General features: G+C 70.8%; 60 protein-coding genes and 2 pseudogenes (1 of these 62 cut by a window edge). 37 read left to right on the top strand and 25 right to left on the bottom strand.

Translation table 11 applies throughout. The annotated features are described in order from the left end of the window. Positions 1–615, bottom strand: partial view of a pectinesterase family protein gene (locus ABZ078_RS27200; RefSeq protein WP_356579359.1) — the 5' end (the start) only. It extends 1,470 nt beyond the left edge of the window; 615 of the gene's 2,085 nt are visible here — the first part of the coding sequence; it begins with the start codon at positions 613–615; its stop codon lies off the left edge, out of view. 268 nt (positions 616–883) lie between these two features. Between ABZ078_RS27200 and ABZ078_RS27195 the strand changes: the two genes are divergently transcribed. After that, positions 884–1,498, top strand: a complete 615-nt coding sequence (locus ABZ078_RS27195; RefSeq protein ID WP_356579357.1) for a Uma2 family endonuclease — start codon at positions 884–886, stop codon at positions 1,496–1,498. Positions 1,499–1,554: 56 nt separating this feature from the next. Here ABZ078_RS27195 and ABZ078_RS27190 read toward each other — a convergent pair whose 3' ends face one another. The 6 genes from ABZ078_RS27190 to ABZ078_RS27165 form a co-directional block, all read right to left on the bottom strand. After that, positions 1,555–2,988: a HAMP domain-containing sensor histidine kinase gene (locus ABZ078_RS27190; protein ID WP_356579355.1), complete on the bottom strand. Its 1,434-nt coding sequence runs from the start codon at positions 2,986–2,988 to the stop codon at positions 1,555–1,557. Next, complete coding sequence (locus ABZ078_RS27185; RefSeq protein ID WP_356579353.1) at positions 2,985–3,722, bottom strand: response regulator transcription factor; 738 nt, start codon at positions 3,720–3,722, stop codon at positions 2,985–2,987. Before ABZ078_RS27185 ends, ABZ078_RS27190 begins: the two co-directional genes overlap by 4 nt. 88 nt (positions 3,723–3,810) lie before the next feature. Then, positions 3,811–3,999: a hypothetical protein gene (locus tag ABZ078_RS27180; RefSeq protein ID WP_356579351.1), complete on the bottom strand. Its 189-nt coding sequence runs from the start codon at positions 3,997–3,999 to the stop codon at positions 3,811–3,813. 32 nt (positions 4,000–4,031) lie between these two features. Then, a complete protein-coding gene (locus tag ABZ078_RS27175) occupies positions 4,032–5,015 on the bottom strand; it encodes a trypsin-like peptidase domain-containing protein (protein ID WP_356579349.1) in 984 nt (327 codons plus the stop codon). Positions 5,016–5,159: 144 nt separating this feature from the next. Continuing rightward, the gene (locus ABZ078_RS27170) at positions 5,160–6,182 is read right to left on the bottom strand and encodes a LacI family DNA-binding transcriptional regulator (protein WP_356579347.1); all 1,023 of its coding nucleotides are present in this window, start codon (positions 6,180–6,182) and stop codon (positions 5,160–5,162) included. 117 nt (positions 6,183–6,299) lie between these two features. Continuing rightward, positions 6,300–7,079 carry a response regulator transcription factor gene (locus ABZ078_RS27165; protein WP_356579345.1) on the bottom strand — a complete coding sequence of 260 codons (780 nt, stop codon included), beginning with the start codon at positions 7,077–7,079 and terminating at the stop codon, positions 6,300–6,302. A 171-nt stretch (positions 7,080–7,250) separates the two neighbouring features. Here ABZ078_RS27165 and ABZ078_RS27160 point away from each other — a divergent pair, with 171 nt between their 5' ends. The 8 genes from ABZ078_RS27160 (at position 7,251) to ABZ078_RS27125 (ending at position 12,629) form a co-directional block, all read left to right on the top strand. Next, entirely contained in the window at positions 7,251–8,126 is an 876-nt protein-coding gene (locus tag ABZ078_RS27160; RefSeq protein ID WP_356579343.1) for an alpha/beta fold hydrolase, read from the top strand. A 37-nt stretch (positions 8,127–8,163) separates the two neighbouring features. Continuing rightward, positions 8,164–8,418: a MoaD/ThiS family protein gene (locus tag ABZ078_RS27155; RefSeq protein ID WP_356579341.1), complete on the top strand. Its 255-nt coding sequence runs from the start codon at positions 8,164–8,166 to the stop codon at positions 8,416–8,418. 2 nt (positions 8,419–8,420) lie between these two features. Beyond that, positions 8,421–9,728 (top strand): hypothetical protein, encoded by a 1,308-nt coding sequence (locus ABZ078_RS27150; protein ID WP_356579339.1) that lies wholly within the window; start codon positions 8,421–8,423, stop codon positions 9,726–9,728. Positions 9,729–9,886: 158 nt separating this feature from the next. Beyond that, a complete protein-coding gene (locus ABZ078_RS27145) occupies positions 9,887–10,624 on the top strand; it encodes a DUF2993 domain-containing protein (RefSeq protein ID WP_356579337.1) in 738 nt (245 codons plus the stop codon). A 209-nt stretch (positions 10,625–10,833) separates the two neighbouring features. Then, complete coding sequence (locus tag ABZ078_RS27140; RefSeq protein ID WP_356579335.1) at positions 10,834–10,938, top strand: putative leader peptide; 105 nt, start codon at positions 10,834–10,836, stop codon at positions 10,936–10,938. A 145-nt stretch (positions 10,939–11,083) separates the two neighbouring features. Further along, positions 11,084–11,929, top strand: coding sequence for a rhodanese-like domain-containing protein (locus ABZ078_RS27135; RefSeq protein ID WP_019755962.1), 846 nt, complete (start codon positions 11,084–11,086; stop codon positions 11,927–11,929). A gap of 61 nt (positions 11,930–11,990) precedes the next feature. After that, positions 11,991–12,278: a DUF1416 domain-containing protein gene (locus ABZ078_RS27130; protein ID WP_009189358.1), complete on the top strand. Its 288-nt coding sequence runs from the start codon at positions 11,991–11,993 to the stop codon at positions 12,276–12,278. Between the two features lie 93 nt (positions 12,279–12,371). Then, positions 12,372–12,629: a DUF3099 domain-containing protein gene (locus ABZ078_RS27125; protein ID WP_356579332.1), complete on the top strand. Its 258-nt coding sequence runs from the start codon at positions 12,372–12,374 to the stop codon at positions 12,627–12,629. 66 nt (positions 12,630–12,695) lie between these two features. Here the strand turns inward: ABZ078_RS27125 and ABZ078_RS27120 are convergent, their stop codons facing one another. Next, positions 12,696–13,058, bottom strand: coding sequence for a DsrE family protein (locus ABZ078_RS27120; protein ID WP_356579330.1), 363 nt, complete (start codon positions 13,056–13,058; stop codon positions 12,696–12,698). Positions 13,059–13,205: 147 nt separating this feature from the next. Here ABZ078_RS27120 and ABZ078_RS27115 point away from each other — a divergent pair, with 147 nt between their 5' ends. The 6 genes from ABZ078_RS27115 (at position 13,206) to ABZ078_RS27090 (ending at position 18,073) form a co-directional block, all read left to right on the top strand. Continuing rightward, complete coding sequence (locus ABZ078_RS27115) at positions 13,206–13,913, top strand: hypothetical protein (RefSeq protein ID WP_356579328.1); 708 nt, start codon at positions 13,206–13,208, stop codon at positions 13,911–13,913. Continuing rightward, positions 13,910–14,794 (top strand): hypothetical protein, encoded by an 885-nt coding sequence (locus ABZ078_RS27110; RefSeq protein WP_356579326.1) that lies wholly within the window; start codon positions 13,910–13,912, stop codon positions 14,792–14,794. The genes ABZ078_RS27115 and ABZ078_RS27110 overlap by 4 nt, the downstream gene beginning before the upstream one ends. A gap of 221 nt (positions 14,795–15,015) precedes the next feature. Further along, positions 15,016–15,810: a hypothetical protein gene (locus ABZ078_RS27105; protein WP_356579401.1), complete on the top strand. Its 795-nt coding sequence runs from the start codon at positions 15,016–15,018 to the stop codon at positions 15,808–15,810. A 241-nt stretch (positions 15,811–16,051) separates the two neighbouring features. Further along, positions 16,052–16,627: an FABP family protein gene (locus ABZ078_RS27100; protein ID WP_356579324.1), complete on the top strand. Its 576-nt coding sequence runs from the start codon at positions 16,052–16,054 to the stop codon at positions 16,625–16,627. A 32-nt stretch (positions 16,628–16,659) separates the two neighbouring features. Further along, a complete protein-coding gene (locus tag ABZ078_RS27095) occupies positions 16,660–17,097 on the top strand; it encodes a transcriptional repressor (protein WP_356579322.1) in 438 nt (145 codons plus the stop codon). Positions 17,098–17,107: 10 nt separating this feature from the next. Further along, positions 17,108–18,073 (top strand): folate-binding protein, encoded by a 966-nt coding sequence (locus tag ABZ078_RS27090; RefSeq protein ID WP_356579320.1) that lies wholly within the window; start codon positions 17,108–17,110, stop codon positions 18,071–18,073. Positions 18,074–18,108: 35 nt separating this feature from the next. On the opposite strand, the gene dtd is transcribed toward ABZ078_RS27090, so the two are convergent. Next, a complete protein-coding gene (dtd, locus tag ABZ078_RS27085) occupies positions 18,109–18,534 on the bottom strand; it encodes a D-aminoacyl-tRNA deacylase (RefSeq protein ID WP_356579318.1) in 426 nt (141 codons plus the stop codon). Positions 18,535–18,692: 158 nt separating this feature from the next. On the opposite strand from dtd, the gene ABZ078_RS27080 reads away from it, so the two are divergent. The 3 genes from ABZ078_RS27080 to ABZ078_RS27070 all read left to right on the top strand — a co-directional run bounded on the left by ABZ078_RS27080 (position 18,693) and on the right by ABZ078_RS27070 (position 21,936). After that, positions 18,693–19,316 carry an aerial mycelium formation protein gene (locus ABZ078_RS27080; RefSeq protein ID WP_356579316.1) on the top strand — a complete coding sequence of 208 codons (624 nt, stop codon included), beginning with the start codon at positions 18,693–18,695 and terminating at the stop codon, positions 19,314–19,316. Positions 19,317–19,449: 133 nt separating this feature from the next. Beyond that, positions 19,450–20,709: a GNAT family N-acetyltransferase gene (locus ABZ078_RS27075; RefSeq protein ID WP_356579314.1), complete on the top strand. Its 1,260-nt coding sequence runs from the start codon at positions 19,450–19,452 to the stop codon at positions 20,707–20,709. Positions 20,710–21,018: 309 nt separating this feature from the next. Continuing rightward, on the top strand, positions 21,019–21,936 hold the full coding sequence (locus ABZ078_RS27070; protein ID WP_356579312.1) for a GntR family transcriptional regulator: 918 nt from the start codon (positions 21,019–21,021) through the stop codon (positions 21,934–21,936). A gap of 54 nt (positions 21,937–21,990) precedes the next feature. Here the strand turns inward: ABZ078_RS27070 and ABZ078_RS27065 are convergent, their stop codons facing one another. After that, positions 21,991–22,179 (bottom strand): hypothetical protein, encoded by a 189-nt coding sequence (locus ABZ078_RS27065; RefSeq protein ID WP_356579310.1) that lies wholly within the window; start codon positions 22,177–22,179, stop codon positions 21,991–21,993. Between the two features lie 153 nt (positions 22,180–22,332). On the opposite strand from ABZ078_RS27065, the gene ABZ078_RS27060 reads away from it, so the two are divergent. Continuing rightward, on the top strand, positions 22,333–23,211 hold the full coding sequence (locus ABZ078_RS27060) for a winged helix-turn-helix domain-containing protein (protein ID WP_356579308.1): 879 nt from the start codon (positions 22,333–22,335) through the stop codon (positions 23,209–23,211). Positions 23,212–23,240: 29 nt separating this feature from the next. Beyond that, positions 23,241–23,960, top strand: a complete 720-nt coding sequence (locus ABZ078_RS27055) for an HAD family hydrolase (protein ID WP_356579305.1) — start codon at positions 23,241–23,243, stop codon at positions 23,958–23,960. Here ABZ078_RS27055 and ABZ078_RS27050 read toward each other — a convergent pair. Next, a complete protein-coding gene (locus tag ABZ078_RS27050; RefSeq protein ID WP_356579303.1) occupies positions 23,951–24,133 on the bottom strand; it encodes a hypothetical protein in 183 nt (60 codons plus the stop codon). The two genes, ABZ078_RS27055 and ABZ078_RS27050, sit on opposite strands and share 10 nt — an antisense overlap. A 173-nt stretch (positions 24,134–24,306) precedes the next feature. On the opposite strand from ABZ078_RS27050, the gene ABZ078_RS27045 reads away from it, so the two are divergent. The 5 genes from ABZ078_RS27045 to ABZ078_RS27025 all read left to right on the top strand — a co-directional run bounded on the left by ABZ078_RS27045 (position 24,307) and on the right by ABZ078_RS27025 (position 31,358). Then, the gene (locus ABZ078_RS27045) at positions 24,307–25,179 is read left to right on the top strand and encodes a winged helix-turn-helix domain-containing protein (RefSeq protein WP_356579301.1); all 873 of its coding nucleotides are present in this window, start codon (positions 24,307–24,309) and stop codon (positions 25,177–25,179) included. Positions 25,180–25,579: 400 nt separating this feature from the next. Then, complete coding sequence (locus ABZ078_RS27040; RefSeq protein WP_356579399.1) at positions 25,580–27,625, top strand: aminoglycoside phosphotransferase family protein; 2,046 nt, start codon at positions 25,580–25,582, stop codon at positions 27,623–27,625. Between the two features lie 84 nt (positions 27,626–27,709). Further along, on the top strand, positions 27,710–28,597 hold the full coding sequence (locus ABZ078_RS27035; protein WP_356579299.1) for a hypothetical protein: 888 nt from the start codon (positions 27,710–27,712) through the stop codon (positions 28,595–28,597). A gap of 40 nt (positions 28,598–28,637) precedes the next feature. Next, a complete protein-coding gene (locus tag ABZ078_RS27030) occupies positions 28,638–29,297 on the top strand; it encodes a TetR family transcriptional regulator (protein ID WP_356579297.1) in 660 nt (219 codons plus the stop codon). A 51-nt stretch (positions 29,298–29,348) separates the two neighbouring features. After that, positions 29,349–31,358, top strand: a complete 2,010-nt coding sequence (locus ABZ078_RS27025; protein WP_356579295.1) for an AAA family ATPase — start codon at positions 29,349–29,351, stop codon at positions 31,356–31,358. 26 nt (positions 31,359–31,384) lie between these two features. Here ABZ078_RS27025 and ABZ078_RS27020 read toward each other — a convergent pair whose 3' ends face one another. Further along, positions 31,385–32,227, bottom strand: a complete 843-nt coding sequence (locus tag ABZ078_RS27020) for a nitroreductase/quinone reductase family protein (RefSeq protein WP_356579293.1) — start codon at positions 32,225–32,227, stop codon at positions 31,385–31,387. A 166-nt stretch (positions 32,228–32,393) separates the two neighbouring features. Between ABZ078_RS27020 and ABZ078_RS27015 the strand changes: the two genes are divergently transcribed. Together ABZ078_RS27015 and ABZ078_RS27010 are read left to right on the top strand one after the other, a co-directional pair. Then, entirely contained in the window at positions 32,394–33,017 is a 624-nt protein-coding gene (locus ABZ078_RS27015) for an RraA family protein (RefSeq protein WP_356579291.1), read from the top strand. A gap of 14 nt (positions 33,018–33,031) precedes the next feature. Beyond that, positions 33,032–33,550, top strand: a complete 519-nt coding sequence (locus tag ABZ078_RS27010; protein WP_356579397.1) for an HAD domain-containing protein — start codon at positions 33,032–33,034, stop codon at positions 33,548–33,550. Here ABZ078_RS27010 and ABZ078_RS27005 read toward each other — a convergent pair. Continuing rightward, positions 33,519–34,412, bottom strand: coding sequence for an NAD(P)-binding domain-containing protein (locus tag ABZ078_RS27005; protein ID WP_356579289.1), 894 nt, complete (start codon positions 34,410–34,412; stop codon positions 33,519–33,521). The genes ABZ078_RS27010 and ABZ078_RS27005 overlap by 32 nt on opposite strands. A gap of 66 nt (positions 34,413–34,478) precedes the next feature. On the opposite strand from ABZ078_RS27005, the gene ABZ078_RS27000 reads away from it, so the two are divergent. Beyond that, entirely contained in the window at positions 34,479–34,823 is a 345-nt protein-coding gene (locus ABZ078_RS27000; protein WP_356579287.1) for a helix-turn-helix domain-containing protein, read from the top strand. 417 nt (positions 34,824–35,240) lie between these two features. Further along, entirely contained in the window at positions 35,241–36,179 is a 939-nt protein-coding gene (locus ABZ078_RS26995) for a MerR family transcriptional regulator (protein WP_356579285.1), read from the top strand. A 332-nt stretch (positions 36,180–36,511) separates the two neighbouring features. On the opposite strand, the gene ABZ078_RS26990 is transcribed toward ABZ078_RS26995, so the two are convergent. Further along, entirely contained in the window at positions 36,512–37,342 is an 831-nt protein-coding gene (locus ABZ078_RS26990) for a class I SAM-dependent methyltransferase (RefSeq protein WP_356579283.1), read from the bottom strand. Positions 37,343–37,415: 73 nt separating this feature from the next. On the opposite strand from ABZ078_RS26990, the gene ABZ078_RS26985 reads away from it, so the two are divergent. Then, positions 37,416–38,003 (top strand): helix-turn-helix domain-containing protein, encoded by a 588-nt coding sequence (locus ABZ078_RS26985; protein ID WP_356579281.1) that lies wholly within the window; start codon positions 37,416–37,418, stop codon positions 38,001–38,003. A 349-nt stretch (positions 38,004–38,352) separates the two neighbouring features. Here ABZ078_RS26985 and ABZ078_RS26980 read toward each other — a convergent pair. Beyond that, a pseudogene (locus ABZ078_RS26980) lies at positions 38,353–38,802 on the bottom strand (TnsA-like heteromeric transposase endonuclease subunit); the annotation flags it as partial. 12 nt (positions 38,803–38,814) lie between these two features. Then, complete coding sequence (locus ABZ078_RS26975) at positions 38,815–39,135, bottom strand: hypothetical protein (protein WP_356579279.1); 321 nt, start codon at positions 39,133–39,135, stop codon at positions 38,815–38,817. Between the two features lie 257 nt (positions 39,136–39,392). Between ABZ078_RS26975 and ABZ078_RS26970 the strand changes: the two genes are divergently transcribed. The 3 genes from ABZ078_RS26970 to ABZ078_RS26960 all read left to right on the top strand — a co-directional run bounded on the left by ABZ078_RS26970 (position 39,393) and on the right by ABZ078_RS26960 (position 41,435). Beyond that, positions 39,393–40,127, top strand: a complete 735-nt coding sequence (locus tag ABZ078_RS26970) for a helix-turn-helix domain-containing protein (protein WP_356579277.1) — start codon at positions 39,393–39,395, stop codon at positions 40,125–40,127. A 120-nt stretch (positions 40,128–40,247) separates the two neighbouring features. Continuing rightward, positions 40,248–40,961 (top strand): hypothetical protein, encoded by a 714-nt coding sequence (locus ABZ078_RS26965; protein WP_356579275.1) that lies wholly within the window; start codon positions 40,248–40,250, stop codon positions 40,959–40,961. Positions 40,962–41,102: 141 nt separating this feature from the next. After that, positions 41,103–41,435, top strand: coding sequence for a DUF2516 family protein (locus ABZ078_RS26960; RefSeq protein WP_356579273.1), 333 nt, complete (start codon positions 41,103–41,105; stop codon positions 41,433–41,435). Positions 41,436–41,613: 178 nt separating this feature from the next. On the opposite strand, the gene ABZ078_RS26955 is transcribed toward ABZ078_RS26960, so the two are convergent. From ABZ078_RS26955 to ABZ078_RS26945, 3 genes are all read right to left on the bottom strand, one after another. Continuing rightward, on the bottom strand, positions 41,614–42,915 hold the full coding sequence (locus ABZ078_RS26955) for a SpoIIE family protein phosphatase (protein ID WP_356579271.1): 1,302 nt from the start codon (positions 42,913–42,915) through the stop codon (positions 41,614–41,616). A 284-nt stretch (positions 42,916–43,199) separates the two neighbouring features. After that, positions 43,200–44,309, bottom strand: a complete 1,110-nt coding sequence (locus tag ABZ078_RS26950; RefSeq protein WP_356579269.1) for an NlpC/P60 family protein — start codon at positions 44,307–44,309, stop codon at positions 43,200–43,202. Between the two features lie 179 nt (positions 44,310–44,488). Further along, positions 44,489–45,307 carry a class I SAM-dependent methyltransferase gene (locus ABZ078_RS26945; protein WP_356579267.1) on the bottom strand — a complete coding sequence of 273 codons (819 nt, stop codon included), beginning with the start codon at positions 45,305–45,307 and terminating at the stop codon, positions 44,489–44,491. 193 nt (positions 45,308–45,500) lie between these two features. Here ABZ078_RS26945 and mshA point away from each other — a divergent pair, with 193 nt between their 5' ends. Both mshA and ABZ078_RS26935 read left to right on the top strand, forming a co-directional pair. Then, positions 45,501–46,838 carry a D-inositol-3-phosphate glycosyltransferase gene (mshA, locus tag ABZ078_RS26940; protein WP_356579396.1) on the top strand — a complete coding sequence of 446 codons (1,338 nt, stop codon included), beginning with the start codon at positions 45,501–45,503 and terminating at the stop codon, positions 46,836–46,838. Beyond that, positions 46,831–47,331, top strand: a complete 501-nt coding sequence (locus ABZ078_RS26935) for a YbjN domain-containing protein (protein WP_356579266.1) — start codon at positions 46,831–46,833, stop codon at positions 47,329–47,331. The genes mshA and ABZ078_RS26935 overlap by 8 nt, the downstream gene beginning before the upstream one ends. A 190-nt stretch (positions 47,332–47,521) precedes the next feature. On the opposite strand, the gene ABZ078_RS26930 is transcribed toward ABZ078_RS26935, so the two are convergent. Beyond that, a complete protein-coding gene (locus ABZ078_RS26930) occupies positions 47,522–48,328 on the bottom strand; it encodes an AraC family transcriptional regulator (protein ID WP_356579264.1) in 807 nt (268 codons plus the stop codon). Between the two features lie 49 nt (positions 48,329–48,377). On the opposite strand from ABZ078_RS26930, the gene ABZ078_RS26925 reads away from it, so the two are divergent. After that, a complete protein-coding gene (locus ABZ078_RS26925; protein WP_356579262.1) occupies positions 48,378–48,815 on the top strand; it encodes a DUF2000 domain-containing protein in 438 nt (145 codons plus the stop codon). Positions 48,816–48,861: 46 nt separating this feature from the next. Here ABZ078_RS26925 and ABZ078_RS26920 read toward each other — a convergent pair whose 3' ends face one another. Next, complete coding sequence (locus ABZ078_RS26920) at positions 48,862–50,118, bottom strand: MFS transporter (protein ID WP_356579260.1); 1,257 nt, start codon at positions 50,116–50,118, stop codon at positions 48,862–48,864. Between the two features lie 162 nt (positions 50,119–50,280). On the opposite strand from ABZ078_RS26920, the gene ABZ078_RS26915 reads away from it, so the two are divergent. Further along, positions 50,281–51,042: a phosphoglyceromutase gene (locus ABZ078_RS26915; RefSeq protein ID WP_356579259.1), complete on the top strand. Its 762-nt coding sequence runs from the start codon at positions 50,281–50,283 to the stop codon at positions 51,040–51,042. Between the two features lie 80 nt (positions 51,043–51,122). On the opposite strand, the gene ABZ078_RS26910 is transcribed toward ABZ078_RS26915, so the two are convergent. The 4 genes and pseudogenes from ABZ078_RS26910 to ABZ078_RS26895 all read right to left on the bottom strand — a co-directional run bounded on the left by ABZ078_RS26910 (position 51,123) and on the right by ABZ078_RS26895 (position 54,051). Continuing rightward, complete coding sequence (locus ABZ078_RS26910) at positions 51,123–51,302, bottom strand: hypothetical protein (RefSeq protein WP_356579257.1); 180 nt, start codon at positions 51,300–51,302, stop codon at positions 51,123–51,125. A 498-nt stretch (positions 51,303–51,800) separates the two neighbouring features. Then, positions 51,801–53,055: pseudogene (locus ABZ078_RS26905) on the bottom strand (site-specific integrase). Beyond that, positions 53,055–53,294 carry a helix-turn-helix domain-containing protein gene (locus tag ABZ078_RS26900; protein WP_356579255.1) on the bottom strand — a complete coding sequence of 80 codons (240 nt, stop codon included), beginning with the start codon at positions 53,292–53,294 and terminating at the stop codon, positions 53,055–53,057. Before ABZ078_RS26900 ends, ABZ078_RS26905 begins: the two are co-directional and overlap by 1 nt. Continuing rightward, the gene (locus ABZ078_RS26895) at positions 53,287–54,051 is read right to left on the bottom strand and encodes a DUF2637 domain-containing protein (RefSeq protein ID WP_356579253.1); all 765 of its coding nucleotides are present in this window, start codon (positions 54,049–54,051) and stop codon (positions 53,287–53,289) included. The genes ABZ078_RS26900 and ABZ078_RS26895 overlap by 8 nt, the downstream gene beginning before the upstream one ends. Between the last annotated feature and the right edge of the window lie 202 nt (positions 54,052–54,253).

Below are 54,253 nucleotides of genomic sequence, written 5' to 3'. Positions count from 1 at the left end.
GTCCTTGCGGACGTCGATGAGCCCGTCGGCCATGTGCCGCAGGTCGTTGTGGTCGATCCAGACGTGATGGGCCCCGTCCATCTGGATCGCGTCGAAGTCGTGCTCCTTGTCGTTCCAGATGCCCTGGTACGAGTCCCGGATGGTCAGGTTCCGGATGATCACGTTGTGCACGCCGGGGCCGAGGAAGAAGCCACCGCCGACGATGTGCCCGGACGTTCCGGCCCCGACGATGGTCTTGTCCGACTTGACCTTGATCTCTTTCCCGACCGGGTTCATGGTGATGGTCCCGGCGACGACGATCACGTACGGCTCGGCGGCGGTCGCGTACTTCTCCAGCTCGGCCTGCGTCCTGACGGTGACGATCTGCCCGTCCCGTCCGCCATAAGTGCCGTTCTGCCCAAGGGAGTTGACGGAGGCGAACCCGTCCGCGGTGGCCGTGGCCCAGCCGGGGGCGGCGGCGGTCGCGGCGGACGCCTGCTGCTGGGCACCGGAGCCGAGGAAGCCGAGGTCCGTGCCGTAGGCGAGGACACCGGAGGCGGTCAGGGCCAGCGGCACGCCGGCCGCCAGGGCCGTCCTGCTCCTGCGATGACGGGCCTTGCTGTGCTGCTCACTCATGCGGCGATCCGTTCCGTGCGGGGGATGGTCCGACAAAGGGTCGCCGCCCCCTACGAAAAGGTTGCCGACGCGGATGACCCACGGCAGCCGTGACGCCTCGGAGTGAGCACAGGGCGACCAGGGCCGATGACGTTGATCACGACGTGCGGTCGGACACGATGCAGGTGATGAAGCCGCCTGTGAAGGCGGCCGGCCGAAGGCAGGCGGTACGCCTGGGGGCGGCGCTCGCTAAGGTCGTACACAAGACCGCACCGAGGAGCTGGACCTCATGAGCGAGCAGCGCGTCGCCCGCGACCTCCCCCACCTCATCGACCTCGCCCGTAGGGTCGACGAGCAGTTCGAAGGCGTGGACGTCAGCGTTGTCGACGGCGTCGTCATGATGTCTCCGGTGGCGCCCGCCTACTACCGCACCCAGCATGAGATCACCTGGCAGCTCGGCGACCAGGTCGGCGACATGGTCCTCGGTGAGATCGAGTTCACCCATCCGGCCTGGTCTCGGAAATGCTCCCCCGACGTGGTCGTCTGGCACGGCGATGACCAGGACGAAGCCCCGTACGATGCCGAGGAGATCGACTTGGCGGTCGAGATCGTCTCCCCCTCGTCAGTGGAGAACGACTACGTCATCAAACCCAGGGCGTACGGGCTCGCCGGCATTCCCGCCGCGCTGGTGCTCGATCCGTACACCCGAGCCTGGACGATCATGACCGGCCCTTCCCCTCACGGATACGCGGAACGCCGCACCGGTCCGTACGGCAAGCTTCTGGACATCGATTGCGGCCGGCTCACCGTGCAGGTGAACACCGAAGGACTGCCGGTGGCCAAGCAGTGGCAGCTCCGCGAGGCATGGCCCGCTCATCGTCTCGATCCCACCACCGTCGAGTAGAGGCGCTGTGAGAAGGCGTGTCCGGTCGGGCCGGGAGCGTCGGAGGAGGACACCGATCACGGTGAGCCGGGCGGCGGCGTGTCAGCACCCGGCAGCCGTACGGTCGCCACCGCGCCGCCGCCCTCGGCGGGGGCCAGCGTGACCTGGCCGCCCGCCTGCTCGACCGTGCGGGCCACGATCGACAGGCCGAGGCCCGAGCCGGGCAGGGCGCGGGCGCTGGGGGAGCGCCAGAAGCGGTCGAAGACGTGCGGGAGTTCGTCGGCGGGGATGCCGGGGCCGTGGTCGCGGACGGTCAGGACGCCGTCGACGAGCCGCACCTCGATCGTGCCGCCCTCGGGGCTGAACTTCACCGCGTTGTCGAGGATGTTGACCACGGCGCGTTCGAGGGCGGCCGGTTCTCCCCGTACGAACCAGGGCTTCAGGTCGGCCGTGATCGTCAGCTCCGGTCCGCGCAGCCGTGCCCGGCGCAGGGCCGACTCGACGGTGTCCTCCAGCGAGATCACCTGGACGCGTTCGCCCCGCTGGCTCGCCGAGCGGGACAGCTCCTGCAAGTCGCCGATCAGGGAGGCCAGTTCGGTCATCTGCGCCTTCACCGAGGCGAGCAGTGCCTTGCGGTCGGCCTCGGGGATGGGGCGGCCGGTCTCCTCGCTGCGGGTGAGGAGCTCGATGTTGGTCCTCAAGGACGTCAGAGGCGTACGCAGCTCGTGGCCCGCGTCCGCGATGAGCTGCTGCTGGAGCTCGTGGGAGCTGGCCAGGGCGGAGGTCATGGAGTTGAAGGAGCGGGAGAGGCGGGCGACCTCGTCCTCGGCGTCGTCCTCGACCGGGATGCGGATGTTCAGGTCCTCGGTCCGGGCCACGTGCTCGACGGCTTCGGTGAGCTTGTCGACGGGGCGCAGTCCGGCCCGGGCGACCGCGAGACCGGCGGCTCCGGCGCCGACCACTCCTAGGCCGGAGACGAGGAGGAGGATCAGGGCGAGTTCGTTGAGGGTGGCATGGGTGCCCTTGAGCGGGGTCGCGAGTTGCAGGGCGACCCCTTGTGCATCGGATTGGTCGACGCCCAGGTACACGGTCAGCACGCGTACGGCGTCGCCGTGCTCGGTGGTGCCGTCGCGGAAGACGCCCTCGCTGCTCTTGGCGTTCTTGATCACGGTCTTGTCGGAGTCGGTGACCTTGACCGTGCCCGGGGAGTTCGGGTCGACGCAGGGGGCGCCCTCCTCCTTGATCGCCTGGACGTAGTCGTTCCGGCCCGGGAACAGCTGGGTGTTCTCCTGCGGGGTCTGCGTGCACCTCTGCAGGAGCTGTGTGACCGTGCCGGGCCTGCGCGCCATGTCCTTCAGGTCGGAGTCGACCTGCTCGTACAGCTTCCCCTGCACGATGAACCAACACGTCACCGAAACCGCAGCCACCGCGAACGCCACCGCCGCCGCCACCAGCAGCGCCAGCCGCGAGCGGATCGGCAGCGACCGGTACCGGCGCACTACACGCCTCACTCCGCCCCGCCCTGCCGCAGCACATACCCCACGCCCCGGACCGTGTGCACGAGCCGCGGCTCGCCGCCCGCCTCGGTCTTGCGGCGCAGGTACATGACGTACACATCAAGGGAGTTGGAGCTCGGCTCGAAGTCGAAGCCCCACACCGCCTTCAGGATCTGCTCCCGCGTGAGCACCTGCCGCGGATGCGCCATGAACATCTCCAGCAGCGTGAACTCGGTGCGGGTCAGCTCCACCGGGCGCCCACCCCGCGTGACCTCCCGCGTCGCGAGGTTCATGCGCAGGTCCGCGAAGGTCAGCGCCTCGTCGTCGTCCGCCGGGCCCGCGCCGGCCGCCGCCGCGTACGAGCTGCGCCGCAGCAGCGCGCGGACCCGGGCGAACAGCTCGTCCAGTTCGAAGGGCTTCACGAGGTAGTCGTCGGCGCCCGCGTCCAGCCCCGTCACCCGGTCGCCGACCGTGTCGCGGGCCGTCAGCATCAGGATCGGCGTCGTGTCACCGGCGGCGCGGATGCGGCGGGCCGCGGTCAGCCCGTCCATGCGGGGCATCTGGATGTCCAGGACCACCAGGTCGGGCCGGTAGGCCGTCGCCTTCTCCAGGGCGTCGGCGCCGTCGACCGCGACCTCGGTGCCGTACCCCTCGAAGGCGAGGCTGCGCTGGAGTGCTTCACGCACCGCCGGCTCGTCGTCGACGATCAGGATGCGCTGGGGGTCACGGTCGCCATCGGCGGGGCTCATGGGCTCGGGATCCTCGGGTGCGGTGGGGGACGGGGGCTGAGCGGCTGGACGCCTGAACGCCTTCAGCGTCGCATGTTTCGCGGCCTTCTCAGCCTCGTACGGTACGGCGGCGGCCGCGGGCCGCACCGGTCCGGCGACCGGTCCCGCGGCGGGCGGTCACCACCTCCGGCGCACGGGACGCGGCCGTAGGCGCGTGCAGGGCGCCGGCGATCTCCAGGGCCAGGGCGACGTCGGACGCGCCGGCGCCGCCGGCGGTGTGCTCGACCTGCTGGATCATGACGTACTCCTTCGGTTCGGGGCGCTGTGCGCTCAGGTCTGCGATCCCGACCGCAGCTTCGCCAGGTCGGCCTTGACGGTGTTGATCGGGATGGCGAAGCCGAGGCCGACGCTGCCCGCGTCGGCGGAGCTCGCGCCCGCCGCCGAGTACATGGCGGAGTTGATGCCGATGATGGTGCCGTTCATGTCGATCAGCGCGCCGCCGGAGTTGCCGGGGTTCAGGGAGGCGTCGGTCTGGAGGGCCTTGTACGTCGTCGTGTCCGAGCCGGTGTCGCCGTTGAACTGCCGGCCGCCGAACTCGAACGGCCAGCCGCCGTCCGGCTGCTGCTGACCCTCGTCCGTCGAGACGGTCACGTCGCGGTCGAGGGCCGAGACGATGCCGCTGGTGACGGTGCCGGTCAGGCCCTCGGGGGAGCCGATCGCCACGACCTGGTCGCCGACCTGCACACCGCTGGAGTCGCCGAGGGCCGCCGCCTTGAGGCCGGAGGCGTTCTCCAGCTTGATCAGCGCGAGGTCCTTCTTGCTGTCGGTGCCGACGACCTCGGCGGTGTACGACTTTCCGTCGCTGGTCGTCACCTTGATCTGCGAGGCGCCGGAGACGACGTGGTTGTTGGTGACGATCTCGCCGTCACTGGTGATGATCACGCCCGAGCCGGTGGAGGACCCGGCGTTCGAGGCCGCGTTGATCTCGACGATGCTCGGGCTGACCGCCTTCGCGACCCCCGCGACGGTGCCCTTCTGGCTGGCGGGGACGACGTTGGCGTGGGCGGAGCCGACGGCGGCGACGGTGTCGTTGCCGGTCAGCTCCTGGATGCCGTACGCCGTGCCGCCGCCGATCGCCGCGGCGACGATCGCCACGGCGGCGATGAGGGCGACGGGGCCGCGGTTACGGTGCCGTGCCTTCGGCCGGTACGCCGGCGGGGGCGGCCACTCCGGGTTCACGGGAGAAGAGGCGTGCTGCTGGGCGCCCTGATACGGGTTGTCGTAGTCGCCGCTGCGGCGGAAGCTCTCGTTCATGGGAATGAGCTTGTCGCCCGACCATGAGAGCTTCCTGAGTGCTGACTGAGAAGCCCGGCAGAAGGCCGTAGGCCCGTTGTAAACACGGTCCTCGCAGCGAGCCGGTCGCTCTCAGAGAACGCTCACAGAAGCCGCCCTCGTCTCTCAGCCGCACCCACACGACCGTCGCACGACAAGCCGCGACGGAAACACCTTCAACCGCTCCCGCCGCGATCCCGCGACCCGCAGCCCGTCGTCGAGGACCAGATCGACAGCGGCCCGAGCCATCGCCGACCGGTCCGACGCGATCGTCGTCAGCGGCGGATCCGCCAGCGCCGCCTCCTTGATGTCGTCGAACCCGGCGACGGCCAACTGCCCCGGCACATCGATCCGCAGCTCGCGCGCCGCGCGCAGCACGCCGATGGCCTGGTCGTCGGTGGAGCAGAAGATCGCGGGCGGCCGGTTCGGCCCGGAGAAGATGTCCAGCGCTATGCGATACGCGTCGTAGCGGTTGTACGGCGCCTCGAACAGCCGCCCCTCGGTGGAGATCCCGGCCTCCGCCATCGCGCGCCGCCAGCCCTCGACGTGGTCGGAGACCGGGTCGCCGACCGCCGGGGTCTCCGCGGTGCCGCCCATACAGGCGACGTACTCGTAGCCGTGCTCCAGCAGGTGGCGTACGGCGAGCTGGGCGCCGCCCAGGTCGTCGGTGACGACGGCGACGTCGTCGATGGCCTCCGGCCGCTCGTGCAGCAGGACGACCCGGGCGTCCCAGGCCTCGATCTCGGCGGCGGCCAGGTCGTTCAGGGCGTGCGAGACGAGGATCAGCCCCGAGACGCGCATGCCGAGGAACGCCCGCAGATAGTGGACCTCGCGCTCGCCCACGTAGTCGGAGTTGCCGACGAGGACCATCTTGCCGCGCTCGGCCGCGGCCCATTCGACCGCGTGGGCCATCTCCCCGAAGAAGGGCTGGCGCGCGTCCGGGACGATCAGGCCTATGAGATCCGTGCGCCGCGAGGCCATCGCCTGGGCCACCCGGTCGGGACGGTAGCCCAGCTCCTTGATCGCGGCGAGAACACGCTCGCGCGTTGCCGGGGCAACCGGCCTGGGTCCGTTGTTGATGACATAGCTGACGACGGCAGTGGAAGTCCCTGCCAGTCGCGCGACGTCATCGCGAGTCACCTTGGCCACGCGCGGAGTCTACGCGGATGGACCCGCTCTGGGCAGGGCGTGAAGGAGCTTCCCTCGCGCCCGGCTGCCGCACCGCTGTGCGAAGGCAACGCCGACGACGCCCTGCCGGAGCGTTCGCTACGCGTCGGCGCGGACCTCGGTGGCGTCAAGGGCGGCCGTCTCGTCCGCATCGTCCGACTTTGAACGGCCTGACTTGGCCTTGGCCTCCTCGGCGGCGCGATCGACCTTCTCGGGCGTAACGAATCGATAACCGACGTTCCGGACGGTCCCGATGAGCGACTCGTGCTCGGGGCCGAGCTTGGCGCGCAGCCGCCGTACGTGCACGTCGACGGTCCGGGTGCCACCGAAGTAGTCGTAGCCCCAGACCTCCTGGAGGAGCTGCGCGCGCGTGAAGACGCGGCCCGGGTGCTGGGCGAGGTACTTCAGGAGCTCGAACTCCTTGAAGGTGAGGTCGAGGACCCGGCCCTTGAGCTTCGCCGAGTAGGTCGCCTCGTCGACCGACAGGTCGCCGTTGCGGATCTCCATGGGGGAGTCGTCGTTGACGATCTGCTGCCGGCCCATGGCGAGGCGGAGGCGGGCCTCCACCTCGGCCGGGCCGGCGGTGTCGAGGAGGACGTCGTCGATGCCCCAGTCGGCGGTGACGGCGGCGAGGCCGCCCTCGGTGACGACCAGGACGAGGGGGCAGCCGGGGCCGGTGGAGCGCAGGAGCTGGCACAGGCTGCGGACCTGCGGGAGGTCACGGCGTCCGTCGATCAGGATGACGTCGGCGCCGGGGGTGTCGACGAGTGCGGGGCCTTCCGCCGGAGCCACGCGCACGTTGTGCAGCAGCAGGCCGAGAGCCGGGAGCACCTCCGTCGACGGCTGGAGGGCATTGGTCAGGAGCAGCAGAGAACTCATACGTCTGGTTCCTCCTCGGTCCCTGCGAGGACGTGTGCGGTACGGAACTGCTCTGCGATCCCGAAGGCTCCGTACACCTGCGGTTTCCCGCGTCGTATACAACGCTTCCGAAAGCACAAAAGGACCCGGGGGCTACGCTGCCCGAGTCCTCTGCCCAGCAGAATAGCCCACATGAGCAACGGTCCGGCAGGTCATGTGGCACGATCGACGGTTCGTCCGAACTCTGAGACATCCAGACGTACACCTATGCGGACGTTTCTGCACACCGACGACGGCGTGACGATCGATTCCGTATACGACCCGGGTGCGGTTGTATACGACTCCTCGCGTCCACCCGCCGATGACCTGGTGTTCGTCGTCGCGCACGGTTTCACGGGCGATGTGGACCGGCCGCACGTGCGACGGGTGGCGCGGGCCCTCACCCGGCACGGCGCCGTCGTGACCTTCTCCTTCCGGGGCCATGGGGCCTCCGGCGGGCGCTCCACCGTCGGCGACCGCGAGGTGCTGGACCTGGCGGCCGCGGTGCGCTGGGCCCGCGGACTCGGGCACGCGCGCGTGGCGACCGTCGGCTTCTCCATGGGCGGCTCGGTGGTGCTGCGGCACGCGGCGCTGTACCGGCCGGACGGATCGGGGCGCGAGGAGGGGCAAGCGGGGGCGCACACGGACGCGGTGGTGTCGGTGAGTGCGCCGGCGCGCTGGTACTACCGGGGCACGCCCTACATGCGCCGTCTGCACTGGCTGGTGACCCGGCCCGAGGGGCGCCTGGTGGGCCGCTATGGATTCCGTACCCGGATCCACCACCGTGAGTGGAACCCCGTGCCGATGTCGCCGGTCGAGGCGGTGCCGCACATCGCGCCCGCCCCGCTGCTGATCGTGCACGGCGACCGGGACGGCTACTTTCCCCTCGACCACCCCCGGATGCTGGCCGCGGCGGCCGGTGACCGGGGGGAGCTCTGGCTGGAGCCGGGCATGGGGCACGCCGAGCACGCGGCCGGCGACGAGTTGCTCGACCGGATCGGGGACTGGGCCGTCGCGCAGGGCGGCTAGCCTGACGGGGTACACCGCCGATCGATTGAGGAACCTGATGCCAAAGGTCACGGTGCGCTACTGGGCCGCCGCGAAGGCCGCGGCCGGGATCGCCGAGGAGCCGTTCGACGCGGCCACGCTCGCCGAGGCGCTCGACGCCGCCCGCGCGCGACACCCCGGGGAACTCGCGCGCGTCCTGCGGCGATGCTCGTTCCTCGTCGACGGTGACCCCGTGGGCACCCGCGCACATGAGACGGTACGGCTGGCCGACGGCGGCACGGTCGAGGTGCTCCCGCCGTTCGCAGGAGGGTGACGATGACCGACCAGCCGTATCAGGGGTACGAGGGGTACGACGGGTACAACCCGTACCAGCAGCCCGCTCAGCAGCCCGCGCCGCAGGCGTGGCCCGGGCAGCAGGCGTACGACGATCCGCAGGCCGCCCAGCAGCACACGCAGCAGTGGCAGGGGCAGACCTGGGAGACGCAGGTGCAGCCGCCGGTCACACCGGTCCCGGCGGCGGAGACGTCGTACCCGCCGCCCCAAGGGGCGGGGGCGTACGGGTACGGGGAGGCGGGACAGGGAGGTCCGGCGTCGGGGTACCAGGCGGCGGGCTGGGACAGCGCGGCACAGCCGCAGGCCCGACAGCCCCACGCCCAGCGGCCGCATGCCCAGGCACAGCCGCAGGCCCGACCGTCGCACGCTCGCTCGCATGCCCGGGACCAGGCCCGACAGCCGCACGCCCAGGCCGGGTTCCAGCCCCCCGCGCAGCCGCTGAGCCAGACGCAGCAGGCGCGGGGCCCCCGGTCCGAGCCGGAGGCGGAGCCGGGTGACGGCACCGGCTACGGGCCCGCGACCCTCGCCGGCGACGCCCGTGTCACGGACGCCCAGCGGGCCCGGCTGGAGGGCCGTTCCCCGATCATCGAGCCGGGGATGCAGCCGGCCGCGCTCACGGCGCTGCTGGGACTGCTGCTCGCGGCGACGGCGGCGCTCGGGTGGTACGCCCTTCTCCTGCCGCTCGTCGTCCTTCAGGCGGTGACGGCGGCGGGCTGGTTCCGGCTGAACGGCATGTGGCCCGCCCGGCAGGGCATCGCGCTGGCCTTCGCGGGCGCGCTGACGGCGGATGTGGCGCTGCTGGTGGCCGACGGTGCCCCGGCGGCGATCCTCGGCACGCTGGGCGTCTGGGTCCTGCTCGCCCTGGTGCTCCAGCTGCGGTCGCACGCCGACCCGGACGAGCGGATGTACGGCCTGATGGCGACGGTCGCCTCGGCGGCGCTGTCGATCGTCGCGGCCGGGTACCTCGCGGCGGAGGCGGACGCGGTCACGGTGGGCGCGTCGGCGGTCGCGGTCGCCGTCCTGGCACGTGCGCTGCCGCTGCCGACGCCGGCTTCCGTCGTGGTCGCGTTGCTCGCGGCGGCGGGGGCGGGGGTCGCCGGGGGCGCGATGACGGGCGTGGGGGCGAGCGGTGCGCTGCTCGGTGCGGGGGCCGCGGCGTGCGCCCTGATCGGGCACCGGGTGGCGAGCTACGACTACCCGTCCCGGTTCGTCCACTTCACGGCGGGCGTCGCCCTGCCGCTGGCGGCCGCGGCTCCGGCGGTGTACCTGCTGGGGCGGGCGCTGGTCTGAGGAACCCGGGCCGGCGTCGGCCGTGGTCGTCCCTGTCACAGATGATCGACAATATGCCGGTCCCCCCTTGCCCCAGGGTTACCCTCGCGCTGGACGGCCACCCGGTCGTCAGTGACCGTCGTCCTTGATGACCTCCGAGGTGGGGGGAACACCACACCATGCGCGCCCTGCGGATACTGCTGATCTTCGTCGTGATACTCGGCGGCCTCTTCGTGCTGGCCGACCGGCTCGCCGTCGGGTTCGCCGAGGACGAGGCGGCCGGCAAGCTCCAGGCCAACGAGAACCTGGCCGCCGCCCCCGACGTGTCCATCAAGGGCTTCCCCTTCCTGACCCAGGTCGCGAGCGGCACGCTGGACGACGTCGAGGTCGGCATCAAGGGCTACGAGGCCACCGCCGGCGCCGACGGCAAGACGATCCGGATCGACGACCTCACGGCGAACATGAAGGGCGTCGAGTTCTCCGGCGACTACAGCTCCGCCACCGCGGCCACCGCCACCGGCACCGCGTCCATCACCTACGCCGAGCTGCTGAGGACCGCCAAGTCCGAGCCCACCGAGGTCGCCCCCGGCGTCACCGCCCAGGTCGTCGGGCTCTCCGACGGCGGCAACGGCAAGATCAAGGTCGCCGTCGAGGCCACCGTGCTCGGCAACAAGCTGCCGAACCCGGTCCATGTCCTCAGCTCGGTCACCGCCCAGGGCGACACCGTGAAGGTGCACGCCGACACGCTGCCCAACTTCGGCGGCGCCGCCATCGCCGAGGCCCGGGTCCGCGCCATCACCGACTTCGAGCAGAAGATCGACGGCCTCCCCGGCGGCATCCGGCTCGACAAGGTCCAGGCCGCGAAGAACGGCGTCGAGATCACGGTGCAGGGTTCGAACGTCCGCCTCGCCGGGTAGTACGGGGACCGGCCGGGCCGGAAGCCGGGCGCCGGAAGCCGGGCGCCGGGCTCCGGGGTGTCCGACTGGCGAGACGATGCCGTCCGTACCGTAGATGTGACGGTCGATACATCGGCCCGGGGGTCGTGTCGCACCAGCTCGGATGCTGATCCCTTCCCACATCCCGGACGATCGCGTCTCAGTATGCGACACACCGGTGACACGCGCGCATGTCCGTCCCTACGATCGAGGCCATGAAGCGACAGGCGGATCTCACGAAGCGGCGGGCAGTGGACCTGTGCCGCGTTGCCGCCATGCTCTGTCGCACCTTCTGAGCGGACGCGTCCGGCCGAGCCGGCGCCCGCATCCCCGCCGCCCTGCCTCAGGGCACCCGTGCGCGCACCCCGGCCCGATCGCCGGAGGAAACCGCACCCCGCCTACTCGTACGCCCCGCCGCAACTGCCCCGGAGGAGAAAGAGCATGAGCCGTAGCGACGTCCTGGTCGACGCCGACTGGCTGCAGGAGCACCTCGACGACGAGAACATCGCGATCGTGGAGGTGGACGAGGACACGTCCGCCTACGAGAAGAACCACATCAAGAACGCGATCCGCATCGACTGGACCAAGGACCTGCAGGACCCGGTCCGCCGTGACTTCGTCGACCAGGCAGGCTTCGAGAAGCTGCTGTCGGAGAAGGGCATCGCCAACGACACGCTGGTGATCCTCTACGGCGGCAACAACAACTGGTTCGCGTCCTACGCCTACTGGTACTTCAAGCTCTACGGCCACGAGAACGTCAAGCTCCTCGACGGTGGCCGCAAGAAGTGGGAGCTCGACGCCCGCGAGCTGGTCGCCGGCGACGAGGTGCCGGAGCGCCCGAAGACCGACTACAAGGCCAAGCCGCAGGACACGTCGATCCGTGCCTTCCGCGACGACGTCGTGGCCGCCATCGGCTCGCAGAACCTGGTCGACGTCCGTTCGCCCGACGAGTTCTCCGGCAAGCTGCTCGCCCCGGCCCACCTGCCGCAGGAGCAGTCCCAGCGCCCGGGCCACGTCCCGAGCGCCCGCAACATCCCGTGGTCGAAGAACGCCAACGACGACGGCACCTTCAAGTCGGACGACGAGCTCAAGGAGCTCTACGCCGAGGAGCAGGTCGACCTGGCCAAGGACACCATCGCCTACTGCCGCATCGGTGAGCGCTCCGCGCTGACCTGGTTCGTCCTGCACGAGCTGCTCGGCGTGGAGAACGTCAAGAACTACGACGGCTCCTGGACCGAGTACGGCTCTCTCGTCGGCGTTCCGATCGAGCTCGGCGCCAACAAGTAAGCAGACACCCGCAAACCCCGACCGGCCTTCCTTTCCGGTCAGACCCCTTCTGGAGAAAGACATGTGTGGAGCGAAGGCCGGCGGCCCCGACGCCTCGACGATCAAGCCCGGTGAGACCACCATCCAGGGCCAGGTGACCCGCGACGGCGAGCCGGTGACGGGCTACGTCCGTCTCCTCGACTCGACCGGCGAGTTCACCGCGGAGGTCCCCACCTCCGCCACGGGCCAGTTCCGCTTCTACGCGGCCGAGGGCACCTGGACCGTACGCGCCCTGGTCCCCGGCGGCACCGCCGACCGCACGGTCGTCGCCCAGAAGGGCGGCCTGGCGGAGGTCGCGATCGCGGTCTGATCGCAAGCGCATGTGACGGCCGAGGGGCCGCACCCCATGGGTTGGACGCCTGGGGTGCGGCCCTTTTGGCGTGCACAGACCTACCCTGGAGACATGTACGCACGCCGGCGTCACATCTACTTCGCCATGATGGGGACGTGCCTCACGCTTTTCGTCCTCGCCTGGGGCGTCGTACGCCTGTGGTCGGTGCCGGTGGCCGTGGGCATGTGCGTGGTCGCCATGGTCATCCCGCCCGTGGCCGCGATGATCGCCAACCGGCGGGGGCCGGAGGACCGGTGGTGGGACGACCCGTCCGGTGACCCGCAGTCCGACGAGTGGTGGAACGAGCTGGACGGCAAGAAGCGCCGGTAGCACCAAGGCGGACATGCCGACCGCGAGGGTGTCCACCGTCGGGAACCGGACGCGGACGCCGACCGGTCAGTAGACCAGTGCCTGCGTCTCGTCCCCGAGAGCCTCCTGCACGAAGACCTGCGCCCCGGCGATCCGTACGCCCTCGATGACGTCCTTCTCCGTGATGTCCCGGCGGGCCGCGCACTGGGTGCACAGGGTGACGCGGCCGCCGGCCAGGAGCGAGTCGAGCAGGTCGGGCAGTGGGGCGGCGTGCGGCAACTCGAACTCCGCGGCACGGCCCGGCAGCGCGAACCAGGCGCTCTCGCCGGTCAGCCACAGGGACACGTCCACGCCGCTGGCCACGGCCACCGCCGCCACCGTGAAGGCCTGCGAGCAGCGTTCGGGGGCGTCGGCCCCGGCCGTCACCTTGATCACGAGCTTCTTCGCCATGGCCGAATCGTAATCAACTCCCCTACAACCCCGGGTGCGGGCCGGGGGTCTCCTGTGCGCACGCATACGGAATACAGGCTTCACGTTCTGTGGGGGGACGTTTTGGAAGGATCCGAAGAGATACCAGGGGCGGCTGACGCGCCGGTCGTGCGGCCGCGACGCCGTGGGCGTACCGCGCTGCTGATCGCCGGTGCCGCCGTGCTCGGGCTCGTGGCCGGGACCTGCGCCGGTTACCTGGTCCAGGCCGACCGCGAGCCCACCAAGCTGCCCTCGCTCTCGCAGCCGAAGCTGACGCAGGCCGAGGGCGAGGCGCCCGAGCCGCTGTCGGCCGCGCGGGACCGGCGGGTGAGGACCGACGGTGACCTGCGCAAGCTGCTGCTGAAGAAGCCGCGCGGGGCAAAGAGCGCCGAGTGGCTGAGCGGTGCCGACGGCTGGATGGACCTGGCCGACTACGCGGGCACTTTCGAGGAGCCGGGCGCTGTCTTCGGCGAGCTGATCAGCGAGGAGTTCCGGCGCGCGGCCGTCGTCGGCTGGGAGGACGGCGACCAGACGGTGGAGATCCGGCTGGTCCAGTTCCGGCAGGAGGAGTCCACCGCGGCCGCCGACAGCACCGACGACTCCCAGTACTGGGCGGAGACCGAGGACGTCGACAGCTGGGTCGTTCCCGGCACCGAGGACGGCATGGCCTACGTCTACGCCGACCCCGAATCCGAGCCCGGCTATCTGCCGCTGTACTCGGCGGAGGCGTTCGCGTGGCGCGGTGACATCGCGATGCAGGTCTTCGCCTACGACACGAAGCCGATCACCAAGAAGACGATCATGAGCTTGGCCGAGCGGCAGATGGAGCGGCTGTGAGTGAGAACCAGACGGAGCCGGTCGGCACGGCGCGGGCGGTCGAACCCGCACCCGCGGCGCAGCCTGTGCCGGATGGTGCGCCCTCGGCGGCCCCGCCGGCCCCGCCCGCGCCCGCCAAGAAGCGCCTGCGCCTGCGCCGGGGCCGTGTCGCCGCCGTCGCCGGGGCCGTCCTGCTGGTGGGGGCCCTCGTCGCCGGAGTCGGCCACACCGTCGTCACCGTGCGGGACGCCGACCGGGACGCGGGAGCGCCGGTGTGGAAGTTCCCGGCGGACAAGGCCGGCGACGAGAAGGCGCCCAGCGCCTCGGGGCTGGCCGGGATGCTGGTGCCGTACGGCACCGACGGCTGGGTGCGAGGGCCGGACCTCGGCGAGTTCGGCTCGGACACGCAGCTCACCGGCGCCGAGGCGACGGCCCTGAACAAGGAGTCGCTGCGCGATCTGCCGCGCTCGCAGCGGCGGCAACTGGAGAAGCAGTCGAACCGGCTGCGCCTCAAGGGCATGGCGATGCGCAGCTACTTCAGCGCGTACGGCAGCGGGCTCCACCAGGATCTCGTCGCCGACATCTACTCGGTGAGCATCGTGCTCAGCCAGATGGAGAACCGCGCGGCCGTGCGGGACATGGCGACGTTCCAGACCGAGTTCTTCGACGCCCTGGACATCTTCCGCGAGGGCCCGAAGGTCAAGGGCCACAAGAACGCCAAGTGCTTCCTGACACCCAAGGAGGCCGCGGAGGACATCGACAGCATGTTCTGCTCCGCCTACGTGGGAGACGTCCTGGTCACCGCCACGGCGGACGGCGTCAGGCCACTCGACAGCAAGGGCGTCGCGATGCTCCTGAGCACCCAGCTCGACCGCATCGCCGAGCCGGGGGAGGCGGTATGACCGAGCACCAGCGACAGAACACCGAGCCGGGGACCCCCGCGCCGGACCTCACGTCCCCGGTCACCCCCGCGCCGTCCGTCCCCGCCCCGCAGCTCGCGACCGCTGAGCCGCAGGCGGTCGACTTGACCGCCCCGCCGCGGACAGCCGACCCGGCCGACCCGCACGCGGCCCACCCGCACGCACACCCGGCGCCCCCGCACGCGCCCCCGCCCCTCCCCGGTATGCCCCCGCTCCTCCCCCCACCCCCCGTCAAGAAGGACCGTCGCGTCCTGCGCGCCGTGCTTCGGTGGACCGCTGCCGTCGTCGTGTTCGCGGCGGTCGGGGCCGGGACGGCGTACGGGATCGCAGGGATGGAGCGGACCGATGTGCCGGGGCTGGCGACCGGGTCGGACGGGCGGTGGGAGTATCCGACGCTGCGCAAGCCGCCGTTGCCGTCCGGCAGCCCGGGGCCCTTCGCCGCGGACAACAAGGCCGAGACCCACCACGCCGACCTGCGCGCCCTCGTGCTGCCCGCGCCCGAGGGGGCCGAGGAGGACGCGGCGCTGCGCGGCGAGGACGGCTGGCTGCCCACCAAGGACTTCCTGGCGGAGTACGCCGAGAAGGACGAGCGCGAGGAGCTCCGGCAGAAGCTCGTCGACAGCGGGCTGCGCCACATCGCCGCCCGCGGCTGGACCACCCAGGACGGCACGCACACCCGCGTCTACCTGCTCCGCTTCGACACCGCCGCCGTCGTGGACGATCTGGTCACCGACCTCGCCCCGTACAGCGGACCGGCGTACAAGCTGCGCGGTACCGACGCCTCGGTCCTGGACAACGGCTTCGCCGAGGTCCCCTGGCCCGGAAAGTTCCCGCGCCTCGCCTACGACGAGTCCAAGCCGTACGGCACCGAGCAGGTCCGGCAGGCGTACGTGTCCGCCGGCGACGTCCTCGCCGTGGTCGTCCAGTCGCGCAAGGGCACCGCGAAGGCCGTGCCCTTCCAGCAGACGGTGACGTTGCAGAGCCAGCTGCTCGGCTGACCCCGCGAGGGCGTACCTCACACGGAGGGCCGGTCCCCGGCCGCGTAAGCTGGGGGCCGGCCCTGTGTATGTACCGCAACACCTCCGCTCAATCGAGGAGCACCCCGTGGAGATCTTCTTCGAAGCCCTGCTGGTCCTGGTCTGCGTCGGCGTGATCGCCTTCGCCGGGCTGACCGTGAAGAAGCTGTACCAGGGCCAGCGCTGACCGCCATCACCGACGTACGAGACTTCTGAGCTGCTCATGATCGAGATCCCGTCCGACCTCCACAAGGACCTCGTCCCCCTCGCCTTCCTGCTCGGCAACTGGGCGGGCGCGGGCGTGCACGACTTCCCCGACTCGGAGAAGTGCAACTTCGGTCAGGAGGTCACCTTCACACACGATGGCCGGGACTTCCTGGAGTACCAGTCCCACACCTGGGTGCTCGACAACGACGGCAACAAGGTCAGGGCGCTGGAGTCGGAGCACGGCTTCTGGCGCATCGACGCCGAGCGCAAGGTCGAGGTGACGATGGTCCGCAACGACGGCGTCGTCGAGGTCTGGTACGGCGAGCTCGCCGACAAGAAGCCGCAGATCGACCTGGTGACGGACGCGGTGGCCCGGACGGCCGCCTCCGGCCCCTACACCGGTGGCAAGCGGCTGTACGGCTACGTCAAGAGCGACCTGATGTGGGTCGGCGAGAAGCAGACCCCCGAGGTCGAGCTGCGCCCCTACATGTCGGCGCACCTGAAGAAGGTCGTCACCCCGGAGGAGGTCGAGCGCTGGGCCAAGGCCCTTCCGGACGACCTTCCGGACGACGGGATCGCCTTCTTCAAGTAGGCAGCCGTTCGAGTGGCTCTAGACTTTCCGGTGTGGTGAGCACCGACTGGAAGAGCGACCTCAGGCAGCGCGGCTATCGGCTGACGCCGCAGCGGCAACTCGTGCTCGAAGCCGTGGACACCCTTGAGCACGCGACCCCCGACGACATCCTCGTGGAAGTGAGGAAGACGGCGTCGGGGGTCAACATTTCCACCGTGTACCGGACCCTGGAGCTCCTGGAGGAACTCGGGCTCGTCAGCCACGCCCACCTCGGGCACGGCGCGCCGACGTATCACCTGGCGGACCGGCACCATCACATCCACCTCGTGTGCCGGGACTGCTCGGACGTGATCGAGGCCGATCTGTCGGTGGCCGCCGAGTTCACGGCCAAGCTGCGCGAGACCTTCGGGTTCGACACCGACATGAAACACTTCGCGATCTTCGGCCGGTGCCAGGAATGTGCGCTGAAGAGTTCAACTACCGAGTCGTAGGCTTAGTCGTATGAAAAGCCCCCTGCTGACCTTGCCCGGCGCCGTGCCCGCCGAGGGCGTGGACGAAGGCGTCGCCGCCCACTACGGCGATCTGTTCCGCGAGCAGCGCGCCCTCGCCGACGGCACCGGTTTCGTCGACCTCTCGCACCGCGGGGTCGTCACCGTCTCCGGCGAGGACCGGCTGAGCTGGCTGCATCTCCTGCTCACCCAGCACGTCACCGAGCTTCCCGCGGGCGAGGCCACCGAGGCGCTGATCCTCTCCGCCCATGGCCACATCGAGCACGCGCTGTACCTGGTGGACGACGGCGCCACGGTCTGGGCCCATGTCGAGCCCGGCACGCAGGACGCGCTGATCGCGTACCTGGAGTCGATGAAGTTCTTCTACCGGGTCGACGTCGCCGACCGGACCACCGACTTCGCGGTCGTCCACCTGCCCGCCGGGTCCATCGCCGAGGTGCCCGAGGGCGTCGTCGTACGCGAGACGGCGTACGGCCGTGATCTCTTCCTCCCGCGCGCGGACCTGGAGTCGTACGCCGCGAGGACGGGCCCGGCGGTCGGGATCCTGGCGCACGAGGCGCTGCGCGTGGAGAACCACCGCCCGCGCCTCGGCTTCGAGACCGACCACCGCACCATCCCGCACGAGCTGGGCTGGATCGACACCGCGGTGCATCTCCAGAAGGGGTGCTACCGCGGGCAGGAGACGGTGGCCCGGGTGCAGAACCTCGGCAAGCCGCCGCGTCGGCTGGTCTTCCTGCACCTGGACGGCAGCGAGGTCCATCTGCCGGCCCACGGCACCGAGATCCGGCTCGCGGACGAGGGGCCCGACGGGCGCCGGATCGGCTTCGTCACGACGTCCGTACGCCACCACGAGCTCGGCCCGGTCGCCCTCGCGCTGGTCAAGCGGAACGTGCCGGTGGACGCGCGGCTGGTGGCGGGGGAGACGGCGGCGGCGCAGGAGGTCGTGGTCGAGCCCTGACGGCCGGCACCGACGAGCGGAGTGACCGGCGGTGATCAGACCTCGATCAGCACCGTGAACGGACCGTCATTCGTCAAGGACACCCGCATACTGGCGCCGAACCGGCCCGTCGCCACCGTCGCGCCCAGCGCCCGGAGCTGGGCGACGACCTCGTCCACGAGCGGCTCGGCGACATCGCCGGGGGCGGCGGCGTTCCAGGTGGGGCGGCGGCCCTTGCGGGCGTCGCCGTAGAGGGTGAACTGGCTGATGACGAGGAGCGGGGCGTCGATGTCGCTGCACGACTTCTCGTCGTGCAGCATGCGGATCGACCAGAGCTTGCGGGCGAGTTGGGCCGCCTTCTCCTTGGTGTCCTCGTGTGTGACCCCGACGAGCACGCACAGCCCCTCGCCGGTGATCTCCCCGACCGTCTCGCCGTCCACGACGACACTCGCGCCGTCCACTCTCTGCACCACAGCTCGCATGCCGCCATCATGCCGTGGGCGGGGAAGTGCCTCGTAAGGGGCCTCTTTTTTGATCCTTAAGCCACCATCTGGGGCTGTTCGTGGGCACTCGGTCACATAGCGGCCACTTGGGATGGCACCATGCTTCCACACGCCGGTCGAGGGGACGGTAGAGGCACATGAGCACACCGAGTACCGGGCAGCCCCCTGGGGCTGTCGTGTTGAACCACGCGATCCAGTCGGCCGGTCTCCGGCCGCCCACCCAACGCACCGCCGACGATCCGGGCCCGGGCGCGGATCCGCGGCTGCCGGTGGAGCCGCCCGAGCACGACCTGACCGAGCTCAGCCTGGCGGAGCTGCGCACGCTGCGCAGGGACGCCCAGCGGGACGAGGCGGACCTGAGTTACGTACGGCGGCTGTTGCAGGGGCGGATCGACATCCTGCGGGCGGAGCTGGCACGGCGCTCCCCGGCGGGCGCGGCGTCCGTCGTGGAGCGTCTCCCGGAGATCCTGACCGACGCCCCGGCCCGCCACCGCTCCTCGGCCCGCCATGTGACGCTGGGCACCCCGCAGAGCGAGGAGTACCGGCGGCTGGCGGCGGAGATGCTCGCCGAGGTCGAGCTGTCGGACCTCCAGGCGCGTACGGATGTCGAGCTGAACACCGCGATGGGGCGGCTCGTGGGGTACGAGCAGCAGGTGTCGCGGCGCCGCCAGCGGCTGCAGCGGACGGCTGACGACGTCGGCGCGGAGATCACGCGCCGGTACCGCGACGGCGAGGCACAGGTGGACGACCTGCTCGTCTAGCCGACTCCGTCCACAGGCTGTGGACGGGCGGGCGGGCGCCCGCCGAGCCCAGGGCGCGGCGGGCAGTCAGGGCACGGTGGGGACGGGGGAAATCCCGGCGACACCCCCGTGCCCGTCCGCCTACCGTGGCCCCATGAGCCGTCCCGCACCCCGTATCGACGTCCGCTCGATCACCGAGGCCGACATTCCCGACTGGACCCGGGCGCTGAACACCGGCTTCCTGCGCACCCCCGACGTGTCCGAGCAGGAGGTCGCCGACCGCGCCTCCTACATCGTCCCGGCCCGTACCCTCGGCGCCTTCGACGCCGGACGCTGTGTCGCCACCTTCCGGTCGTTCCCGCAGGAGCTCACCGTGGTCGGCGGCGCGACCGTCCCCGCCGACGCCATCTCGAACGTCACCGTCACCCCCACCCACCGCCGCCGCGGCCTGCTCACCCGGATGATGACCCACGACCTGGCGGCCGCGAAGGACCGAGGTGACGTCGTCGCGACCCTGATCTCCGCCGAGTACCCGATCTACGGCCGCTACGGCTTCGGGCCCGCCACCTGGACGGCCCAGTGGACGATCGACGTCCCGCGCACCGGCCTCGACCCCAGGTGGGCCGGCCCCGACGACGGCGGCCGTGTCGACATCGTGGACGGGGCCGACGTACGCAAGATCGGCCCGGAGCTGCACGAGCGGATGCGGGGCGCCCAGCCGGGTGCCGTGGACCGGGACGAGCGCTGGTGGCAGGTCAGGACGGGCGTGCTGCGCCTGGACCGGGACCCGTGGACCGACCCCTACTTCGCCGTGTACCGCTCGGCGGGCGGCGAGGTCGAGGGGCTGGTGGCGTACACGGCGGACGACCACTGGAGCGACGGCAAGCAGCCGCTGGACACGGCGAGCGTCCAAGGGCTGATCGCCACGACCCCGGGTGCCGAGCGCGCCCTGTGGCACTACCTGTGCTCGATCGACTGGATCACCACGGTCAAGAGCGGCTGGCGGGCCCCCGACGACCTGCTGCCCTTCTACCTGCCCGATCCGCGCGCCGCCCGGGTCACGACGCTGGTGGACTGGTTGTGGGTGCGGATCCTGGATGTCGTACGGGCCATGGAGGCGCGGTCGTACGAGGGGCGGGGGGCGCTGGTGCTGGAGGTCGTGGACGAGGGTGGGCTGACGGGCGGGCGGTACCGGCTGGAGGTGTCCGCGGACGGGGCCACCTGTGCGCCGACGACGGCTGCCGCCGAACTCACCCTCGACGTCGCGGACTTGGCCCGGCTGTGGCTGGGCGACGAGTCCGCCGTGCGGCTTGCCGCGCTGGGGCGGGTGCGGGAAGGGCGAGCGGGCGCCGCCCGGGTGGCCGACGCCCTGCTGCGTACGTCCAGGCGGCCTTGGTGCCCGGACATCTTCTGAGGTCTCCTCTCCGCCGACGACGGGGGACTCATCCGTAGCGAGCTGTGCGGTTGTGGTTGTTGTTCGGTTGTGGCTGTGCGATCACGCTGTTCGGTTGTCGGTGTGAAGTTGTGGCTGTGCTGACCGGTCGGGCTCCCGGCTCCCCTCCGGGAGGGAGCCCGACCGGACGAACCTCTGGCGGCCAACCCTCGGGAAGTTTGACCATGTTGCTTAAGTTGGCGACCAACTTCACTGTAGTTATGACCGCTTGGACGCGTCTCATAACCACCATCCCGGGAACTGCCTAAAGATGGCGGGAAGTTGTAGTGTTTGGTCGTGGAGCCGAAACACGCCTCCGTCACTGGACGGAACAGGTCACAGCGGCCACAGAAGTCACATCGGGAGGTGGCCGACGAGCTGCGCGCCCGGATCACATCGGGTGAACTGCGGCCCGGCCAGCGCATGCCCACCCAGGCCAAGCTGGCCGACGAGTTCGGCGTCGAGCGCGGAGCCGTACGGCAGGCCCTGCGCATCCTTCAGTCGGAGCATCTGCTCACCAACGTGTCCAAAGGGGCCCCGGCGACCGTCGCCCCCGACCTCGGCAGGGCGCTGACCGGCGCCGGAGCCCCACCGCAGCCCACCATGGTGGCCCTCGCCCCGCGTATCGCGGCCGCCTTCGCCGCCCCGCACGTCGAGATCGACGCCCTGTGTCTGACCTCGGTCTCCCTCACGCTCGCCATCGGCGAACCGCTCCGCCAGATCCACGCCGGACAGCTGAAACCGGCCAAGGTCGACGTCCGCGTCCTGCTGCCGAGCCGCGACATCTCGCTCGCCTTCCCGACGCCGGTGGACTCCTCGGCCGACGACGCCGACGAACGGCTGCGCCGGCGCTGGCTGGCCCAGCGCAACGCCCAGGGACAGGTGCTCCGGCACAACCTGCTGGCGCTGCGCTCGACGCACGGTATCGACGTGCGGGTCAGCTTCCGCGCGCTGCCGTTCACGCCGCCGGTGAAGCTGTACCTGCTCAACAGCACGGAGGCGCTTTTCGCCTACTACACACTGACACGCAGCGAGGTGGAGATCGACCACCAGCACCTGGAGATGTACGACGCCCCGGGCATCCAGTCGACGCTGTTCGCCTTCGAGCAGGGGGCGGGGCTGCGGGACACGACCTTCGTGGAGCAGTCGCACGTGTGGTTCAACGCGCTGTGGGAGACGATCAGTTCGGAGCTTGTGCTCACGAGCTGAACGTCTCCCACAGGGGTTGACCTGTGCTTTTGTTGCTCTTGTGGTGCGCATGGCTCATAGGGCGGGCCCCGAGACCAACAGCGCGAGGACGACGGCGCCGATCGAGCTGACGGCCGGGCTCTTGGCCTTGATGCCTATGGTGAGCAGCAGCAGGCCGATCACGCCGGTGGCTCCGTACTTCCATTGGAGGGTCTGCTCGACGCCGACGACGAAGACAGCGGAGAGGAGTGCGAGGACGGGCATCGGTGTTTCCCCCTTCGGGCTCCTGGGGATGGAAGGATTACTTCCACCAACTCAACCAACTTGGCGCCAACTCTTACTAAGTAGTCCCCACTTGGCCCCTACTTTGAAACAAGCTGCGAACAACTCCCCTTGGTTAGGTAGGAGTTGTAGCGTTTGGTCGTGACTCAGGAGAACGTGGCAGTGAACGGCAGCAGGAGACTCTCTCCCCAGGAGATCGCCGACATCCTGCGGGAACGGATCCGCGTCGGAGACCTCAAGGCCGGTGACCGCCTGCCCACCCAGGCCGAGCTGGCCGAGGAGTTCGGCGTGGAGCGAGGCACCGTACGCCAGGCCCTGCGCGCGCTCCAGGAGGACGGCCTCCTCACCAACGTCAGCAAGGGCAGCCCGCCGCGGATCGCCCTGCCGCCCCCCACCCGGGGCGCCCCCCAGCCGACGATGGTCAGCCTGGCCCCGCGTCTGACGGAGGCCTTCGGCGCGCCGCAGGTCCGTGTGGACGTCGTGTGCCACACCTCCGAGACCCTGATGCTGGCCCTCGGCGAGCCGCTGCGGCTGATCCACGAGGGCTCCATCCGCCCCCAGGCGATCGACGTCCGGATACTGCTGCCGTCCCGGGACATCCATCTCGCCTTCCCGGTGCTGGTCGAGGGGCGGGGCGACGACGACCCCGTGCACCAGCGCTGGCTGGCCATGCGCAACGCGCAGGCCCAGGTGCTGCGCCACAACCTCCTGGCCATCCGCTCCACCCACGGCGTGGACGTCCATGTCACCTTCCGCGCGCTGCCGTTCACCCCGCCGATGAAGCTGTACCTGCTCAACGGCGACGAGGCGCTCATCGGCTACTACGTCCTCACCGAACGCCAGGAGGAGTACGAGAGCCAGACGCTGGACATGTACGACGCCCTCGGCTCCCAGTCCCTCCTCTTCTCCTTCGTACGACGGGCCGGACAGCGCGACGCCGCGTTCGTGGAGGAATCCCAGAAGTGGTTCGACGCCCTCTGGGCAACCATCAGCACGGACCTGACACTCTCCTAGTGACTTCTGATACGACGCAGACTGAACCGGTGACCGCCAAGACCGAGAACGACACGCAGCGGCTCCGGGAACTGATCACCCGCCCCCGCATCGTGCTCTGGGACTTCGACGGGCCCATCTGCCGGCTGTTCGCCGGGCACTCGGCGGAGCGGGTGGCCACCGACCTGGTCGAGTGGCTGGAGGGGCGGGGGTTGCACGGCCTGCTGACGGAGGCCGAACGGGAGTCGCTGGACCCGCATGTCGTCCTGCGCGCCGTCGACCGCCGGCACCCGGGCAGCGACCTGGTGGCGGAGCTGGAGGAACGTCTCACCCAGGAGGAGCTCCGGGCGACCTCCTCCGCGATGCCCACGGCGTACGCCGACCCGCTGATACGCACCTGGACGGCGGTCGGAGCCCGGCTGGCCATCGCCACCAACAACTCCCCCCGGGTGGTCCGCAGGTACCTGGACAGCCGCGGGCTGCTCTCCTGCTTCCACCCCCACCTCTACGGCCGCACCCAGAACCTCCACCAGCTCAAACCGGACCCGCACTGCCTCAACCGGGCCCTGAGCGCCATGGGCGCCGCTCCCCCGTCCGCCCTGATGATCGGCGACACGCCCTCGGACCTCGCCGCCGCCAACCGCGCCGGCGTCCCCTTCCTGGGCTACGCGCGTAACGCGCGCAAGGAGAAGCTGCTGCGGGCGGCGGGGGCCACGGTCGTCGTGGAGTCGCTGGGGTCGGTACTGACCCTGGTCCGGGCTCAGGCCTGAATCATCAGCAGCGCGAACACCACGGCGGCCCCGACCGCCAGGCCGGCCCGCCGCGCCCGTAAGCCGACCCCGACCGCGAAGAGGAGCACCACACCGACGACGCCGAGCCGCGTCTCCGCCTCCATGCCCAGGAAGAGTTCGAAGAGTCCCCGGGCGACCTGAAGCTGGAACATAGCCCCACCCACCTTCCGCTTTCCTGCAACTCCGCAACCATCCGTCCAATTGGACGGCTTGGCCTGTGACTGGTCTGCCCTGCCGTAGAGATCCCCTAACCAACTGGCCTGAATGGCAGGCGGGTTGACCGGCGGCTGGTTTGCCGGTGGACGGAAAGCGGTACGGTCCACACGTGGAGGCACAGCAGAGCGGCGACGGCGGCATCAGGGAGTTCCAGCGGGTCGCCCACGAGTTGCGCGCCCGAATGACCGACGGCCCCTACACGCTGGGCTCCTTCCTGCCGTCCCAGCGCGACCTGGCCGAGGAGTTCGGAGTCTCCCGGGACACCGTCCAGCGGGCCCTGCGGGAGCTCGTCGACGAGGGCTGGATCGAATCGCGGCAGGGCAGCGGCTCGAAGGTGATCAAGACCCAGCGCATACAGTCCTCGACTCCCAAGGCCACCAGGTCGCGCCGGGGCATCACGCTCGAGTCCCTCATCGGCGAGGCCTTCGAGCAGCCCGAAGTCACCCTGGACGTCTACACGTTGACATCGGAGTCCCTGTACTGGCGTATCCAGCAGCAGGCCGACCGGATCCGCGGCCGCTCCATCAGCCCGCGGCGGATCGGTCTGCGCATGCTCCTGCCCGCCGAGACGAAGACCCTGCCGTATCCGCGCGTCAAGGACGACCCCGACGACACCCGTCTGCGCGAGCGACTGCACGACATCACGGAGCGCCACACGAAGTCGCTGCGGGAGTCGCTGGGCGCCCTCAAGACCGAGGGGTGGGTGCCGTCGGTGGATGTCGAGATCCGCCGGGCGCCGCTGCCCCCCGCCTTCAAGCTCTACCTGTTCAACGGCGCCGAAGCGCTGCACGGGCCGTACGAGGTCATCGAGCGGAAGATCGAGCTGGAACCCGGCGAGGAGATCACCGCGCTCGATGTGCTGGGTCTCGGGGCCACGCTCACGCACCACGTGAAGGACGAGGAGCCGAACTCGTCCGGGACGGTGTTCGTGGAGAGCATGCAGAAGTGGTTCGACTCGGTCTGGGATCTGCTGTCCGAGTAGCGGAATGGCTGCCCACAGCGTGCTGCTAGCATGCCCGCACCGATTGAGCAACCGTTCCCGTTCGCGCGTATGTGATGGCGAACAAGCCAGACGTCGAGCGGCCCCCGAAGACTTCGTGCAGGAGAGTGGCGAACCACCCCCAGCGGCCACTCGCGCCTCGCCATGTCGTGCGGGGCAGAGCATCACGTGTTAACCGTTTGGCATACCGTCCTCGTTTCACCCTCACCCGGAGCGGCCAGTGGGCGCACCACCCCTTCCCCGTCCCGTGCACGGGGGGCGCGCCACGCCCGACGACGTCATCTGGGAGTTCGTGGCGCAGGCCGAGACGCAGGGCCAGGCGAGCAGCGGGCACCACAACCGGAACTACGTGCTGCCGCTCACGGAAGACGTGGCCTGGCACATGGGGCGCGAGGCCGGCACGTCCGTGACCGTGCGGGTCAGACGCGCCGACGCGCTGCCCGTCGTGATCAGGACCTGGAACGACGAGGCGCAGATCCTCGACGCCATCCGGGGGGTCCTGCCCCACGTACCGGAGTGCCTCCACAAAGGGGACCGCTTCTCGATCCACAGCTATGTGGAAGGCATGCCGCTGTCCAGCGTCTGCGGAAACGGCAAACCCGTGGACACCCTGCTCGTCAGGGCCCTGGCCGGCCTGCTCGCCCAGATGGCCCAGGTGCGCCGGGGCGCGCTACCGCCCCTGCCGGCGGTATGGCCGCGCAACGACATGGACAGCCAGGGGTTTCTCCAGACGCTGGCGCGCCTCGCCGACCGGCAGATCCGGCAGCCCAATTGGCAGGTGTTCGGTGGGCTGTTCGCGGCGCTCGGCATCCCTGAGGACGCGCTGATCCGGCTCGCCGAGCGGGTGCCCGCCATGGCCCGGCGGCCGTACAGCCTGCTGCACGCGGACCTGCACCGGGACAACCTGATCGTCTCCTACGCCGGTGACCCGCCCCTGATCTGCGTCGACTGGGAGCTGGCGACCTACGGCGACCCCCTGCACGACCTGGCGACGCACCTGGTGCGCATGCGGTACCCGTCCCACCAGTGGGCGGAAGTCGTCGACGCCTGGGCCGGGGCCATGCAGGAGATCCGGCCGGCGGCCGTCAACGGGCTGGGCAAGGACCTGCCCCGGTACGTCGCCTTCGAGCGGGCGCAGTCGGTCTACCCGGACGTCATGCGCGCCGCGCGGTCGCTGGAGGAACCGTTCACTCAGAAGCGGCTCGACGAGGCGACGGCGGAGGTGCGCCGCGCTCTGGAGGCGGCGGCGGAACCGCTGCGCCTGGGGAGCGTCCCGGGCAAGCACGAAATCGAGCGGGCCCTCTTCCGGTGGCTGGCATCGCGCAGCCACGGCGGTATCAACGGCCGTGCCTGGGTCAGGAAGGCCTTCACCTGGAGGCCCGACCGGCGGCTCGGCGCTCGGGTCGACTTTCCCGCCTCGGCCGTGCGCAAGGCCCTGCTGGTGGAGGGTGCCGCCCCGGCGGACCGGGTGTTCAAGGGGACCGCGCACCTCAACACGGTCGTCACGGTGCCGGGCGTCGACTTCCCCGTGGTCGTGCGGCGCAGGCTGCCCGACGTCTGCCGTCGGGAGCCCAGCTTTCTCAGCGAGCACGCCGTGCTCCGCGCGATCGAGGAGGCACCCGTCGAGGTGGCGGCGCCGAGAGCGCTCGCGCTGGGGGTGAGCTACGCGAACGATCTGGGGGTGAGCTACGCGAACGACCCGTTCGCCATTCACACCTACGTCGGATCGCGCGACAAACCTCCCAGCCACCCGGTGCACGGTCTGCTCCCGCACGAGGCGGACGGGCTCGTCGACCAGCTCTCCGCGCTGACACAGGTGGACTACAAGCAAGTCGACCCGACCGCCGGGGAAGGCGGCTTCTTCGCGTGGCTGATGAGCCAACTGGTGGAGCTGGTCAGGGACTTGCCCAAGGAGTCGCAGCAGTTGGCCCGCTTCCTGGGGCTCCCCGACGCGGGGCGTCTGGAGCAGATCCTGTCCTGCCACCGGGTCGGCCACCGCAAGCCCTCGCTGCTGCACGGCGACCTGAACCCGTGGAACCTCGTGCGCCGGGACGACCGCCTGGCGGTGACCATCATCGACTGGGAGATGGCGGTGGTCGGCGACCCCCTCTACGACCTGGTCCGGCACATGCACCTCACCCCGACCCGGCCGGAGATCCGGGACCGCATGTTCCGGCGCTGGGAGCGCGGGCTGCCGGGCGAGTTCACCAGGGACTGGCAACTGGACTGGCGGGTCTACCGGGGCATCGAGACCGTGCGGTCCGCCTACGTCGACCTGGACCGCCTGGTCACCGGCGTGAGCATGGACGCTCCCAACGTGCGCCGGGCGGTGGACTCGTACCCGATGACCCTGGCCGCGGCCACCGCCTTCCTCGGGCTCCCCGTCCGCCCGACGGCGAACCCCTATCTTGCCCGCGCTCTCGCCTAGGGGGACCATGACCTCACCCAAAGGCGGTACGTCCACGGGCATATGACGGTCCGCCGGGCGTCGCGACGTGGAGGTGAGTCGGGGATGCCCGAGCGGGGGAACGGATCGGCCGAGGGCGGGTTCGGGCAGTGGCTGAGGCGACATCAGGACCGTTTCGAGCCGGTGGTGACCCGGGTCCTGCTGATCGGCATCTTCGTCACCGGGCTGACCGCGCAGTTCGTCAAACCGGTCGGTGACGCCCTCCAGGGCAAGGCGTTCCTCGGCGGCGCCCTGCTCAGCCTGGTCGGCTACGTGCTGTACGACGCGGTCCGGGAGCTGTCCTCGTCGGTGCGGGTGCCGTCGCGCGCCCTCGTGAACTCGAGCCAGCTCGGCGGTTTCGTCAGCGAGGCCTTCCAGGCCCGGCGGGTGGAGATCAGTTTCCTCGGCTACACCGGCGAGACCCTCTACAACGAGCTGTACCACCGCCTGGAGGGCCTCTTCGACAATCCGGGGCCCACCCGGCACGTCTCGGTGCGGATGCTCGTACCGGACTTCGGGCAGCCGATGACCGTCCCCTCGAAGGTCGGCGACGACGGCCGTCCGGTGGACGACGAGGCATTCCGGTCGCGCATGATCCGGCGCTGTCAGGAGTACGACGACATCCTGGCGGACCTCGCCGGGCGGCTCACCGCCACCGGGAGGCTGACCGTTCGGTGCGAGTACCGCTGCTATCCCGGCATACCGCGCGACAAGATCTGCATCTTCAACCGCGTCCAGGTGCTGCACGGTCTGTACGACCTGTCGGCGCGGATGCGGCTGCGCGAGACGGGTCCGGAGTTCTACGACCCCAAGGGCTACCGGACCGACCTCAACGTGTGGTCCCGGGAGGGCACGGCTGCCGCCGAGGCGGCCGTTTCCACGTGGATCAAGCACTTCGACGACCTTTGGTCGCTGGCGAGGCGACCGGACTGGCCGCAGCGGGCGGCTGCCTGAGGTCACCGCTCCCGGCGCGGCCGCGCGTAGGCTCACCGCCATGAGCGAGACCGGCACGAACGAGACGGGCACGAACGAGACGGGCGCCCCGAGCGAGGTCGGGCTGCGTGAGCGCAAGAAGCGGCGGATGTACCGGACCGTGTCGGACACCGCCATCCGCCTCTTCCTTCAGAGGGGCTTCGACGCCGTCTCCGTCGCCGAGGTGGCCGCCGCCGCCGAGATCTCCAAGCCGACGCTCTTTCGGTACTTCCCGGCGAAGGAGGATCTCGTCCTGTACAGGATCGCCGACCACGAGGGCGAGGCCGCGCGGGTCGTGCGGCAGGGGCCCTCGCCCGTGAGGGCGCTGCGGCGGCACTTTCTCGACGGACTGGAGCGGTGCGACCCGATCACCGGGCTCAACGAGGATCCCGAGGTGCTCGCCTTCCACGCGCTGCTGTACGGGACTCCCGCCCTGGTCGCCCGCCTGTACGCGCACCTGGAGCGGTCGGAGGCCGCTCTCGCGGAGGCGCTGGGCGGGGATCTCGACGCGCGGCTGGCCGCCGGGCAGATCGTCGCCGTGCAGCGGATCCTGGCCCAGGAGAACTGGCGGCGGATCGCGGCGGGGGAGCGGGTGGCCGAGGTGAAACGCGATGCCGTGGCGGCGGCCGAGCGGGCGTTCGGGGCGTTGGAGGCGAGGGTGCCGGGGCCGGCGGTTTTGTGAGGCTGGGTAAAAAATTTAACTCGGTTACGTTATTTCGGTACGCTCCATGGAATGACGTCACTGCACCGTGAGCTCGCCCGGGAACGCGCCCACCACGACCGCTGCCGCACCGCCCTCACCGCCCTCGTCGAGGGCGCCCAGGAACACGTCGTCACCGGCGAGGACGTCTCCGCCTCCGGCGCCGACGCCGAGGTGCTCGGGTACCGGTTGCGCAGCCGGGCCAAGGAGATGCGCGAGCTGCCCGAAGGGCCGTTGTTCTTCGGGCGGTTGGAGTTCGCCGACACAGAGCGGCAGGCGCTGCACATCGGACGGCTGCGCATCAACGAGCACCCGGCCGACCCGCCCCTCGTCGTCGACTGGCGTGCCCCCGCCTCCCGCGCCTTCTACCAGGCATCCGTCCACGACCCGCAGGGCGTCGCCGTACGGCGAAGGTTCGGCTGGGCGCCCGGCAGCCGCGGGGACTCCGCCGACCTCACCGGCCTGGAGGACGAGCACCTCGACCGGGGCGAGTCCCGGGCGAGCGAGATCGTCGCCCGGGAGATCGAGCGCCCCCGTGTCGGGCCGATGCGGGACATCGCGGCCACCATCCAGCCCGAGCAGGACGATCTCGTACGGGGCGACCTCGGCGTCTCCGTCTGTGTGCAGGGCGCTCCGGGCACCGGCAAGACCGCCGTCGGCCTGCACCGCGCCGCCTACCTGCTCTACACCCACCCGCAGCGCATCCAGCGCGGCGGCCTGCTGATCCTCGGTCCCCACCGCACCTTCCTGACGTACATCTCCCAGGTGCTGCCCGCCCTCGGCGAGACCGGTGTACGCCAGTGCACGCTGCGGGACGAGATCGCCCGGCATCCGGTCGCCGGAACCGACGACGAGCGGGCCGCCGGCCTGAAGCACGACGTGCGGATGGCACAGGTCCTGCGGCGGGCGCTGTACGCGGGGGTGGGCGCCGAGGGTGCCGACGCCGTCGTGGTGCCCGACGGCTCCTACCGGTGGCGGGTCCCGGAGGACGAGCTGCTGCGGATCGTGGAGGGGGTGCGGGGCGAGGAGCCGCCGTACGCCGTCGGGCGGGAGCGGGTGCGGACGCGGGTGGTACGGCACATCCAGGCCCAGGCGGAGCGGCGTGCCGGTCCGCGGAGCAACGCCTGGGTGCGGAGGATCTCGCGGGCGCGGGCGGTCGGGGCGTACGTCGACGCCGTGTGGCCGCGGGTCCGGCCCGAGGAGGTCGTGACCCAGCTCCTCAGCGATCCCGCCCTGTTGGAGCAGTCCGCCCGGGGACTGCTCGATGCCGACGAGCAGAAGGCGCTGCTGTGGGCGAAGCCGCCCCGGTCGTGGAAGTCGGCACGCTGGTCGGCCGCCGACCTCGTGCTGCTGGACGAGGTGGCCGGGCTCATCGAGCATCCGCAGGGGTACGGCCATGTCGTCGTCGACGAGGCGCAGGACCTGTCGCCGATGGAGTGCCGGGCGATCGCGCGCCGGGCGCCCTTCGGGTCGCTGACCGTACTCGGGGATCTGGCGCAGGGGACGACGCCCTGGGCCGCGCGGTCGTGGGAGACGGTGCTGCGGCATCTGGGGAAGCCGGACGCGGTGGTCGTACCGCTCACGACGGGGTTCCGGGTGCCCGGGGCGGTGCTGTCGCTGGCCAACCGGCTGCTGGAGCGGCTCGATGTGGAGGTGCCGGCGGCTCGTTCGCTGCGGGGCGGCGGGGAGGTGCGGTTCCGGGAGGCCGGCGGCGATCTGCCGGGGGCGGTCGTGGGCGCGGTACGGGACGCGCTGGCCCGGCAGGGGTCCGTGGGGGTCGTCGCCGCCGACGGGGACGTGGCGCGGGTGCGGGAGGCGCTGGGGGCGGCCGGGATCGAGGCGGGGGGCGCGGACGACCTGGGGGCGCGGGTGGCGGTCGTGCCGGCCAGTGTGGTGAAGGGGCTGGAGTACGACCATGTCGTCGCCGTGGAGCCGGCGGCGATCGTGGCGGCGGAGGAGCGGGGGTTGCAGCGGCTGTATGTGGTGGTGACGCGGGCGGTGGCGGGGCTGGAGGTGGTGCATGGGAGGCCGCTGCCGTGGTGAGGGACCGCGCGACCTCCCGCGCGTCGCTACGCCGCGTCCAGGAGGGGGATCAACTGTTCTTCCTCGTACGCCAGATGCGCCTCCAGTTCCGCCGTCAGGCGCTCCACCTCGGCGCGGGCGGCAACCGGATCCGCGTCCTCGGCGGACACGACCCGGCGCAGGTCCTCGACGAGCTCGGCGATCCGCTCGTGCTCCTCACCCAGCCGGGCCAGCGTGGGCGCGAACTGCGGGAAGCGGTCGGCCAGGACCGGGAACATGCCCAGGTCCTCGCCGGTGTGGTGGTTGTGCAGGCCGGCGCAGAAGGTCAGGCAGTTGACGCGGAGCTGGGCGCCGAGAGTCGTACCGCGGCCGTTGCCCATCTCCTCGCGTATCAGGGCGAGTTCGCGGCGGAAGGCGTCGTGGACGACCTTGATGGCCTCGCCCATGGAGGAGGCGTTGATGTTCGGCGGGCCACCCTGGGCGATCTCGTGCAGGGCCACGACGGGGATCACCCGGTCCGTCTTCTCCTGGTACTCCGCCCAGCCCGGGTCCGCCTCCACGGCCCGCGCGAACGCCCGGTCGCGCTCGTCGCCTTCGAGCACGACCGCTCGCGCCTCGTAGGTGAAGGCGCCGCTCTCGACGGTGACCTGGGGGTTCGCGACGAGGTTGTGGAACCACGCCGGGTGCTTGTCGGCGCCGGCGGCCGAGGCGATGACCAGGACGCGGTCGCCGCCGTCGGGGAGGTAGCCGACGGGGGTGGTGTGCGGGCGGCCGGTGCGGGCGCCGGTGGTGGTGAGCAGGAGGAGCCGGGCACCTTCGAAGTAGCCGCCCACGCGCCCCTTGTGGGCGCGGAACTCGTCGATCACCTGTTGATTGAAGTCGTTGGGCATTCTCTCTCTTTCTCTGTCGCTGGTTTCCGTACGGAGGGAAGGCGAAGAGAAAGAGGCGGGCTCCTGGCCCGCCGCCGCGACCTCAATCAGAGGCCGGGCAACACCCAACTCGCTCACGGCACAAGGCCGACCCGGCAGTCATGGGGCAGACGGTACCGTCCGTCCCATGACGACCGCCACGGAATTCCAGGAGATCCCCACGACCACGCTCGCCGACCTGCTGGGGCGCGGGCAGGTGATGGACCTCGGCATCCGGCCGCTCTGGGGCCCGGTCCCGCGCGTCGCGGGCCCGGCGTACACGGTGTCGTGCCCGCCCGGCGACAACCTCATGCTGCACGCGGCCGTCCACCGGGCGCCGGCCGGCTCGGTCGTGGTGGTGGAGTCGGGCGATCGCGACTACGCCCTGGCCGGCGGGAACGTCTGCGCCGTGGCCCGGCGTCGCGGAATCGCCGCGTTCGTCGCCGACGGGGTGATCAGGGACCTGGCAGAGGTGCGGGAGGCGGGCTTCCCGGTGTTCGCGCGGGGCGTCATCCCGATCCCGGGCACCAAGGCGGCCGTACGGCCGCTGAACGAGCGGGTGCGGTGCGGGGGCGTGGCGGTCGACGCCGGGGACGTCGTGGTGGCCGACGAGGAGGGCGTCGTGGTCGTCCCCGCCGCCCGCCGGGAGGAGATCCTCGCGGCGGCGCGGGCCAGGCTGGCCAAAGAGGCGGCCGAGTCCCTCGACGCGTGGGAGGCCGCGCACCGGGCCCGGATCGACGAGATCCTGGCCGAGGGCGGGTTCGAGGGCTGAGCCGCGTGCCCCCGATCCTCGTCTTCCTGGACGTCGACGGAACCGTGGTCCCGTTCGGGGCGGACCGCCCGTACCCGGTGTACGAGGCGGCCTCCCCGCTCCCGGAGGCGGTCGCCCACCCCCTGCTCTCCCGCGTCGACCCCGCCCTCGGCGCCCGCTTGGCCGCTCTCGCCGCGCTCGGCTGTGAGCTGGTGTGGGCCACGACCTGGCTGGACGACGCGAACGCGTGCCTCGCTCCCTGGCTCGGGCTGCCCCCGCTGCCGCTGGTGGACTGGCCGGAGGAGGACGAGGAGCCCCGGCTCGGGCGCCGTGGCCCGCACTGGAAGACGCGGCCCCTCGTGGCGTGGGCCGCGGGGCGCCCCTTCGTCTGGGTCGACGACGAGATCACCGACGCCGACCAGGCATGGGTGTCCGGCCACCACCCCGCGCCCGCCCTCCTCCACCGGGTCGACCACCGCTACGGCCTCACCGACCGGGACTTCGCCGTCCTGGAGGAGTGGGTCACCGCAGGTGGCGGCCCAGCAGCTCGGTGACCCGCGTGATCCCGTCCGTACCGTGCCCGAGGGCGATGACGCGGCGGGCCTGCCCCTCGGCCGCGCGCATGACGGCGGCCTCGATGCCGTGGGACTCGGAGGCCTCGATGATGTGGGCCATGGAGGAGGCGCCGGAGGTGATCGGGTTGAGTTCGCCGGAGTAGGTGGCGTCGTCGACGTCGCGGGCGAACTCCTCGAACAGCGGCGGCAGGATCGCGCCGATGCCCTGCGCGAAGGGGGTGAGCTCCCGCGCCGTGATGCCCTCGGCGCGCGCCACGGCCAGGGCGTGCGCGTAGCCCGCCATCGCGGTCCAGAAGATGTCGAGCAGGGCGATGTCGTACGCGGCGGCCCGGCCGATGTCCTCGCCGAGGTGGGTGTGGGCGCCGCCCAGCGCGTCGAGGACCGCCCGGTGCTCGCCGTACAGCTCCGCGGAGCCACTGTGGATGAACACCGCGTCCGGCGTGCCGATCGTCGTCGTCGGCGTCATGATCGCGCCGTCCAGATACCGGATCCCGTGCGCGTCCGCCCAACCGGCCGTGTCCCGGGCGCGGCGCGGGGTGTCGGCGGTCAGGTTGACGACCGTACGGCCCTTGAGCGCGGCGGCGACCGCGTCCTGCCGCAGGACGGCGTCGACGGCGTCGTAGTTCACCACGCACACCACCGTCAGCGCACTGGCGGCGACCGCCTCCGCCGGGGACGCGGCCGACGTGGCACCGCGGTCGACGAGCTCCCGGTCCCGGCCCGGGGTGCGGTTCCAGACGGTGACCCGCAGCCCCGCGTCCAGGAACGCGGCGGCCAGGGCCCGGCCCATCGGACCGAGACCGAGGACGGTGACGGCGGACTCGTCGGCATGAGTGGACATGACTCAACTCCCTGTAGGGTGACGCTGATTGCTGACAAAAGGGGTGGGGTGGGTTGGGGTGGGGATATGACGCATCGACGCCATGACCCGAACGTGTGCGGGGTGACCGCGGCGATCTCCGTGATCGACGGCAAGTGGAAGACGTCGCTGCTGTGGCGGCTGGAGGACGGCCCGCACCGCCCGGCCGAACTGCGCCGCCGGCTGCCGGGGCTCAGCGAGAAGGTGCTGACCCAGGCGTTGCGGGAGATGGAGGCGGACGGACTGGTGCACCGGGAGGTCTACGACGTCCTGCCGCTGAAGACGGTGTACTCCCTGACCGACTTCGGCCGCGACCTCGCCGAGGCCCTCGCCCCGCTCTCCGACTGGGGGCATCGCCGCCTGGAGCGGCTCGCGGAGAGCCGGTCGGCCTGACCTGCGTGGTCACCCCCTTCTGGCGTGGGTCCGGCCTGCGCCGTGGATCCGGTCCGGCGGCGGTCGGGTGCCTCGTCGATCACCCGCATCCAGGTTCTGATGTTCGTCGGTCGCTGCCAAGTACCCACAAAAAAGTGGGTACCGGGCAGCTCCGGTGTGGAGGGGGCCGGGCGTCCGTGGGCGAGAACCGTTTGAGGAGAAGTAGTGCTGCACCTGCCCCATGGAGACGCCTGCTTCCTCCTTGGGGCGCAGAGGGGCAATCCGCCCGCTGCTCGACCACGACAACGCCGGCCTGCTCGGCTGGCTGCCAGGCGGATTCGCGGCCGGCCTCACCGTCTACGTTCTTGCCGTGGTGATCGGCGCAGTTCTTGCGGGCATTCTTGAGTCTCCTGTAAGGGGAGACGCGAGGCTGCAGGCATGGACGGCGACACGCTTTTCACGATCGGCGACCTGGCCCGGCGTACCGGGCTGACGGTCAAGACCATTCGGTTCTACTCCGACTCCGGGATCGTGCCGCCGACAGACCGCAGCCCGGCTGGCTACCGGCTCTATGACATCGGCGCGTCGGCGCGTCTGGACCTGGTGCGTACCCTGCGTGACCTTGGGCTCGACCTTGCCGTCATCCGGCAGGTGCTGGACCGGGAGGTCTCGGTGCCCCAGGTCGCGGCCGCACACGCCGACGCCTTGGAGGTACAGATCCGCACCCTGCGACTGCGACGTGCGGTGCTGCGCGCGGTGGCCAGACGAGGCTCCACCCCTGAGGAAATGGACCTGATGCACAAGCTTGCCAAGCTTTCCGACGACGAACGCCGGCGTCTCATCACCGACTTCATCGATGACACCTTCGGCGGGCTCGACGCCAATGCCGAGTTCGTGGACATGATGCGCTCGGCCATGCCCGACCTGCCGGATGACCCCGAACCCGATCAGGTCGACGCCTGGGTGGAACTCGCCGAGCTTGCCCAGGACTGCGACTTCCGCGCCGCCGTCCGCCGCATGGCGGAGTACCAGGCAGCCGAGCGCGCCCGCGGCGATGCCACCGGCCTGCACCATGACCTCACCGAAACCGTTCGCGACAGCGTCGGCCGGGCGCTCGACGCCGGCATCGCCCCCGCTTCCGCCGAGGCCACCCCCATCGTCGACGCCCTTACCGCCCGCTACGCGCAAACCTTCAGCCGCGCCGACGACGCCGACCTGCGCCACTGGTTGCTGACACGCCTGGAGATCGCCGGTGACCCCCGCGCGGAACGCTACTGGCACCTGCTCGCCGTCATCAACGGATGGCCCGTCCCGCCCAGCCTGGCGCCGGTGCTCACCTGGTTCACAGCAGCCTTGCGCGCCCGCAGCGGGCAGTAGCCCCGCGCCTGGCGGCCGGCCCGGTCCTCGCGGCTTCGACCACGCCGCGAGGTCTCGGGGCGTTCGACGGGGTGACCACCCTCGCAGCGCTCCGGCGCGGACGGGGGCCCGCCCACGGCACCGTCGATGTCCCGCTCAACCGTAGGCAGCCGCCTCCAGGGTGCTCATCGCGGAAGTCCACTGGTCGGCGCGGAGGTGCAGGGCCCGCCGAGGCCCGGCGGCAAGAAGTCGGGGAACCTTCCCCGCTTGCAAGTCCTCTTCCCCGCCTCCCCGGGGACATCGCCGAGCTCACCAGTCTGCTCGCGCCCGGCGACGCCCGAAGTTTGCGGCGGTCAGGCCGTATTGGAGCGTGTCGAGGTGATCACGACGGATGTGTAGGGCATGGTGGCGTGGCCGCCGAGCCTGTCGATCGCGGTCCCGGCGCTGTCCAGGACCTTCGCCAACTTGTCTGCGGGGAGTTGGGTGAGGCCGCCGAAGGTGGGGAGCTGGTCGAGCCACTCCTCTCGGGAGTAGGTGCGCTCCCAGGCGAAGCGCCACTGTTCCGGCTCGCTGAAGCTGCCGGTCTGGCGGATTCCGTCGGCGATCTTCGCGAACAGTGGCTGGTATGCGTCCACGGCCGATCCTCTCAGCAGGCCGGGGTTGAACGGGGAATCGGGGGCGACGCGTTGGAGTGTTTCGGCGAGGGCGTCGACCACCTCGGCCGGGAGTTGGGGGACGTGGTGGAAGGGGGCGAGTCGGCCGCCGGGCCGGAGCACCTGGGCGGCCTTGGCCGCGCCGGCGAGGGGGTCCACCCAGTGCCAGGCGGTGCCGGCGATGACCGCGTCGAACTGCCGCCCGGCCGGCTGCCAGTCCTCGAACCTGGCGACCTCGACCTCGACACGGCTGCGTCGCGCGAAGGCGGCCATCCGCTCGTCGGGCTCGACACCGAGCACCGTGCAGCCGGCCGCTTGGAACTGCCGGGCCTCGATGCCGGTCCCGGCTCCGACGTCGAGGATGTGCCGGCCGGGGCTTGCCGCGACGATCCTGTCCACCAATGCCTGGGGATACGGCGGTCGGGCGCGGTCGTAGCGTTCGGCATCCACACCGAACGACTCGGCCGTCTGCCGGTGGCGGTGGGGCTCCGGGCCGGACTCGTCCGGCTGTCCCTGCGATAAAGTGGGCATGCGCCCACACTAATGGGCGGACGCCCACTTGATAAGGCGGGGCGGCGCGGAAAGGGAGACAATGCCGTCAGGGGTGCACATCCACAACGTGCGCGGTCAGCTGTTCGAAGCCGCCGAGCGCGTCCTGCTTCGGGACGGGCCCGACGCGTTGACCAGCCGGGCGGTCACGGAGGAGGCGAACTGCGCCAAGGGTGTGCTGCACCGGCACTTCACCGACTTCGACGCTTTCCTGACAGAACTGGTCCTCGACCGCGTCCGCGGCATCGAGGGCCGGACCACGACTTTGCGCGCTGCCGCTGGCACCGGGAGCGTGGTGGACAACCTCGCCGACGCGCTGCAAGACCTGTTCGGGCCGGTCACGGTGGCGATCGTCGCGCTCATCACCTTCCGCGACGGCCTCCGCGCCCGGCTGCGCGAGGCCGGTCTGACCGGCATCCCACTCGCCATGCACGGCACCGCCATGATCGCCACATACCTCACCGCCGAGCGGGAGTCGGGGCGTCTGGCCGGTGACGCCGACATCGACACACTCGCCCCCACCCTCGTCGGGGCCGGGCACCTGCTGTTCGCCGACCGGACAAGCGCCCCACCGCAGACCGCCGCCATCCGCAAGATGGTGACCACCGTCATCGCCGGCGCCTTGCGACCGCCCCAGTCGTGACCTGAGCGCCCAGGTCGCGTGTCGCCCCGCCCACCCTTGCCCCCGGATCTGGTAGGCCTCCGCAGCTGCCCCAGGCTAAGCACTTGGACGTGGCCGAGGTCCGGCTGCTGGAGCTGGGTGCGGGCAAGTCGGATCGCCAGCCGCACGGGGACAAGCCGGAAGCCCCTCCAGCACCCCGGCCGCCGGCACCGCCGTCCGCACCGAACCCGGTGTGACCACCTCGAAGTCCTTGCCGGACAGCAGATGGGCCAGCATCACCACGCTCGGCGACTGTGCCTCGTCGACCAGCCGGACCTCGGTGCCCTCCAGGGCGGCCACCGTATGCAGCCGCCCGTCGAAGCGCACCAGATCACCCGCTCGCAATAGCCTCGGACGCGACGGCATCCCCGCCCCCTTCCCGCACCACGGCGAGGCGGACCCGCGAGTCTGCCGACAACAATCCGGACTCAAGATCCACGGCCAGGACACGGCGCCAGAGCAGGTGGAAGATCACCGGCAGCACCGCGATCTGGTCACCCACCCGCAGAGCCCCAGCCAGCAGCCCGCCGCCGTCGGCGAACACCTCCACCAGGCGGGCAGCGGCCTCCGGGCGGTATACCCGCGGATGCCGGTAGCCGGCCAGCCACCGCACGTTCGCCATCAGCACCGCCTCCGGCGTCCCCACCCGCAGGAAGTCCCAGCCCACCGACCGGCAGGCCGCCGCCGTCACGGCGAACTTGGCGGCGTCATCCGGTCCAATGCGCTCGTCCGGACGCACATCCACCACCAGGCCCGTGCCGTCGGCGCGGCGGACGAAGAAGTCCGGCGTGTGTCACACCCTTTTCCCGTCCGACCCGGCCCACGACAGCCGGAACGGCTGCGAGGCCATACCCGTCACCAGCGGATCGAAGTCGAGCAGCATCAAGTGGTCGCGCTCCAGCCACGACTCATAGGCCACATGGCCACCGCAGGTCGCCGACCAGTACCAGACGCACCAGTTGCCCTGACCACGAAATGCCGGGAACCGGCGCTCAGGCCGTACGGACTCGAACCGGACCGGCCACAGGTGTCCCAAGGCTCCCCGCTCACGGATGCCGACCGCACTGACGTACTCCAGCTCGACGTCCTCCGCCGACACCTCGCGCACAACCATCCGGGCCTCCGGTACGACGCCGACCAGCCACTTCGACGTAGAAGCGCCCCGACCGCCGGACCTACACAAGACCGGAACTCTCCGGAAGCTGCTTACACCTGAACGGGACCCATCCGCACATGCCTACAGAAGTGCGGGACTGCCTACACATCGCAGGGACAGGACAACCGCGCGCCACCGCTGCCGGCCGAGTGGCGTGGCGCACTATTGCAAGCGGGTGCTTGCAATAGTTAGCGGCGGTGGTGCAAGGTGGAGGCATGGCATCGCTCAACGTCGGCAATCTCGGCGACTATCTGCGTGAGCAGCGGCGCAACGCGCAGCTGTCACTGCGGCAACTCGCTGATGCCGCCGGGGTGTCCAATCCGTACCTGAGTCAGATCGAGCGCGGGCTGCGCAAGCCGAGCGCGGAGGTGTTGCAGCAGGTCGCCAAGGCGCTGCGGATCTCCGCCGAGACGCTGTATGTGCGGGCCGGCATCCTCGACGCGGAGCGGGACCGGGACGAGGTGGAGACGCGCGCCGTCATCATCGCCGATCCCACGCTGCACGAGCGGCAGAAGCAGGTACTGCTCCAGATCTACGAATCCTTCCGCAAGGAGAACGGGTTCGGGATATCCCCCGAAGCGGTCGAGCCGGCCGAAGCGGTCGAGCCGGCCCAGGGCTTCGGCTCGGGCTCGGGAGTGGGCACCCACCACAGCGACGGCCACCTCGACGGCGCGGCGGACCTCGACGGCAGTGGCATAGGTGACTCGGGTGACCTGAGTGACGCCGGTGCCGCCGCCGTACGCCGCAGCCGTACGACCGGCACGAACAACACGACGAGCAACCCGAGCAACCCGAACAACACGGCCGACGGCGGCCGCAAGTCCGCCGCGCGCCGCACCCGTACGAACCGCACGAGCCCCACGACCCGCACGACCCGCACGACCCGGACGTCCGACGGCAGCGACGCCGACCCGGAGAACCCGAACAACCCGCAGCAGCCGGCCGGCTGATGACGCGGCTGCCGCACGCGCGCCACGACTCGGCACGCGTCGGCGAGCGGCGTCCCGGCCGTCCGGCCGACCGCGGATCCAAAACCCTCACCTCGAAAGCAACCCGGGAGGACCATCACCATGGCCATCGCCGACGACCTGCGTAAGACCTTCAGCGACCCGACCCCGCTCTACTTCGCCGCCGGCACCGCCGACCTGGCCCTCCAGCAGGCCAAGAAGGTGCCCGGCCTGGTGGAGCAGCTGCGCACCGAGGCGCCGGCCCGGTTCGAGGCCGTTCGCAACACGGACCCGAAGGCCGTCCAGGAGAAGGCCACCGCCCGCGCCAAGGAGGCAGGTGCCAAGGCCAAGGAGGCGCAGGAGACCATCCAGACCAAGGTCAGCGCGTTCATCGGCACCCTCGACGCCGACTTCAAGAAGTTCGGCAGCAACCTGGACGCGGACTTCAAGAAGCTCGGCAGCAGCCTCGACGCCGACCTGAAGAAGTTCGGCGAGAGTGCCCAGGACCTCGCGCTGCGCACGGTCGGTGTCGCCGCCGAGTACGCCGTGAAGGCCCGGGAGACCTACGAGAAGGTCGCCGAGCACGGCGAGCAGACCGTGAAGACCTGGCGTGGCGAGGCGGCCGAGGAGATCGAGGAGCTCGCGATCGCCGTCGAGCCCAACGCCGAGCCGGTCGCGGTCAAGCCTGCCGAGCCGAAGTCGGCCGAGCCGAAGCCCGTCGCCCAGGCCGCTCCTGCCGCCTCTGCCGCCCCGGCCAAGAAGACCCCCGCCAAGAAGCCCGCGGCACGCAAGACCACGACCACCACCACCAAGAAGACGACGCCGCCCGCCAAGTAACACGGACGGGTGAAAAGGGACCGTTGACCACGGGCCGGGCACTTACGGAGTGCTCGGCCCGTTGTTCGGGTAGCGGTCCACCGGTTGCGGGTACGGTGACCGCGTAGGTACGAGCCGAATCGGGTGGTGGACGTTGTGCTGATGCAGGGCTTCGCTGGGTTCATGTGGCTGCTGAGCATGGCCCTGATCCTTTTCAGCGGCTTCGCGCTGATCGACGCGGCCAGCCGCCGCGAGGACGCCTATCGCGCGGCTGACAAGAAGACCAAGCCGTTCTGGCTGATCATCCTCGGGCTCGCCTTCGTGGTGAACCTGATCTTCAACATCCTGTCGTTCCTGCCGATCATCGGCCTCATCGCCACGATCGTGTACATGGTCGACGTCCGCCCCGCGATCAAGGGCCTGCCGGGCGGAGGCCGCAGCAGAAGGGGCTCCAGCAGCGACGGTCCGTACGGCCCGTGGAACGGCGGCCGCTGAGCACCGCCTCCCTGCGTGGGCAACGCCCTGAAGGGCACGGGGCGGGCGGCTGTATCGACATGCGGCTCCGCCGCGTGGCCGCCACCAGCCGCAACGCGGCTCCGCCGCCTGGGCGCGACCACCCGCAACCAACCCGCGGCCGGCATACGACAGCCCAGCACCCCAGGCGTGTCCCCGCTCAGACCCCCCGGTCCAGCAACAGCACCGCCACGTCGTCCGTCAGCTCCCCACCGTTGAGGTCCCGGACCTCGTTCACGGCCGCCCGCAACAACGCCTCCCCCCGCAGCCCCTCATCCAGCTGCCGACGGACCATGGACACCATCCCGTCCTGCCCCAGCCGCTCCCGGCCCTCACCGACCCGGCCCTCGATCAGCCCGTCGGTGTAGAGCATCAGGCTCCACTCGGCCCCCAGCTCCACCTGCATCCGAGGCCACCGAGCCCCGGGCAGCAGCCCGAGCGCGGGCCCGTTGTTGTCGTACGGCAGCAGCCGTGCCGCCCGCCCGGGCCGGGCCAGCAGCGGCGACGGATGGCCCGCGAGGCACAGCCCCGCCCGCCGGCCGTCCGGCGAGATGTCCACCGTGCACAGGGTCGCGAAGATCTCGTCGTCGGCCCGCTCATGTTCGAGGACCTGCTGAAGCGTCCCGAGCAGCGCGTCCCCGCACAGCCCCGCCAGCGTCAGCGCCCGCCAGGCGATCCGCAGCTCCACGCCGAGCGCGGCCTCGTCGGGCCCGTGGCCGCAGACGTCGCCGATCATGGCGTGCACGGTCCCGTCCGCGGTGCGGACGACGTCGTAGAAGTCACCGCCGAGCAGCGCGCGCGAGCGGCCGGGCCGGTAGCGGGCGGCGAAACGCAGGGAGGAGCCCTCCAGCAGCGGCGTCGGCAGCAGACCGCGCTCCAGCCGGCGGTTCTCCTGGGCCCGCATCCGGCCCGCGGCGAGCCGTCGCTCGGCCGTGTCGGAACGTTTGCGCTCCACCGCGTACCGGATGGCCCGGCTCAGCAGCCGCCCGTCCAGCTCGTCCCGGAAGAGATAGTCCTGCGCGCCGACGCGCACGGCCTCCGCGCCGCGCTCGGCGTCGCCGGAGGCGGTGAGGGCGAGGACGGCGTGCCGGGGCGCGAGCTCCAGGACGTGCTTGAGCACGGCCAGCTCGTCGTCGTCGGTGGCCCGGCCGGGCGCCGGGAGCGCGAGGTCCAGCAGGATGCACTGGACATCGTCGGTGAGCAGCCGCTCGGCCTCGGTGAGGTTGCGGGCGGTGCGGACACGGATCGGCTTGCCGGCCGAGTCGACCAGCTCGGGCACGATCGCCGAGCCGCCGGGATCGTCCTCGATCAGCAGCAGCGTCAGGTTGGTGGGGGCGGTGTTCTCTACCGTCTCTTCCTTACGCGGGGCCTCTTCCCTGGAGGTGCCGCCTGGGGACGCGGCCTGCGCCTGACCACTCTCCGCGGCCGGGATCGCTCTCTGCCGCGGTATGGGTACGGGCATCGTCTTGAGTTCCTTCCCTCCCCCCGAGGGCATGGTGCGAACGAGGGTCCTCGATCCACCGACGGGGACCATAGCGGTAGTCGGCGCCGCAACGGAATGGTGTGAGCCACGCCGCGCTGACGCTCGCCACTGTCATATGCCGCGTTCCGTACCGCAGTTGGACAGGACGGGAGCGGGGCGGGGATGACGAACGTCACGTCGTCGTCCGATTTGGGAGCGATGTGACGTGGGGTGGGTCACGTGGCGGGGGTCACGGCCCCCCGGTCACAAGGCCCCCTGAATCCTCACGCATCGGGGCGAACCACCCCGAGGATCGGCATCGAGCCCGCCCCCGCGACGGTCACCGTCCGCCCCGGACGGGGGGCGTGGATGATCGCGCCGTCGCCGATGTACATCGCCACATGGCTGGCGTCGGCGTTGTAGATGATCAGATCGCCGGGGCGCATGTCCGCGATGTCGACGCGCTTCAGCCGCTTCCACTGCTCCTGCGAGGTCCGCGGGATGCCGTGCCCGGCGCTCACCCAGGCCTGTGACGTGAGTCCCGAACAGTCGTACGTCTTCGGGCCCTCGGCGCCCCACTCGTACGGCTTGCCGAGCTGGGCGGTGGCGTACTCGACGGCCTTGCGGCCCTCCTTCGTCGCCTTGCTGTCGAGGTCCTTCAGGACGCCGGAGTCCAGCCAGGCGGTCTGTGCCTTGTAGGCCGCCGCCTCCTCCAGCTGGGCGAGGCGCTCCTTCTCCTCCGTCTCCAGCCGGGATTCGAGCTTCTCGGCCGCCGCGATCCGCTTCTCGATCCTCTTCTGGGCGGCCGCCTTGGCCTTGCGGCCCGCCTCCAGCTTGTGCCACTGGGCGGAGGCGTCCCTGGCGTACAGCTCCAAGTCCTGCTGGGTGCGGGTCATTTCGGCCAGCAGCCCCTTGGTCGCGCGCTCGCCCTGCAGCACCCGGCCCGCGCCGTCGAGGAACTCCTGCGGGTCGTCGCTGAGCATCAGATGCGCCTCGTCGGGCAGCCCGCCGGAGCGGTACTGGGCGGCGGCCGCGGCGCCGGCGCGCTTCTTCAACTCGGCGAGCTTCTCCTTGCCTTCGACGATCCGCTTCGCCAGCGCGACGATCTCCGCCGACTGCTTCTCGGTCGCCTCCTCGGCGGCGTTGTACTCGTCGGTGGCGACGGCCGCGGCGTGGTAGAGCTTCTCGAGCTTCAGGCGGACGGCCTCCAGGTCCTTGTTCGACACCGGGGCCGGGGGCGAGGAGGATGAGGCGTTCGGTGACGGGGTGGGACTGGGGCCGGGTGCCGCGAACGCCGTGCCCGGTGCCGCCAGTACGGTGACCGCGCAGACGACGGTCACGGCCGCGAGGACGCTGCGCTTGCCCGGCAGGAGGGTGCGCTTGCCCGGTCCCATACCACTGCCCCCAAACCTGATTTACCGTCAGTAACATACGAACGTCTGAGGGATCGTGCCACGCCGCGCCGCAAAACGACAGAGGCAGTGACTCCCTCCCCCATTCCATCCGTCGTACGACGATCTCCCCGCCTTTGTGACGAGCGACTCGCGGAGATCGTTCCCCACCGGACGCGGAATCAGGCCCGCGGCGCCAACGCTTCCCACCGCACGGTCACTTCGCCCTGCCGCCACCGCACCGGCCCGTCCGTCACCGGCCAGTCGCTCGCGAGGTCGCGCACCGTCCGGATCCAGCGCTGGCGTGCGCCGTACGACGCGTAGGGCGCGGCGGCGGCCCAGGCGCGGTCGAAGTCGCGCAGGAAGGCGTGGACCGGCTCGCCGGGGACGTTGCGGTGGATGAGCGCCTTCGGCAGTCGCTCGGCGAGGTCCGACGGACGCTCCAGCGAGCCCAACCGGGTCGCGAACGTCACCGTGCGCGGCCCCTCCGGCCCCAGCGCGACCCACACATGCCGGCGCCCGATCTCGTCGCAGGTCCCCTCGACGAGCAGCCCGCCACGGGACCCGGTCACCGGGTCGGCCGGCGCGAGCCGCGCGCACAGCCGCGCCCAGACCGCGGCGACCTCGCCCTCCTCGTACTGCCGCAGCACGTTCGCCGCGCGCACCAGCAGGGGCCGCTGCGGGATCGGGATCTCGAACCCGCCGTGCCGGAAGACGAGCCCCTCCCGCTCGTACGCCTTCGCCGCCGCGACCCGTGCCGGTTCGATCTCCACGCCGACCACGCGCGCGTGGGGCGCTGCCGCGCGGAGGCGGACGAGGAGTTCGACGGCCGTCCAGGGGGCGGCGCCGTATCCGAGGTCGACGGCGACGGGGTCCATGGCCCGACGGAGCTCGGCTCCGTGCGTGTGGGCGATCCAGCGGTCCATCCGGCGCAGCCGGTTCGGGTTGGTCGTCCCGCGTGTCACCGTTCCCACGGGACGGTGGGCTGCGCGGGCTGTCATGGGTACGAGGGTAAGGGGCTTGTTCGGGGATGGCGGGCAACGCCCCCCGCCCTCGAACGGTTGAGCGACCCCCGGTAACGCCTCGGCAAAAACCGCCCCACCAGGAATGCGACCCCTCCCGCCGGCGTTGCACCGGCTTGGAGGGCGCTCGCACCCTCCATACGGCATGCCCGCAGCCAAGGAGGAACGCCACGTGAGCCACTACGTCAGCAGGCTCGGGCGCCGCTCCCAGGTCGCACCCCACCGGCTGCGCCTGCACCGCCGCCCCCGCCGGGTCGCCATGCTCTCCGTGCACACCTCGCCGCTCCACCAACCGGGCACCGGTGACGCCGGCGGCATGAACGTCTACATCGTGGAGCTCGCGCAGCGCCTCGCCGCGATCAACATCGAGGTCGAGATCTTCACGCGCACGACCGCCGCCGACCTCCCGCCCGTCGTCGAGCTCGCGCCCGGTGTCCTCGTCCGGCACATCGACGCCGGCCCCTACGAGGGCCTCAACAAGGAGGACCTCCCCGCCCAGCTCTGCGCCTTCACACACGGCGTGATGCAGGCGTGGGCCGGCCACCGCCCCGGCTACTACGACCTGGTCCACTCCCACTACTGGCTCTCCGGCCACGTCGGCTGGCTCGCCGCCCAGCGCTGGGGCGCCCCCCTGGTGCACGCCATGCACACCATGGCCAAGGTCAAGAACGCCAACCTGGCCGACGGCGACACCCCCGAGCCCGCCGCCCGGGTCATCGGCGAGACCCAGATCGTCGCGGCCGCCGACCGCCTCATCGCCAACACGGAGGAGGAGGCCGACGAACTCGTCCGGCACTACGCCGCCGACCCCGCCACGGTCGCCGTGGTGCACCCGGGCGTGAACCTCACCCGCTTCTCTCCCGCCGACGGGCGAGCCGCCGCCCGCGCCCGCCTCGGCCTCCCCCCGGACGCCCTGATCCCGCTGTTCGCGGGCCGCATCCAGCCCCTGAAGGCGCCCGACATCCTGCTGCGCGCGGTGGCCGTCCTGCTGGACGAACGCCCCGAGTTGCGCTCCCGGATCCTGGTCCCGGTCGTGGGCGGCCCGAGCGGCAGCGGCCTCGCCAAGCCCGAGGGCCTGCAGAAACTGGCCGCCCGCCTGGGCATCGCGGATGTCGTACGGTTCCACCCGCCCGTCGGCCAGGAGCAGCTCGCGGACTGGTTCCGGGCGGCGTCGGTGCTGGTCATGCCGTCGTACAGCGAGTCGTTCGGGCTGGTGGCCATCGAGGCGCAGGCGGCGGGCACGCCGGTGCTCGCGGCGGCGGTGGGCGGTCTGCCGGTGGCGGTCCGGGACGGCCGTACCGGCTTCCTGGTCCAGGGCCACAACCCGGCCGAGTACGCGCGCGTGCTGCGCGCCTTCGCCGACGACCCGCACCTGTCCCCGCGGATGGGCGAGGCCGCGGCCCGGCACGCCCAGTCCTTCGGCTGGGACACCGCGGCCGCCGCCACGGCGGACGTCTACGCGGCCGCGACCCAGGCCCACCGGCGTCACGTACCCTCCCACCATGGCTGACGTACACAAGGTCGCGCAGGTCGTCGAGGGAGCCCTGAAGGACGCCGAACTGGAGTGGGAGAGCCCCGCCCCCGGCAACTACGTCGTCAAACTCCCCGGCAGCCGCAAGCTCTCCACGACGGTGTCCCTGCTCGTCGGCCGCCACTCCCTGTCGCTCAACGCCTTCGTCATCCGTCACCCCGACGAGAACGAGCCCGGCGTCCACCGCTGGCTCCTGGAGCGCAACCTCAAGCTGTACGGCGTGAGTTACGCCGTCGACCGGCTCGGCGACGTGTACATCACCGCCAAGCTCCCGCTCGCCGCCGTGACCGCCGACGAGATCGACCGCCTCCTCGGCCAGGTCCTGGAGGCGGCGGACGGCGCCTTCAACACCCTCCTGGAGCTCGGGTTCGCCTCCGCGATCCGCAAGGAGTACGAGTGGCGCGTGGCGCGCGGCGAGTCGACGCGGAACCTGGACGCGTTCAGCCACCTGACCCAGCGGCCCGCCGACTGAATCCTGGTCCGTACTAAGCTTCCCCCGCCGCCCGGTCGTCGCGGACGTCCGCGACGGTGGCACGGTGACCATCCCGCCCGGCACGTTCCGCATCGACGACGTGATCCGCATCGGCCACTCGAACGTGGTCCTCCCGCCTGGAGCTGTACGGCACCACGGACGTCGTACGGCCGCGCAATCCGTACGACGCTCAGCGCGCGCTGTTGCGATAGCGCCCCGGCGGCACCCCCACCCACTTCCGGAAGTGCCGGGTGAGATGGGACTGGTCGTAGAAGCCGGTCGCGGTGGCCACCTCGGCCGGTGAGCGGCCTTCCAGGAGCAGGCGGCGGGCGCGCTCGACGCGGCGGGACATCAGGTACTGGTGCGGGGCGATGCCGTACGCCGTGCTGAACGACCGGACGAGATGGGCGGGATGGGCGTGCAGGAGCCCGGTCGCCTCGTCGAGGGCGAGGCCCGCCACGACGCGCTCGTCGAGCAGCTCGCGCAGCCGGCGGGCGAGGGCGGGGTCGCGGCGCGGGGCTTCGGTGACCGCGGCGGGGCGCAGGTGGGTGCGCAGCCGTTCGCCGATGAGGGTCAGCCTGCTGTCCGCCTCCAGTTCGTCGCCGGGGTGCGCGAGGGCGGTGTGCACCTGTCCGACGCGCCGCCGCAGCACGGGGTCCCGGAGGTCGGGGGAGTCCACCGCCGGGCCGATCAGGTCCTCGCCCAGCCGGGTGCTGTCCAGGTACAGCACGCGCTTGCGGAAGCCGTGCGGGGTGGCGGGGGAGCCGTTGTGGGGGACGTGCGGCGGGAGCAGGGACACCGTGTCGTGCGGGGTGCCGTGCTCGTGACGGTCGAGGTCGTAGCGCACGGCGCCGTCGTCGACGATGAGCAGCGTCCAGGCCTCGTGGACGTGCATCGGGTACGCGTACTCGGTGAAGTGGGCGTGGAAGACCTCGGTGACGCCCGGGACGGAGGGGCGCCACGCGGAGACTTCCTGGCGGTTCCGGGCGGCGGCCATGCAAAGAACGTACAAGACGCCGTCCTGCGGTGGCCGCCAGTCTCGTCGTATGACTGATACGCCTGATGAGGCACCTGTTCGTTTCGACACGAAGATCGCTGTGCTGCTGCGCGAGGACCTGGAGCCCTGGCAGCGGCTGAACGTCACCGCGTTCCTGGTCAGCGGCCTGGGCACACAGGTCCCCGAGGTGATCGGGGAGCCGTACGAGGACGCGGACCAGGTGGCCTACCTGCCGATGTTCCGCCAGCCGGTGCTGGTCTTCGAGGGCACGAAGGAGACCCTGAAGGCGGCCCACGCGCGCGTGCTGTCCCGCGCCCTGCCGCGCGCGGTGTTCACCTCCGACCTGTTCACGACGGGCAACGACCGTGACAACCGGGCGGCGGTGCGGGCCGTCCGCACCGGTGAGCTGGATCTGGTGGGGCTGGCGGTGTACGGGCCGAGGAACGCGGTGGACAAGGTGGTGAAGGGAGCGCGGATGCATCCGTGAGCGCCTTCGGCACAACCGGCCGGCCGGCCCGTACCACCCGCAGCCGTCAGGCGGCGCTGACCTCCGGCTTCGGGTCGGCCGGCGTCACGGTGTCCGCCGGCTTCTCGGCCGGCATCCACCGCATGAGCGTCGCGTACCCGACCCCCGCCGCCGTACCGACGACGGCGCACATCCCCCACAGCCACTCGGCGCCGTAGCGGTCGATGACGAAGCCGGACACGAGCGGGGCGACGAGGGCGGCGACGGACCAGGACAGGGTGTACATGCCCTGGTAGCGGCCGCGCCCCTGGGCGGGGGAGAGGCGGACGACGAGCCCGGTCTGGGTGGGCGCGTTCAGCATCTCGCCCAGCGTCCACACGCACACCGTCAGCGCGACGGCGCCGACCGAGCCGGCGAACGCGGTGAGCGCGAAGCCGTACCCGGCGAGCAGGGACGAGACGACGAGGATCCGCCCCGCGTCACGGCGTTCGATGAACCGCGTGAGCGGGATCTGGAGGGCGACGATCAGGACACCGTTGACGGCGATCGCGAGGCCGTAGTCGGCGGGGGAGAAGCCGGCCTCACCCATCGCCACCGGCAGCCCGACCGCCCCCTGCTGGAAGACGAGGGCGACGAGGAAGGACAGCCCGACGACGCTCATGAAGCGCCCGTCGCGCAGGACGGTCCCGATCCCGACCTCCTCGGCGGCCTTGTCCGCCGCCGTGCGCTCGGGCCGCGACTCCGGCACCCGCAGGAAGACGACGACGGCGCACACCATGGTCATCCCCGCCTCGATGAGGAACCCGGAGAGATAACTGACCTCGGCGATGAACCCGGCGGCCATGGAGGAGACGGCGAACCCGAGGTTGATCGCCCAGTAGTTGAGCGAGAAGGCGCGCACCCGGTCCTCGGGCCGGACGATGTCGGCCATCATCGCCTGCACGGCGGGCCGGGAGGCGTTGGAGGCCGCACCGACGAGGAAGGCGACGGCGGCGATGGCGGCGGGGTGGTGCATGAACCCGAGCACGGCCACGGATACGGCGGTGGATGCCTGGGCCATCAGCAGGGTGGGCCGCCGCCCGAGCCGGTCGGTCATGACGCCGGCGCCCAGGGAGGAGATCACCCCGCCGAGCCCGTGCAGGGCGGCGACGAGACCGGCGTAGGAGGCGGAGTAGCCGCGGTCGAGGGTGAGGTACAGGGCCATGAAGGTGGCCACGAAGGCGCCGAGCCGGTTCACCAGCGTGCTGGTCCACAGCCACCAGAACTCGCGGGGGAGCCCGGAGACGGTTTCTCGGGTGGCACGTCTCAGGGCGGCGAGCGGCATAGGAGTCCCCCAGGTGTGGCACGGTCGATGTAAGTGGCTCGGACGGTAACCAGAACTTACAAACCCGCCCTACGGGAGGCCACTCAATTAACAGATCCCGTCAACAGTCCGCCCATCGAGAGGCGGGCGCACTCGATCAAAGCCTTCGATTACGCTCATCGCATGGCCGACGCACCGTACAAGCTGATCCTCCTCCGCCACGGCGAGAGCGAGTGGAACGCGAAGAACCTGTTCACCGGCTGGGTGGACGTCAACCTGAACGAGAAGGGCGAGAAGGAGGCAGTCCGCGGCGGCGAGCTCCTGAAGGACGCCGACCTCCTCCCCGACGTGGTCCACACGTCCCTCCAGAAGCGCGCGATCCGCACGGCCCAGCTGGCCCTGGAGGCCGCGGACCGCCACTGGATCCCCGTCCACCGCTCGTGGCGCCTGAACGAGCGCCACTACGGCGCCCTCCAGGGCAAGGACAAGGCCCAGACCCTCGCCGAGTTCGGCGAGGAGCAGTTCATGCTGTGGCGCCGCTCGTACGACACCCCGCCGCCCCCGCTCGAGGACGGCACGGAGTTCTCCCAGTCCGCCGACCCCCGCTACGCGACGATCCCCCCGGAGCTGCGCCCCCGCACGGAGTGCCTCAAGGACGTCGTCGTCCGCATGCTCCCGTACTGGTACGACGGCATCGTCCCCGACCTCCTGACCGGCCGCACGGTCCTGGTCGCCGCCCACGGCAACTCCCTGCGCGCCCTCGTCAAGCACCTCGACGGCATCTCCGACGCCGACATCGCGGGCTTGAACATCCCGACGGGCATCCCGCTGTACTACGAGCTGGACGCCGACTTCAACCCGGTGACGCCGGGCGGCAAGTACCTCGACCCGGAGGCTGCGGCGGCGGCGATCGAGGCGGTCAAGAACCAGGGCAAGAAGAAGTAACTCGACGCCAGTAAGCCCCCGACCTGCGGTTTCTTCGCGGGGCGGGGGCTTCTTGGTGGGGCTGGGCCGCCTGTGGGCCGTCAGGTGCGTCGGCGCCAGCGGCGTACGCGGATGTCGAGGACGATCAGGAGCGCCACGGGGACGGTGATCTCGGCGGGAGCGTCGGCCCAGAGGGCGAGCGCGCCGCCGGCTGTGCCGATGAGAGCGATCGGCAGATCGCGGGGGTGGATGTCGACGGTCACGCCGACGCGTGGGACCATAGGGCGCTCCAGCTGTGCTCGGTTCACTTGCCAAGGTGATTTCTGGGACGTGGCAATGGAGACGAATGCCGCCCCTGACCGGGCGGCATTCGCATGCCGCTGGAACTTTCCCATAGTCGTCACGCGCCAGACAAACGCGCAGCTAAAAGCCGCCTTGTTCGTTTTCGTAGACGGATTGTCCACGATCGTGGACAGCTAGGGCGCTCCAACTTCTCTTGGAGACTTTCAAGACTCTCCAATCTTTCCAGGAGTCGCCTCGTGCCGCTCCGTGTCGCCCTGTGTCGCTCCATGCCGCTCCACGCCGCTCCGTGCCGTCCGGTGTCGCATCGTGTTGCCTGGTGCCCTCCTGTGTCATCTCGTATCGTCCTGTTCTCCAGGATGCTGCTGTTGTGCGTTAGCCAAGGAGCCCTCTTTTCCTTGTAAGGGGATTCTCTGAGCTCTCCGGCTTAGCTCTCCGGTTTGACTTTCCGGCTAAGCTTCCAGGTTACGTTTTCCGGCTTACGTCTTCCGCTTTCCTTGTTTGGTCCGTAAGTGCATCGTCTTGTAAGTGCTTTCAATTGCCTTCCGAGTACGCTCCTGGCTGGAAGGCATGAGGTGCGCGTGCACGCGGAGCGTCAGGCCCGGATCCGAGTGGCCGAGGTACTCGGCGAGGGCCTTGATGTTCTCTCCGGCGTCCAAGAGCACCGAGGCGTAGAAGTGGCGGAGCGCATGCATGCCGTTCTCGCGGGACTCCGCGTACGACCCGCCGGGCTTCCGGTCGGGGATCACATCCGCCGAGGCCAGCGCACGCTTCCACACTTCCTCGTTGAGGGAAGTCCGCCAGACATGCCCACCGCGCGGCCCGGTGAAGATCAGCCGCTTCGTCACCGGGGGCCCGTCGGCCACCTTCCACGGCAAGGTGATCTCGACCGGGGGGAACCGCTTCATGTGCTCCCGGAGTGCGTCGGCGACCGGCTCGGGAAGCGGTACATCCCACAGCTTGCCGCCCTTGGGCGGAGCGAACACAGGCTTGCTGCGGCTCAGCTTCAGCTGCTGGACAACCTGGCGCGTGTTCGCCGCGAAGTCGATGGCGTCGACGGCGACGCCCAGGATCTCGCCCTGACGAAGCCCGCAGCCGCCGCCCAGGTCAACCATGGTTTGGTACCGCTCGGGCATCCCGGCCCGGACGGCGAAGACCCGTTCCGCTGTCCACGGGACGATGCGCTTGTTGTCCACGGTGGGCGGACGGACCGAGCGGGCAGCGCACGGGTTCCGAGGAAGGTGTCCGTCATCCACGGCCGCGCTCAGAGCTGCCCGCACGTTGGAGTAGATCGTCCGGGCGTACGAGCCGGACGCCGTTCTCCTGGAGTTGCCTCACCCAGTCGCGTATGTGCGCGGGCTGGAAGGAGCCGAGGGGGCGCGAACCCAGGTACGGGTAGGCGTGCAGCCGAAGCTGCGACTCCATCGACGCCTGCGTGTTCGGATCCGGCGCGTGGGTCACCCAGTTCTCGGCGTACTGCTGGAAGGTGATCCGGGCCGCGCGCGGGTCGATGTACTGCCCACGCGCCATGTCCGCCTCAGTGTGAGCCAACCACTGTTCAGCCAGCCGCTTCTGCCGGTCAGGGAAGCTCTTCGACTTCTCGGTGCCGTCTGGACCGACGTAGCGCGCGCGATAGCGCATACCCGTGCCGTAGCGCTCGCTCTTGACCTTGCGTGTCTTTCCATCGGACCCGACCTCGGTCTTGTACCAGCGATCTTGAATGTGCCCAGCCATCAGGCAGCCACCCCTTCACGCTGAGCGTCCACCCAGGCCTGCACGTCCGCAGGGTCGAAGCGGAGGTGCCGGCCGACGCGGAAGCCTCGGGGGCCGGTGCGCTTGCGGCGCCACTGGTAGACCGTCTCGACGCTGGGCAGCTCGAACATCTCCACCAGGTCGTCAGGAGTCAGGAACCGCGAGGGCAGGGCGCGCGATGCAGCTGCCATTTCCGCCGAAAAAAGGCGTCGGTCAGCCATGGGTGGGCTCTCCTTCCGTTCCGGGGGCGGGTTCGAGGGAGGCGGCGAGCCAGGTCTCTGCGGCACTTAGGCCGGTTCCGGCGAACACCCAGTGAGCGAGGACGAGCGTGGTTTCGCCGTCCTCCGGGACAGTCGGCACGGCCTGTGCACGGCGCCAGTCGGCACGGGCATCACGGAGGGCGCCAAGGGTGGTGGAGTAGCGGCGGGACTTGGTGGAGAAGTGGCCGCGGAAGCCGAGCATGTGCGCCCAGGCTCGAAGACGGAGGTCCGCCAATTCTGGGCGCGCGCCGAGAGACCATGCAGCCGCGGACGACTCCACCTCGTCGGCGACGGGTTCCGATGCTGCGACCGTCGAGGACGGTTCGGGCGCTGTCGCCGGGGCCTGACTCGGCTTGGGTGAGCCGTGGGCGAGAAGGGTGCCGCCGAGGAAGGCGACGGCGGGCCAGCCCGCGACGAGGATGCGCAGCCAGGCCGGTACGTCGTCCAGGTCGAGCAGTCCGGCCGTAGCGACGTTGGCGCCGAGCGACGCGGTCAGCGCGACGAGGAACCAGCACCACCCGGCTGCTTTCGCCTCGCCGGAGCGGAGCCGCCGCCAGGCCGCCACCAACAGCAGGTCGACGGAGACCGGGTAGGCCCACGCCTTCCAGCCGTGCTGTCCGGCAGCCGAGGCCAGGTCGTGCAGGTGGGCGAAGGACAGCGCGGCGGCGATCAGTGCTTGGACGAGCACGGCGTCAACACGGACGGGCAGGGCACGCACGGCGCCACTCCTTCCGGATTCGGGCATGGAGGGGGTAGTAGTGCTTGGTCAGGTCGGTATCAGTTGTGGCATGTCGCGGTGACACGTGGGGCAGGCGCCGGTCCAGACCGCGAGGAGTAGCTGCAGTTCGCGGGCGACCTTGTAGAGGCTCAGGCCGGCGCCGTCTCTTTTGGGGACCGGGTGATGCGCTGGAGGGTGCAGA

Source organism: Streptomyces sp. NPDC006385, from assembly GCF_040612485.1.
In the GTDB taxonomy this organism is placed as follows: domain Bacteria; phylum Actinomycetota; class Actinomycetes; order Streptomycetales; family Streptomycetaceae; genus Streptomyces.
Note: the sequence above shows the minus strand (reverse complement) of the source record. Positions and strands in the feature narration are given on the sequence as shown.

Coding starts and splice junctions, on each gene's coding strand:
- ABZ078_RS26975 (WP_356579279.1), bottom strand. CDS start 39,135: ATGGTTGTGCGCGAGGTGTCGGCGGAGGACGTCGAGCTGGAGTACGTC.
- ABZ078_RS27050 (WP_356579303.1), bottom strand. CDS start 24,133: ATGTTCCAGCTTCAGGTCGCCCGGGGACTCTTCGAACTCTTCCTGGGC.
- ABZ078_RS27100 (WP_356579324.1), top strand. CDS start 16,052: ATGATCGAGATCCCGTCCGACCTCCACAAGGACCTCGTCCCCCTCGCC.
- ABZ078_RS27005 (WP_356579289.1), bottom strand. CDS start 34,412: ATGTCCACTCATGCCGACGAGTCCGCCGTCACCGTCCTCGGTCTCGGT.
- ABZ078_RS26960 (WP_356579273.1), top strand. CDS start 41,103: ATGCAGGGCTTCGCTGGGTTCATGTGGCTGCTGAGCATGGCCCTGATC.
- ABZ078_RS27140 (WP_356579335.1), top strand. CDS start 10,834: ATGTCCGTCCCTACGATCGAGGCCATGAAGCGACAGGCGGATCTCACG.
- ABZ078_RS27195 (WP_356579357.1), top strand. CDS start 884: ATGAGCGAGCAGCGCGTCGCCCGCGACCTCCCCCACCTCATCGACCTC.
- ABZ078_RS26955 (WP_356579271.1), bottom strand. CDS start 42,915: ATGCCCGTACCCATACCGCGGCAGAGAGCGATCCCGGCCGCGGAGAGT.
- ABZ078_RS27020 (WP_356579293.1), bottom strand. CDS start 32,227: ATGCCCAACGACTTCAATCAACAGGTGATCGACGAGTTCCGCGCCCAC.
- ABZ078_RS27135 (WP_019755962.1), top strand. CDS start 11,084: ATGAGCCGTAGCGACGTCCTGGTCGACGCCGACTGGCTGCAGGAGCAC.
- ABZ078_RS27080 (WP_356579316.1), top strand. CDS start 18,693: ATGAGCACACCGAGTACCGGGCAGCCCCCTGGGGCTGTCGTGTTGAAC.
- ABZ078_RS27000 (WP_356579287.1), top strand. CDS start 34,479: ATGACGCATCGACGCCATGACCCGAACGTGTGCGGGGTGACCGCGGCG.
- ABZ078_RS27090 (WP_356579320.1), top strand. CDS start 17,108: ATGAAAAGCCCCCTGCTGACCTTGCCCGGCGCCGTGCCCGCCGAGGGC.
- ABZ078_RS27075 (WP_356579314.1), top strand. CDS start 19,450: ATGAGCCGTCCCGCACCCCGTATCGACGTCCGCTCGATCACCGAGGCC.
- dtd (WP_356579318.1), bottom strand. CDS start 18,534: ATGCGAGCTGTGGTGCAGAGAGTGGACGGCGCGAGTGTCGTCGTGGAC.
- ABZ078_RS27160 (WP_356579343.1), top strand. CDS start 7,251: ATGAGCAACGGTCCGGCAGGTCATGTGGCACGATCGACGGTTCGTCCG.
- ABZ078_RS27015 (WP_356579291.1), top strand. CDS start 32,394: ATGACGACCGCCACGGAATTCCAGGAGATCCCCACGACCACGCTCGCC.
- ABZ078_RS27155 (WP_356579341.1), top strand. CDS start 8,164: ATGCCAAAGGTCACGGTGCGCTACTGGGCCGCCGCGAAGGCCGCGGCC.
- ABZ078_RS26935 (WP_356579266.1), top strand. CDS start 46,831: ATGGCTGACGTACACAAGGTCGCGCAGGTCGTCGAGGGAGCCCTGAAG.
- ABZ078_RS27040 (WP_356579399.1), top strand. CDS start 25,580: ATGGGGCGCGAGGCCGGCACGTCCGTGACCGTGCGGGTCAGACGCGCC.
- ABZ078_RS26950 (WP_356579269.1), bottom strand. CDS start 44,309: ATGGGACCGGGCAAGCGCACCCTCCTGCCGGGCAAGCGCAGCGTCCTC.
- ABZ078_RS27165 (WP_356579345.1), bottom strand. CDS start 7,079: ATGAGTTCTCTGCTGCTCCTGACCAATGCCCTCCAGCCGTCGACGGAG.
- ABZ078_RS27065 (WP_356579310.1), bottom strand. CDS start 22,179: ATGCCCGTCCTCGCACTCCTCTCCGCTGTCTTCGTCGTCGGCGTCGAG.
- ABZ078_RS26910 (WP_356579257.1), bottom strand. CDS start 51,302: ATGGTCCCACGCGTCGGCGTGACCGTCGACATCCACCCCCGCGATCTG.
- ABZ078_RS27105 (WP_356579401.1), top strand. CDS start 15,016: ATGCCCCCGCTCCTCCCCCCACCCCCCGTCAAGAAGGACCGTCGCGTC.
- ABZ078_RS27125 (WP_356579332.1), top strand. CDS start 12,372: ATGTACGCACGCCGGCGTCACATCTACTTCGCCATGATGGGGACGTGC.
- ABZ078_RS27035 (WP_356579299.1), top strand. CDS start 27,710: ATGCCCGAGCGGGGGAACGGATCGGCCGAGGGCGGGTTCGGGCAGTGG.
- ABZ078_RS26965 (WP_356579275.1), top strand. CDS start 40,248: ATGGCCATCGCCGACGACCTGCGTAAGACCTTCAGCGACCCGACCCCG.
- ABZ078_RS27130 (WP_009189358.1), top strand. CDS start 11,991: ATGTGTGGAGCGAAGGCCGGCGGCCCCGACGCCTCGACGATCAAGCCC.
- ABZ078_RS26915 (WP_356579259.1), top strand. CDS start 50,281: ATGGCCGACGCACCGTACAAGCTGATCCTCCTCCGCCACGGCGAGAGC.
- ABZ078_RS27150 (WP_356579339.1), top strand. CDS start 8,421: ATGACCGACCAGCCGTATCAGGGGTACGAGGGGTACGACGGGTACAAC.
- ABZ078_RS27025 (WP_356579295.1), top strand. CDS start 29,349: ATGACGTCACTGCACCGTGAGCTCGCCCGGGAACGCGCCCACCACGAC.
- ABZ078_RS27175 (WP_356579349.1), bottom strand. CDS start 5,015: ATGAACGAGAGCTTCCGCCGCAGCGGCGACTACGACAACCCGTATCAG.
- ABZ078_RS27185 (WP_356579353.1), bottom strand. CDS start 3,722: ATGAGCCCCGCCGATGGCGACCGTGACCCCCAGCGCATCCTGATCGTC.
- ABZ078_RS27180 (WP_356579351.1), bottom strand. CDS start 3,999: ATGATCCAGCAGGTCGAGCACACCGCCGGCGGCGCCGGCGCGTCCGAC.
- ABZ078_RS26900 (WP_356579255.1), bottom strand. CDS start 53,294: ATGGCTGACCGACGCCTTTTTTCGGCGGAAATGGCAGCTGCATCGCGC.
- ABZ078_RS27030 (WP_356579297.1), top strand. CDS start 28,638: ATGAGCGAGACCGGCACGAACGAGACGGGCACGAACGAGACGGGCGCC.
- ABZ078_RS26920 (WP_356579260.1), bottom strand. CDS start 50,118: ATGCCGCTCGCCGCCCTGAGACGTGCCACCCGAGAAACCGTCTCCGGG.
- ABZ078_RS26995 (WP_356579285.1), top strand. CDS start 35,241: ATGGACGGCGACACGCTTTTCACGATCGGCGACCTGGCCCGGCGTACC.
- ABZ078_RS26945 (WP_356579267.1), bottom strand. CDS start 45,307: ATGACAGCCCGCGCAGCCCACCGTCCCGTGGGAACGGTGACACGCGGG.
- ABZ078_RS26970 (WP_356579277.1), top strand. CDS start 39,393: ATGGCATCGCTCAACGTCGGCAATCTCGGCGACTATCTGCGTGAGCAG.
- ABZ078_RS26990 (WP_356579283.1), bottom strand. CDS start 37,342: ATGCCCACTTTATCGCAGGGACAGCCGGACGAGTCCGGCCCGGAGCCC.
- ABZ078_RS27120 (WP_356579330.1), bottom strand. CDS start 13,058: ATGGCGAAGAAGCTCGTGATCAAGGTGACGGCCGGGGCCGACGCCCCC.
- ABZ078_RS26925 (WP_356579262.1), top strand. CDS start 48,378: ATGACTGATACGCCTGATGAGGCACCTGTTCGTTTCGACACGAAGATC.
- ABZ078_RS27145 (WP_356579337.1), top strand. CDS start 9,887: ATGCGCGCCCTGCGGATACTGCTGATCTTCGTCGTGATACTCGGCGGC.
- ABZ078_RS26930 (WP_356579264.1), bottom strand. CDS start 48,328: ATGGCCGCCGCCCGGAACCGCCAGGAAGTCTCCGCGTGGCGCCCCTCC.